The following is a 57,671-nucleotide window of genomic DNA, read 5'->3' as shown; positions in this document are numbered from 1 at the left end:
CTTAAGAATTTAGCATATCACCTTAAATCTTTCTCTCTTACTCCCGTGAAAGCGTTGTAATAAGATGAATGCGTCAGAGATTACAGGAACACAGGGAGGCTCTTGCATGAAGAGTACAAAAAAAAGGTTCGCGCTGCTGCTGTCGGCAACGCTGCTGCTGTCGCTGCTCACAGCCTGTTCACCGAACGGCAGCAACGGGGCTGCCGGCACAGCACCGCCGTCCACCGCCCAGACGTCTGCCCCTGCGGAGGCGGAGGGGGACGCTGCCCGGATTGAAGGGATCAGGGACGGGACATACCGCTTCGAAACCCCGGTCACAATCACTACCGTTACAGCCACGGATTCCAGCTTCAAGTACAAAAACGGGGAGACGCTGAGCGACAATGTGCATACCCGGTGGGCGAAGGAGCAGCTGGGTATCGATATCCAGCATCTGTGGGAGGTGCCCGGCGAGCAGTTCGCCACCAAGATGCGGCTGATGCTGACAGCCAAGCAGGAGCTGCCGGATGTCGTCACAACGATGGATATCGGACTGATGAATGAACTGATCGAATCCGGAGCCTACAAGGATATTTCAGCGGATTTCGACAAGTACGCTTCGGACCGCGTGAAGGAGATCTTCAGCTCCCACCCGCTGATCTGGAGCCAGGTTACCTTCGAGGGCAAGCATATGGGCCTGCCTTACTTCGCCAACGCCGGGAACGATAATGCTGTCATGTGGGTCCGTCAGGATTGGCTGGACGAACTGGGCATGCAGGCACCGTCAACCTTTGAGGAGCTGGAGGCCTTCATGCAGGCGCTGCTTGTTAAGAAGCCGGGCAATACGGATTCCATCATTCCGCTGGGCGTAAGTCTTGGCTCGGGCGGCGGTCATCCGAATCCGCTGGCAGGCTGGCTCGGGGAGAGCACCTGGATCTTCGGGCCGTTCGGCACTGTTCCTTACCAGTGGAATCAGGGCGCAGACGGCAAGCTGGTGCATGGTTCAACCGTGCCCGAGATGAAGAAGGGCCTTGAGGTGATGCGGGACTGGTACCAGAAGGGCTATATCTCCAAGGAGGCCGGTCTGCACGATGAGAACAAGCTCGCCGAGCTGATTGGGCAAGGGCGGATAGGGGTTGTAGTGGCTCCGTATTGGCTAGGCAGCTGGCCGGTTCCCGACCTTCAGAAGAATGTGCCGGGAGCGACGATGAAGCCCTACCCGATTCCAACCGGGAACGGCAAGGCAGGAGCGCGGGATACAACGTTTCTGAAGGGAGGGATGCTCGTAAGGGAAGGCTTTGAGCATACCGATGCTCTGTTCCTGTATCTCAACCGTCTGTTTGCCGGAGTGGACAAAGAACCGGGCAGTGAATTCGAGCACGGCTGGGCCGAAGACTATGACTATACCCTCAAGGCGGATGGAACGGTCTCCACGATCAGCGAGGATATCCCCGGAGGCTCGGTGGGGGTCTACAAATACTTCCTGTATGAGCCGAAGGACCCGTTCAGTGTGCTGCAGCAATCCGCAGACAAAGGGAAATTGCTGGAACAGGGAAACCTTACAGAGGCTGAAATCACGGCTCTTGGCAATCCCGATATCTTGAAGGCGGCACAAATCGTCGTCGAGGGATGGTCTAAGGACAGCTATTGGGCACCCAAGTTCCTTGGCGCCAGTACCCCGGCGATGCAGTCCAAGGGAGGCATCACAACGAAGCTAGAAGGAGAGGCGATCATGGCGATCATCTACGGCCGCAAGCCGCTGGAGGATTTCGATAAATTCGTCAAGGAGTGGTACAGCATTGGCGGAGAGCAGATGACGAAGGAAGCCAATGAATGGTTTGACAGCACGAAGTGACGGGGGAACCCAGTAGGAGTTATCTGGGCTAAAGCTGCCGGCTGCTGTTGCCGGGACGCCAGCGCCTAGGAGATGCCGGAGGAGGAGGAGAAACGGACGGGAAGCCGGGATCATCTCCTCCTTTTTGCTTGATTGGACAATAGGCAACTTATCTATACCTGCAAAGGAAGAAGGAAAGAGGCTATGAAGTGGACAAAAAGCAGAGCCGCCGCAGCTTCCGGTGTCCCGCTGTGTCTGGCCGCTATCCTGCTGTTAAGCGGAGGCGGAGTCCCGGAAAGGCTCGTTGGGCTTGAGGGGAAGGAGACAGCTTCCGCCAAGGCCCAAGGCATACCGAAGCGGATGGCAGCAAACGCCGAGGTGGCACGCATCAACGGGCATACGGTCACGGCGGCGGAGCTGCAGTATGCGATGGGACTCCAGCGCACGAAGGTGATTGAATACTTCCGGGGAACTTACCATCAGGCGTATGAAGAGAACTTTTGGGAGCTGGAGATTGACGGTGAGAATCCGCTGGAGCTGCTCAAGCGCGAGGCGCTTACCTCCTGGACACGAAGCCGGATTCTGCTGGAGATGGGTCATGAAAAAGGACTTGTTGACAGCACGGACTTTGGCGGGCTGCTCTCTGAGATGGAACGCGAGAACAAACGGCGGGCTCAGGCAGCCGCTTCCGGGAAAGCGGTGTTTGGTCCGGCCGGGCTGGATGAAGGCAGCTTCATTCCTTATTATCTGAGCAATCTGGAGGTTGCGCTTCGGGAGAGAACGCCAGGGGCCGGGGAGCGCGGACGTGAAGATGAACCGGCACCGGAGGATCAGATTAGCAGCATTCCTGAGGAACGGGAACTTCAGTTTACCCGCATTTCCATAGCCTACCGGAGCGAAGGGGAGGGTGCAGCAGAGAACAAGCCGGGAACTCAACAGCTTCTGTCTGAGGTGCGGCAGCTTCTTCTTGATGGCAGAAGCCCGGAAGAGGCAGTTGTGGAGCTGAGAAATGACAGCGTTTCCCTTGGTGGGTTGACCCTAAGCAGTGAAAGACTGGACAGTGCTAACGCCAGGGTGTATTTCCGTGAGCAGGGCCAGCTGTACGCCTGGCTGACCGGAGAACGGGAGTCCGGCGAGATCAGCCCGGTCATGGATGAAGGCTTCACAGGGGAATGGGTAATGGCGGTATTTGGTGATGCAGCACCACAGAAGCCCGGAACGCTGAAGCCCGGGACAGCAGCGGAGCAGCGGAAAAGGGAAGCGGCGGCGGCGACAGGCTTCGGGCGGGAACTGGAGCAGCGAATCCGTACCGCCCGGATTGAACTAACGGAGCCGGAATATTCCGGCCTGCAAATGCAGTAGCATACCAATCATAACGGGAGGTTTAAGCGAAGATGATAAGAAGACCATGGCATCAGATGAACAAGCTGATTTTGACGGCAATCCTGATTCTGGCATCTGTACTGTCCGTAATGGTTCCGTCAACGGTCCGCGCAGATGGTACGTCCTATTATGTCGATTCAGCAGAGGGCAGCGACAGCAATACGGGCGGCTCCGAAGCCCAGGCCTGGAAGACACTCGACAAAGTGAATGCCACCGTCTTTCAGCCCGGCGACCGCATTCTGTTCAAGGCGGGCGGTGTCTGGACGGGGACGCTGTCACCCCAGGGCTCGGGCAGCGAAGGCAGCCCGATTCAGATTGACCGGTACAGCGAAGGGGCCAAGCCGTTGATTGCGGGGGGAGGCGCCGCCGCTGCCGTATATTTTTACAATCAGGAGCAGTGGGAAGTCCGTAATCTCGAGATAACCAATAATGCAGCCAGTCCGGGCGAGCGCAGAGGCATCCATGTCAGTGGCAGCAGCGGAAGCTGGACCAATCCCAAGGTCTATAAGCATTTCGTATTCGAGAATCTCGATATCCATCAGGTCAAAGGGACGACGGCCACCGATTATGTGCATAATGGCGGAATCATCGTCTGGGGTCCGGACTGGGATCTGCATGTGTCGGACGTGGTCATCAAGAATAACCGCATCTATTCGCTCGACAGTGTAGGAATCTATCTGAATGGAGCACAGCGCACCTACTCCACCGGGCTTAAGGTGCAGAATAATGTAATTAACGATGTGGCTGCCGACGGTGCGGTTGTGCTCAATACAACGGGCGGGCTCATCGAGCATAATGTGGTGTACGATACCCATGTCCGCGCGTCCGGATACCATGTGCCGCTGTGGGTATGGGGCACGAAGGATGCGGTCATCCAGTACAATGAAGTATACAACACCGCCCCCGGCGGCGACGCAATGGCCTTTGATGCGGATTACAACAGTGATGGTACTATTATCCAGTACAACTACAGCCACCATAACGCAGGAGGTATGGTACTGGTCGTCAATGACGGGACAACCGCTTCCAATTACAATACCAATGCGGTCGTCCGCTATAATATCAGCGAGAATGATGGCGGGGCGGTGTTCAATCTGAACGGTCCGGCCAGCGGCGCAAAGTTCTATAACAATAGCGTCTATCTGCCGCTCACTTCAAGCACCAAAGTGGTCAATTACGGCTTTTGGGATGGCTATGCTTCAAATACGGCCTTTTACAACAACCTGATCTATAATCTGGGCACCGGGGGATATCAATTCGGCTCCAGCACCGGCAACGTTTTCGAGAATAATCTGTTCTACGGCAACCATCCGGCGAGCGAACCGGCTGACCCGCACAAAATCACCGCTGATCCGAAGCTCGCTTCGCCAGGCTCGGGCGGCATCGGCCGCGGCACGCTGGCCGGTTATCAGCTGCTGAATACCTCTCCGGCCATTGGCAGCGGCAGAATCATCAGCGGCAGCGGCGGCAGTGATTATTTCGGCAACCCTGTTCCGGCAGGCATTGCCCCCAATATTGGGGCATACCAGGGAGCCGGACTGGACCCGAACAATCTGCCTCCGCTGCCGCAGCCGCCTTCCCAGAGTAATCTGCTGCTCAATTCCGGTTTTGAGACAGGTGATTTCAGCAACTGGCCGCTTCATTACAATGGAGCTTCCATCGTGAATACCGGAGCGCACACCGGTGCCTACGCTGCGGCACTTACCGGCAACTATGCCGGAATGGAGCAGAACATTGGCGGCCTGCATCCGAACACCATGTATAAGCTTTATGCTTACGGAGCAGCCAGCGGCGGCGGCTCAGCCGTATTCGGAGTCAAGAACCACGGCAACGCCGAACAGAGTGTCTATATGACTGCAGCTGATTATACCCGCAAGGAAATTACATTTACAACAGGGGCCTCCAGCACCAGCGCTACAATTTTTCTGTACAAAGCCGGAGGGGCGGGGCAGGTGATGTTCGACGATTTGGAGCTGATTCAATTCAGCGCATCTCCTGCCGGTCCAACCGAACCGGTGTTCACCGAAGGAGGAAGTGACGAATTCAGCGGGGCGGCTCTGGGCAGCCAATGGACCTGGGTGCGGGAGAACAGTGCAGCCTGGTCGCTGACGGCCAATCCCGGCTCTATGCGGATTACTGCCGAGAACGGAGAAATCGCAGAGGGGGCTGCAACGGCCAAGAACCTTCTGCTCACCGGAGCGCCTGAAGGGGACTGGACCCTCGAGACTAAGCTGACGGGATTACCGGCGTCCCCATGGGCCCAGGGCGGACTGATTGTCTATGAGAGCGATGCAACCTTCGTCCGGATTACCCGGATGTACGGCAACGGCAACGAATTCCAATTCACTGCGCAAAAAGATGCCGTACGGCAGCATGTCGAAACCGCCGATACTTTGGGCTCTGCCGTATACCTCAGACTCGTGAAGGCAGGCAATACGTACAGCGGCTTCTATTCCGCTGATGGTGTGAGCTACCAGCAGGCCGGAGCGGATCAGACAGTGGAAATTGCAGAGCCGAAGATCGGCCTGTTCACAGGAGGTGGCACGGGATTTACGGCAGACTATGACTATTTCCGGTTCATTCCGGCGGAGCCGGAGCCGGTCAACCTGCTGCAGAATTCCGGCTTCGAGAGCGGTGATTTCACCGGCTGGTCAGTCCATTATAATGGTGCTTCGATCTCATACACTGCCCCGCATACAGGAGACTACGCCGCATTGCTAAGCGGGGCGGCTTCGGGCATAGAGCAGACGGTTGCCGGGCTGCTTCCGGACACGACCTACAGGCTGTCCGGCTTAGGACAAAGTGTAGACAGTGGTGTAGCGGTATTTGGGGTCAAGAATTACGGCGGCGCATTCACGGATGCCTGGGGCTTCGAGCAGGGCACAGGATATGTGCACAAAGAAATTGAATTCACAACAGGAAGCGCCAGCACCACCGCCACGATTTATCTGTATAAAGGCAGCGCCGGCGGAGAAGTCTATTTCGACGATCTGGTGCTGACGGCAGTGCAGTAGAGTCCAAGGTATCACAATAGATCAAGTATCGGATAGTAAACCCTGCAGTCAAAAGGAACGGTTCTTCAAGCCACTTCAGTGACTTAAAGGACCGCTCCTTTTTTAAATGGGGCTAACAAAGGCCGTTAGTTCAACAAAGGTAATTCAGCAATATTTTTTAACCCCGGCTTTCAGTTTAATACTCAGTATGGATCAACTTTATATTAGGATTAATCATTGGATTGATGGAAGCGCTGCTATATACTTTCATTGTAAAAATCAATGTCATTATAGTAAGGGGCTGCAGCAATGAGAGAACTTAAGGGCAAGCATGTCGTTCTTCATGATAATGATCTGAAACGCAGGGAAGAAGCAAACCGGCGTTATTTAATGAAACTGACGAATGATAATCTCCTGTTTAACTATAAAGTAGAAGCGGGAAGATATCATGGCAGAGATATTCCACAGGATGCACATGGGGGCTGGGAGACGCCGGTCTGTCAGATCCGGGGGCATTTCCTTGGACACTGGCTGTCTGCCGCAGCTATGCGGTTCCATGAGACCGGTGATCTGGAACTCAAGCTCAAAGCGGATCTCATCCTGGACGAGCTGGCGGAATGCCAAAAGGATAACGGCGGACAATGGGCTGCGCCTATTCCTGAGAAATACCTGCACTGGGTTGCCCAAGGCAAAGCGATATGGGCTCCGCAGTATAATATCCATAAATTATTCATGGGGCTGGTGGATATGTACCAGTTCACCGGCAGTCAGAAGGCACTAGAGATAGCCGATCGTTTCGCAGACTGGTTCGTGGAGTGGAGCAGTACCTTCACCAGAGAGAAATTCGATGATATTCTCGACATGGAGACAGGCGGGATGCTGGAAGCGTGGGCAGACCTGCTTCATATTACAGGGAATGATAAATACAAGACCTTGCTGGAGCGTTATTACCGCAGCAGACTGTTCCGCCCGTTACTGGAGAACAAGGACCCGTTGACCAACATGCATGCCAACACTACCATTCCTGAGGTACTCGGCTGTGCCAGAGCTTACGAGGTTACCGGCGAGCAGAGATGGATGGACATTGTCACGGCCTACTGGAAATGCGCGGTCACAGAGCGGGGAACGCTGGCCACTGGCGGGAATACGGCCGGTGAAGTGTGGATGCCGAAGATGAAGATCAAGGCCCGCCTCGGTGATAAGAATCAGGAGCACTGCACGGTGTATAACATGATTCGTCTGGCAGAGTTTCTGTTCCGGCATACCTCCCATCCGGCCTATGCGCAGTATATCGAATATAATTTGTACAACGGAATAATGGCTCAAGCCTACTACCAGGAGTATCATTTGACCGGCAATAAGCATAATGATCCCGCCACCGGGCTGCTCACTTACTTCCTGCCGATGAAGGCAGGGCTGCGTAAGGATTGGAGTACAGAGACCGACAGCTTCTTCTGCTGTCACGGAACGATGGTACAAGCCAATGCGGCATTGAACAGAGGCCTATATTATCAGGATCACAATGATGTCTATGTATGCCAGTATTTCCATTCTGAGCTGACCACGGAGATGGGCGGAGAGAGCGTCCGGATTCATCAATCGCAGGATCATATGAGCGGAAGCATGCTGGACTCTTCGAATACGGCAGGGCAACAGGAATTGAATGAGATTACTGCGCTTCACGAGAATCTGCCTAATTATAAAAAGTATGATTTCGTCGTCTATACTGACTCTTCTAATGAGTTTGCCATCCATTTCCGGATTCCGGACTGGATCCTGTCGGAAGCCGTCATCTATGTGAACGATCAGCTTCACGGGAAATCCGCGGATCACAATGCATTCTATACCATACTGCGGAATTGGAAGGACGGCGATCGAGTCAGTATGATTCTGCCTGTCGGGATCCGGTTCATTCCTCTGCCGGACGACGAACAGACCGGAGCCTTCCGGTTTGGTCCTGAAGTGCTGGCCGGAATCTGCGAGAACGAACGGATTCTGTTCACACCGTCAGAGGATGTGACCGCTGAGATCTTCATGGAGAATGAACGGGAGTGGGGCAGCTGGCGCTATTTCTTCAAGACGGCCAATCAGGACCCGGGAATTCAGCTGAGAAGAATTCGCGATATCGGTTATGAACCCTATCAAGTGTACTTCACGGTAAAAAAAGCTTAGTCGCTTATTGTTGGAACAACCACCTGCGTAAGTTATAGTGGCTGTCCACCATTATAGGCTGCTTGAAAGGATGCCATGATTAGTGGCATCTTTTTGCGCTACAGATTGGCCATATGAGTTAGCAGCAGCCAGTTCGTCCCGCAGAATCTTGAAGTCACCCTGCGCACAAATCATATAGAATTCTATATTTTGGAATGTTAGACTTCTTGGTAAGCACTATAGATTTAAATGTTGTACGTTTTGCAACTTTGATTGATGGATAGCCGAGTGATCGGGAGGATTGTTGTATGAAATACAAGAATAATCCGGCTGAGCTGCTTGAGAGGGGTGAAATACTGTTTTTGTACATAAAAAATATTCGTAGAATAGGAGAGAATAAAATGATTGATTTATTACAATTACAAAAAAGAGTTTATCAGAATAAAGTTGCGAAAGGATTTAATGTTACAGATATTTTTCAAGAATTTTGTTTTATATATGGCGAATTATCAGAGGCTTGCGAAGCTTATCTGAAAAAGAAAGACGATTTGGGTGAAGAATTAGCTGATGTTGCACTCTACTTAATAGGACTTTCGGAACTTCTGGGAATTAACCTGGAAGAAGAGATCATACATAAAATGGAGAAAAACGAAAAAAGAATATACGAGAATAAAGATGGTGTGCTTACAAAAGTAAGCGAATAATATATAGATTTCCTGCAATATGATTTTCAGCAGTTGATCGATCCCTTTTACACCAAACAGGCCAATGATCTTCAAGATCATTGGCCTGTTATTCTGTTCTTAGTAGACGCCTACCGCATTGTAAGCTTTGGTTACGGTAGTTACTTGAGCCGAGCCTGCTCCAAACAATTCCGTAGCCGATTGAATGATTGCTGTGCGTGCAGCAGAGAAGTTGGATGAGGTTGTAAGGTAATATACAAGTGCATTGTAATAGATTTGAACGGCATCCTCACGGCCGATACCTGTGACCGTTACACCGTTAAACGTACCGCCTTGGGCAGCCAGATAGAAAGCTTTGTTATTGATCCCGCTGTTCGTATGCACACCGCCTTCATCACTGGTACCAGTATAGCGGTCACTGTATTTGTCAGGCTGTCCGTACAATGGGGGATTAGCCAGTGAGCGGAGTGCGTCACCCGCTACACCCGGTGTATATACTTTATCGCCGATCAGCCAGTTCGCACCTTCAATTGAATTTCCGATGATGTCGGAGAAGGACTCATTCAGTGCCCCTGGTTCTCCGTAGTATTCAAGATTGGATGTTTTCTCAGTTACACCATGCGTCAGCTCGTGGCCCACAACATCCAAGTCGCCGGACAGCAGTGTAAAGGTAGATCCATCTCCATCACCAAACACAATTTGCGCACCGTTCCAAAAAGCGTTGTTATATGAAGTATAGTAATGGACGGTGGAACGGATCTGCAGTCCGTTGTTGTCCAGGCTGTTGCGGCCGAAATGCTGGAGATAATAGTCATAGGTTCTCTCAGCATACGTGTGGGCATCAACCGCGGCTTTGTCTGTCCAGACATTGTTGGTGCTGGCTAAGAGCGTCCCCGGAAGAGAGGTCTTGTTTTTGGCGGTATAAGTCACAATGCCCTTGCCGCGGGTGCTGTCATAGAGCTGATAGGTAGAACCCGAGAGGCGTGTCTCGAACGTTTTGGTATCTCCAAAAACCCCAGTACCCGTACCCGTCAGGTTCTCTAAAATATTATATTTGAACAGTACGCTGCCATTCTCCGCAGAAATGAAGTACCGTATCCGCAAAGGCTCGGGCTCCAGAACATTCACTTCCGTTTTATAGGCTAATTTAGGTTCTCCGTCAACGATGAAATAATATAAATCCGCTGTAGGAGTAACTTGCGGCTCACCAAGCGGTCCATGTTCCAGCGTGGCATCCTGCTCGGCTGCCAGGATGGCATCTGCTCCGGAGATGGTTTGGAGCTGAATCAGCGGCTGCGGAATCGTCTGGTAAACATCTTCAACTACGCTTCCCAGCAGGGAGGTAACGTTGCCGGCTTTGTCGATATGCAGAGTTTGATCGGCTCCATATACCGGTATCCCCGAGATATACTGGCTTAACCGGTAGTGCTGGCTGCCGGTCTTGCTGTTTGTATTTTGCTCTGAAATTTTGAATTTTCCCCGAATATCCTCTTTAGCCGAAAGATGCAGGTTCCCTTTAACACTTTCAAGATACCCCCATACTTTGTCCTCAGAAGCGGAGCCAGCAGGAGCTTTCCAGGATTGGTCCGTAATCGAAATAGGGGACGAGCCTGAGAAGAGCTCGACAGGATTATTGCGTTCATTGTTTTCAGCGGCAGTGCCCACCGAGGCAAAGGACCCAAGTGCTACAACACCTGCAAGAAGTGAAGCTACAGTCTTTTTCATAATTAATACTCCTCCGATCAAAATGGTTGGTTTTAAGTTATGCCGGGTTCTTGTAGACAACCTTTATCTAGCCTGTGTACTCAAGCTGCGATCTGGGGTGCAAGGACTTAGGCGGCGAACAACCTTAAATGTACGGAGGGAGAGAGTGTGGAGACGGCAAAACCCCTTTCATGAAATTTACAACTACACTCTTGTTCACAGACCTCCAAAATGGATATAAATGAAAATAATGTAATTATAGTGGTTTTATTATATTTTGGAAATTGAATATCAACTGTGATAAGAATCACAATTAATGCAATAAATTTAATAAATGATAATTATGCAACAGCGAAATTCAGTACTCATATTACTGAACTATAGCCCTTTGTTTAGAAACTGCACTTTATTGACTAGTAGGTTCACATCCTTAAGTACAAGGTTCTGAAGGATCAGGCTATCGGTCAAATTCATGGGCTTGGGTAAGGAACTGAGCCCAAGGGCTGATGTTGACGGAACGAATCAGTTAAAGAGGGCGCCCCGAAACGGGAAGCAAAGCCCGTACAAGTACGACGGCGACGGACTGATGCGAGAAAAAATAACGGACCAATCAAGAACCTTAATAGGCCAGCAGCAGAAAAGCAGTATCACAATTCACCTTACCAAGTTGTATAATATGAGAGGAAAGTACTTACTACTTTTGCTAACTGTTCATGAAATGTTCTAGCAAAATTGGTAGATGCTTTACTATTAATAATTAAGCGGGGATAAGGTTATATGAAACGAAAGAGTTTGATTTATTCGTTAATGCTAGCAATTATAGTATCGGTTGTATCCGGGAGTGGTAGTATTCATGCGGCTGCACGGAACATCACCGACATTGTCAAAGTGACCAAACCTGCTGAGATAAAAGTTGAGGAGTGGAAGTCATACGAAATAGCCATCACTGACTGGACCGATGCAGACGTTACGGAACATGACTTCACTCCAATCTCTTCAGATGAGAATGTTGTCAAGGTAGTACGGAGAACGAATTGGGTTTCTGAACTTCATGCAATAAATAAAGGGATTGCTACCTTAACTGTCAATATTGGAGATAAGTTTGAACCTTATGTATTCACTGTTCAAGTGGTGGATGAGTATACAGTCATTCCTGAACCAACTTCTGAGCCAACAAAGCCGGTAGTGATAAAGGAACCTACCCGTGAAGAAATCATGTTACAGGATATGGAAGATTTCAATGAACAGTTGCAGCCAATAGCAAGCTATGAAACGAAAGCCATAAATACGTTTAATCAAAATAGACTCCTGAACGATTCAACAAGAAAGTCACTCTTTCTTACTTTAAACAATACTGTATTGCCCAATTATACTAAGTTTGTATCCGGGTTGAAAAACCTCAAAGCCAATAATGCAGAGTTGAAAGAAATACATACCTACTATCTGGCAGGAGCAAAACTCCAGCTGGAAGGATTCACTATAAGGCGGGACAGCTTGAAGACGACCAAAATAAATTGGTCCAAATTCCATGCAGGTGAAAAGAAGGGGGCAGAAGGTATTAAGCAATTGAACAAAGCCGGGATGCTTCTTGACAAGTATAAAAGTAAATATGTCAAATAAATAATTCACTATACAGGTTGTATTTCGAATTACTGTGATATCGCGTGGACGAGACCGAGTAAACAAGGTCTCGTCTTTTTTAAAGAAAACTATATCTATTAATATCACTGCATCTTCCATCTGCCTGGCAAGAAGAGAAGGAATAGTGTAATTCACAAATATTATAGCCGGGCTTCAACAATAATGCACATCAGACCCTTACGCTCCAAGAGCGAAGCTGTTAACGTAAAGCTATCATAAAAGGAGATTAGCGATGAGGATTAAAAATCTGATTGCAGGATTATTATATGGATTCACTGCCAGCCTGGTAATTGGTTTCCTTATAGCAATTTTCGGAAACGGTGTTGCAGGAGGAGCAGGAAGTGATGGCTGGTTATGGTTTTTCTTGACTTTATGTGTTCCGTTATCCTTGTCGTTTGCTATATCCGGTTTTCAATTCCACTGTATCCAATTTAAAGGGGCCAAATTTGTGGTGTTATGTATGATCATCGCATTTATAAACGTGTTAATTATGGGGACAGCAGGTGCCATTATTGTTAGTGGTGAAACCTGGGGATATGAAACCGTTAACATTGAAGGTTATTTGCAATGGGGTCCTGTTTACGCTGTTCTTTTCCTGCCCTTATCTACACCTTTGGTAGCAGGACTTTTATTCGGATTACGAAAATCATTGAATATGATATAGGCGTGTTGATTTCCTGTGCCGACACATAACCGTTCAGGGCCTTTCGGACTTCACTGCGGATCATTGGAAACAGGTGCTCCTGGTGCATAACACCCCCGCCCAAGATAATACGCTTCGGTGACAACAGAAGAATTACGTCTGCAATGGCTTGGCCCAAATAATAGGCCTCCATTTCCCATGCGGGATGCTTGACCGGCAGCGCGGAGCCTTTCACACCCCAGCGCTTCTCAATGGCTGGTCCTGCCGCCAACCCCTCTAGACAGTCACCGTGGTATGGACACAGGCCTGCGAAATGATCCTCTGCATGCCTCCGGGTCAGCACGTGTCCGCCTTCAGGATGAACAAGCCCGTGGACCAGTTTACCCTCTGTATACACGCCCACTCCGACACCTGTTCCAATTGTATAATAGACACAGCTATCCAGTCCTTGAGCCGCGCCCCACTTTACCTCACCAAAAGCAGCAGCATTCACATCCGTATCGAATCCAATCGGCACAGGGAAGTGCCGTTTCATATAACCCACAAAATCAAAACCTGTCCAGCCCCGTTTCGGTGTAGTAGTTATATGTCCATACAAAGGGCTGGAATGCTCCATATTCAGCGGCCCAAACGAACCGATCCCGATTGCAAGAGCACCCGCATCCTTAAAATAGGCAACCGCCTGTTGTAACGTCTTCTCCGGAGTCTCCGTTGGAAAGCTAATCCGGTCCAGGATTTCACCTGCCTCATTGCCCAAACCGCAGATGAATTTTGTGCCGCCTGCTTCAATCGCCCCAATGATCATATGATGTTTTCCTCCTGTTTGGAAAGGATAGACTTTCCCGTTAAATTATTGGTAAACGTTTTACCTAATTATTATTTTCTAAATATAAATCAAATCAATAACCCCACTATACTAACAAATGAAACCGTTGACAAGAAAAAATAATATGATAATATATGTTTGTAAAACGTTTTACTAATGGAGATGATGACAATGAAAAAAGTATTCTACAGACCTGCGAATGGCTGGGTAGGAGACGTAATTCCGTTTTATGACCAAGGGGAGTACAAGCTTTATTATCTTCACGATGAGAGAGTGGGGGGGGAGTATGGCAACCATACCTCATGGAATTTGGCGGCCACTGGAAACGGGCTTGATTTTGAGGATTACGGAGAAGTATTGCCAAATGGCAATGAGACCGAGTTAGACCGGAACGCGTATACCGGATCTGTGATCCGGGACAAGGAAGGCCTGTATCATCTATTCTACACGGGACATAATCCCAACCCTGCGTTCTGCAAGGATGGTAAGCCCTTACAAGTTGTACTGCGGGCCACTGGCACCGACGGAATTCATTGGACGAAGGACAGTGAATTCAGGCTTTACGGGGATGAAGTGATCTATGAAGCGTTTGATTGGCGTGATCCCTTTGTGTTCTTCAACGAAGAGAAGCAGGAGTATTGGATGCTGGTCACTACCAGGGAAATGAACTCCTCTGAGAAAAGAGGCGGGTGCATCGCACTTCTGACATCGGATGACCTCCTGAGCTGGGAATTCCGTGAGCCCTTCTACAGCCCGGACAAATACATTACGATGGAATGTCCTGATTATTTCCAGATGGGAGAATGGCATTACCTCGTCTACTCCACCTTCAGTGAGAAGTTTGTCACCCATTATAAAAAGAGCAAAACCATCGATGGCTTATATACCTCACCGGTATTGGACACCTTCGACGGCAGAGGGTTCTACGCAGCCAAGACAGCCTCCGACGGCGAGAAGCGGTACGCCTTTGGCTGGGTGCCCTCGAAGAAGGGCAGTAATGATTATGGGGATTGGGAGTGGGCAGGGACACTGGTTGTCCATGAAGTGTACCAGAACGAACTGGGAGAGCTGCTTGTGAGAATGCCGTCTTCCATCTATGGACATTTTAATAGGAACGAACAAATTATTCTGCAAGAGGCGGACAATTGCATGAAGCAGGGGGACAGGCTGCAGCTGTCTTCACCGGATGGGCTGGCGTATAGCGTGCTTAACCCCTTGCCTTCTCAGGTCATGCTTGAGGCTTCCTTTACGGATTGGCAGCATGTCAAGGACTTTGGGATCGCGGTTCGCACGGACCAGACGCTGGACAATGGTTATTTCATCAAGTTTGATCCTTTTCACAACCGGATCACCTTTGATATGTGGCCGAGAAGGGAACCGGGATTTTTCCAATGGCAAATCGCCGGGGACAAGCCGCAGATGATTGAGCTGGAGCGTCCACTTAATTTTGCCGCTTATAGCCGGATTCGTATTAAGCTGATTCTGGAAGAAGATATCCTATGTCTGTATGTCAACGATGAAGTCGCCATGACAACACGAATTTATAATTTCAAAGACGGACATTTTGGTTTTTTTGCCAATGAGGGTGCTGTGAATGTTGAGGACATTAGCATGAAGACAGCCGCTGAGCGTTAACTGGCAAGGATGGATTCACAGAACTTATACCGATCAATCTATTGGAGGGGGTATTACAATGACAAAGAAAGCATCAAAAGTGTTCACCGGGCTTGCAGTTTTCTCCTTGGCAGCAACAGCTCTGGCGGGCTGCGGCAGTTCCGCAGGCAACACAAGCTCAGGTCAAGCCGGCGCCTCGGATGCACCTAAGGAGCAGACGGTGACATGGCTCTCTGCCAGACCGGAGAATGGAGCGATTGTCCAGACGATCCGTGAGCTTGCCGACCGGTTCGCCGCCGACCATCCGGGCTTTAAGCTGGACCTTCAGGTGACGGCGGACCGACCCTCTTATCTTACTAAGCTCAGAACGCTGGTTGCTTCAGGACAGATGCCCGATTTCATTGACAGCGATGCCGACCCTTTTGCCCAGGAGCTTGTAAATGCAGGCTTACTGGTGGACATGGAGAAATTTCTGAAGGATGAGGGGATGTACGATAAATTCTATGAGCCCGCGCTGAAATACCAGGAGCTGCCGGATGGAAGCTTGTATCTTCTGCCAATGGAATATCACATGGAAATGACCTGGTATAACAAAAAAATATTTGCAGATAACAACCTTGCTGTGCCCAAAACCCTAGACGATCTGGTTGCAGTCAGCCAAGCGCTCAAAGACAAAGGGGTTACGCCTATCGCTGTAGACGGCGTTGATGTATGGCCGGTATTGCGTTATGCAGCCATGTATCCGTTCCGGACTACAGGTAATCAGTTCATCCGTGATTTGAGCCAGGGCAAAGCCAAAATGTCCGATGAGGCAGGCATGCAGGCAGCTACCTTCGCTGCTCAAATCGGTAAATACTTTCAGGAGGGATTCGCAACCACGGATTATACTACAGCCAAAAATCTGTTCCTGAACGGAGAAGCTGCCATGTACAACATGGGCACTTGGGAAATACCATCCTTCGTGGAAGAAAGCCTGCCGGAAGGACTCAAGGGCAATGTGGATTATTTCTATCTTCCAACCACCAGCAATGCGGTTACACCGGAGAATGAATTCTTCGGCAACAGCGGCATCGGACTCGGGGCTTCTGCCAAAACGTTCGATGGGCTGCCGAAGGAATTCCTGAGCTATGTGCTGAAAAATTATAGCGATGTCTATGTGGCCAAACAACAAATGTCACCGCTGAAATTCACCATTGATGATGAATCCAAATTCTCCGAGTTGTTCCTGCGGATCAAAAAGGATATGGACAACTATGGTTCAGAGTTTGCCAAGCCTTGGGATACTCTGCTGGATCCGAACACCAACTCGGTGATGAGTGATCTGATTACCAAACTGACCATGGGCTTTATGACTCCAGATGAGTTTGCCAAACAGATTGATGATGCCATTGCCAAGAACACAGCCAGCAAATAAGTAACCTTGACATTTCTTCACCCGGGCTTGTAGGGCCGGGTGGAGCCTTTTATCAATAATAGCGTAATTACAAAAGCGGGGTGACCCTAAATGAATGTGCTTAAGGACAAAAAGGCATGGCTGGTTTTCATCTTGCCTGCTTTGATATTTTATCTGGGTACGGTTTTTGTTCCCATTATCCAGTCACTAAATTACAGCTTTCAGCAATGGAATGGCATTCAGGAGCCGCGTTACACCGGCTTTGATAATTATATTGCGATGTTTAGCGATTCCTATTTCTGGAATTCAGTGCAAAACAATCTGGTGTACGTAGTGATTGTGGTATTTATGCAGGTGTTCATCGGCTTGTTCTTTGCCCTGCTCCTATCCTATGTCACGAAAGGTGCAGGAATCTTCAGAACCCTGTACTATTTGCCGGCGGTTGTTGTAACTGTGGCTATTGCGCAGATGTTCCGTAATTTCTACTCGCTTCAACCTCTGGGTCTCATGAATATGTTCCTGGACTGGGTGGGAATGGGGCATCTGCAATCGGCCTGGCTCTCCAATCCCCATACGGCATTAATCGCTGTGTCCATTCCCGAGGGATGGCGGTTTATCGGGATGTATATGGTGATCTTTTATGCAGCTCTGATTGCGATCCCCAAAGAAATCGAAGAAGCGGCCAGAATTGACGGTGTAAACGGCTGGCAACTGATTCGTTATATTAAGCTTCCGAGCATCATGCATGTGCTGAGCCTGGCTTTGATTATGTGCACAACCGGGGCGCTGCGTGGCTTCGATATTCCTTACATTATTGGTGTTCCCGGATCTGCTACCGAGCTTGTCACCACCTATATGTACAAGCAGGCATTCTCCACCATCCAGTATGGATATGGAAGCTCAATTGCCGTGTTCATCGTTATCGAAAGTCTGCTTGCAGTATTGATCATCCGGGCTATTTTTAATTCGAAGAAAGGAGATGCCTGATATGCCTGCGAGAAAAAAGCTCTCCTCTTCACTTTTGTATCTTCTGGTGATTGTGATTCTTTTGATTCAAATCTACCCGGTAGTGTGGCTGATGCTGTCCAGTTTCAAGTCGAGCATTGAGCTGACGACACGGCCGTTTGCCATGCCTTCGTCCTGGTCGTTTGAGAACTATGCCAGTGTATTCCGGGAGAGCAGTTTGCTCCTGTATATCAAGAATACCGCCATTGTAACCTTTACCTGTCTGGCTCTAATTATTGTACTCAGCGCGACGGCAGGATTTGCCCTTGTCAAAATGATTAACCGGCTGAATTCGAAGCTGCTGCTGTTCTTTACAGTCGGCATCATGATTCCGATTCAGGTTACACTGATTCCTCTGTTTATTATGTACAAAGATTACGGGCTGTTGAATTCGTATCCGGCACTGATCCTGCCGCAGGTCGGTTTTGCTCTGCCTCTGTCAATCCTGATCTTTACCAGCTTCTACAGGTATGTTCCCAATGAGCTTATCGAGGCTGCAGTCATCGACGGCTGCAACATCTATCAGGTGTTTGTCCGGATTATTTCACCGCTTACGGTCAATACAACCATTACAGTGGCATCAATTAACTTTATTTTCATCTGGAATGATTTCGTATTCTCCAACACGTTCACGAATGACAAGGCATACAAGACGATTGCTGTCGGGCTTCAGGAATTTATCGGAGCTTTTGGGGCAACGGATTGGGGCCAGACTTTTGCGGCAATCAGCATCAGCATTATTCCCATTATTATTACGTACTTGTTCCTGAACAAATATGTAATGGCCGGGGCGTCGGACGGCGCAGTCAAAGGATAAAGGATAAGGAGACGATAAACTATGCAATCGATGGACCAGCTGTTTGGCAGAATGAAGGGCAAGAGCAGAGCGATTACGGCGGAGAATCCGCAGGGCCTCAAGGGACAAGGGGGCCAGGCGGAAGGGCCTCTGGGTGTTGCCCGCAAAGGCAAGGCGTTCATCTCACTCGCTCAGGGAGAAACCGCAACGCTTGTAGATATTGAAGGTCCCGGGATCATTCAGCATATTTGGATGACCGTAACGGATAAGACCGAATCCGGCTGGTTTGTCCTGCGCGATCTGGTACTCCGGATGTATTGGGATCATGAAGAACAACCCTCTGTTGAAGTCCCTCTCGGGGATTTCTTCTGCAACGGCTTTGGTGCACGTGCAGTTGTCAATTCACAGCCGGTAGTGGTGAATCCGGTCGGCGGCATGAACAGCTACTTTGCTATGCCGTTCCGCCAAGCTGCCAAAATAACCATTACGAATGAGCATCCGCAGGGCATTGAAGCATTCTTCTATCAATTCGACTACAGGCTGGTTGATGAGCTGGATGAGGATACCGAGTATTTTCATGCCCAGTACCGCAGAGAGAATCCCACTGTGCTGAGGCAGGATTACACTTTAATTGATGGAATTAAAGGGAGGGGCAAATTTATCGGCACATATATGTCCTGGACTTCCCTATCCCGTTATTGGTATGGTGAAGGAGAAGTGAAATTCTATATCGACGGTGACCGGGATTGGCCGACAATCTGCGGCACCGGGGCAGAGGATTATTTCGGAGGCGCCTGGGGATTTGTGAAATATGACAACGGAAACCCGGTACAGGAGCAGACCTACTCGACCCCATATATGGGTTTCCCATATTTTGCGACGAGGGATGACACCCGCTCCCATATTTATGACGGGGCGGCTTGCCCGATGCGGGGCTTCTACCGCTGGCATATCCTCGATCCGATTCTGTTCGAAGAGGATCTGAAGGTGACTGTACAGCAAATAGGGCATGACGGCCAAGCCTTATTTGAACGCAGTGACGATATCAGCTCGATCAGCTACTGGTATCAGACAGAGCCTCATCAGGCGTTCCCTGAATTTCCGGACGTAATGGAAAGACGTCCACGTTAAGCGTGGACGTAAAGTTGTGCAAGTAAATCCGCAGAGGTGCAGCAAATGGCAAAACAAAGAGTTACACTAGTACAGGTCGCCAAAGATGCAGGCGTATCGCCTGCAACCGTCTCTCATTTCATGAACGGTAACTTTCACCGGATGGGCCCGGAGACCCGGGAGAAAATAAGCGACTCGATTACCAAACTAGGGTACCAGGTGAACCCTGTTGCCAAAAGCCTGATTACCGGTAAAATGCATACCATCGGACTCGTTCTGTCGAACAGCACTTATGACGGTTATTTCGAAGATTTATATTTCCTGCACTTCGCCAAGGTGCTGAAGCAGCATCTGAAGACCATGGGATACAAGCTGATTCTCCTGGACTTTGATGAAATCTTCATGAATATCCAGATGGTGGATGGGATTATTGTAAAGGCGACCCTGGAGACAGAGAAGTTCATGCCGAGGCTTATGGATCTCAATGTTCCGGTCATCACCATTGGACGGCATAATTTATCCTATGGTGCTCATATCGTACGGGTGAACGACTATCAATGCGGCCAGACGGGTGTAGACCATTTAATGTCACGGGGGTATCAAAAAATCATTATTCTGACCTATCCGCACGGACAGGTCCCCGGATTTGACGACCGGTTGAACGGTGCCTCCCAATCTATGCAGGAGAAGGGGAATCTTACAACGGTTATTACGGGAGATATGACGGAGAGCTTCGGGTACGAGACGGTCACGCAGCTAGCCGGGAATGGACAGCTGCCGCAGGCGTTATTCTGCCTGAACGACATTTCAGCCATAGGTGTTCTGAAGGCTTGCAAGGATCTGAAATTATCCGTACCTGAGGATCTTGCGGTACTGGGTGTGGATGACATGCCGACCGTGTCGGAACTGCTTAGTCTCTCCACCATCCGGCATCCGATTAACGAGCTGGCAATGAATGCCTCAGAGCTTATGATTCAATCCATTGAATGGAAAGGGGAGCCTGCCCAGCCCGTAGACAGGATGTTCCCCATTGAATTGATGGCAAGGCATACCAGCTGAGCAGATATGGAAGAATGCGTGAAGGGTAGAGAAGGTACAGGCTGTCGAGAACTTTTCGGCAGCCTTTTTCTAAAGATAGACTGAAGATGAAGATTGACAGGTGTAACCGCCTACCTTACTATCTTATTGAAATTAGGCTATTCTGCGAGAGGAGAGAGAGCAATGTACAACGTGCTTGTCGCTGATGATGAACCTCGTCACCGCCGCGGCGTTTCCGACATGGTTAAGCAGCTCCGTCCGGAATACCGGATTTTCATGGTGAAGGATGGATTGGAGGCTCTGCGGATTATCGAGGATAACCGGATCGATATTATCCTCACAGATATCCGGATGCCCAATATGGATGGACTGACTCTGATTGAACATATGGAGAGCCGCCGAGAACGGGTCAAAATTGTAATTCTCAGCGTGTACGGAAATTTCGAGTATGCAAGACAGGCGGTGAAGCTCGGAGCCTTCGATTACCTGCTGAAGCCGCTGGCACTAAGAGAGCTCTCGGAGATCCTTGACAAGCTTGACACGGCACTGGAGAAGGAACGGCTGAGTCTTCAGAACGGGGCAGTTCTTCAGCAGAGACTCCATTCGGCAGCACCGGTCTATGAGCAGCACTTGCTCAGCCGGTGGATGCGCTCCGCTGCAAGCGAGAAGGAGCTTCAGGAAATCCGCAATTTCTTCCCCGCTTTAAACGGAGGTTTCGTGATGTTGGCAAGGTTTCAGCAGAAAGAAATTACCGGGTCCTATACGCCTGAAGATTTCGAGGAACTGAAGGCCACTGTGAAGAACTGGATGCGGGAAATCTATCAGACGGTCGGTCCTTCGCTGTCCTTCAACCTGGAAGGAGAGCACCCGATGATTGCTTCCGTTGTGACCCCGGGCCATTCCCTGGAGTGGCTGATGAAGCGGGATCTGGAGCAGTTCCGGCAATTCATCCGCCAGATCCGGGAGGAATATGGCCTGACTCTGACTTTAGGGGCCGGGAACTGGGTGGCCGATCTGTATAGCGGGGCTCCGGCATCCTTTGAGCAGGCGCGGAAAGCGCTCGAATACACATTTTATACTGGCGAAGGCAAGCTTGTCCTTTTCGATGAAATCGCTTACAATCCTGACAAGCCCAGCTTGAAGATGATTCCTGCGGATACGGGCATGACGGATGCCTTGGCGCGGATGGACAGGGCTGCGGCTGCTGAGGCCTTAAAGACGCTTATTCAGAGACTGCTTGAAGGGGATTATCCGTCCCCGGCTCATCTGAAAGACTCTGTTCTGTACGCTCTGGTTAACGAGGTTAAAGGAAACGAGGTCTTGCTGCGTCAGGATGAAGCGAGCAATTTCATTTCAGAGATGGAGTTTCAAATCCCGGCCTGTGAGAGTCTGGAAGAAGTCGAGGCACGGGCGATCTCTGTTCTAAACCGGATCATAGAGAGCATCCAGGAACGCAAAAATAACAAAAGCGGGCGGACCATCGGCCTGTGCAAGGCATTTCTTGAGGAGCATTATATGGAGGATCTGTCGCTGGAGTCTGTCGCCCGGCGTTTCTTTTTCAGCTCCGCCTATTTCAGCAGTTTTTTTAAACAGCACACCTCCATGACCTTCACCGAATATTTGCTGCGCCTGCGGCTGGACAAAGCCAAAGAGCTGCTGCAGGACGGGGACCGGAAAATCTCTACCATCGCCTTAAGCGTGGGATTTCGTGATGCGGGTTACTTTACCAGGGTATTCAAAAGGGAGACAGGACTGGCACCGGAGGAGTTCCGGAAGAAAGATGTATTGTAGGTGGACTATGAGACTGAAGAATAAGCTGGTCTTATCGTATATAGTGCTGATTACCCTGCCGCTCACGATCCTCGGCTTTGGTTACTATTATGCAAGCAAGGAGATTATGCTGAAGCTGGCCCGCGACAACGTCAGTGAGATTGTGCTTAAGAACAATCAGATCATCAACGAACGGCTGAAGATCATTCAGGAGAACAGCTTATCACTGATGGTGGAGTGTGAGCTGTACCAGATTTTTGACAGGCCAAGTCCGGCCGGGGGAGTGCAGCTGCTGGAGAACAATAAAAAGGTGACGGGGATCCTTGGCAGATACTTCTCGCAATCGGCCGATCTGTATTCCGCTGAACTGGTCACGCAAGGGTTCGTGTATGGCAGCAAGAGCAAGAATACCTATCCCCCGGATCACTTCTACACCTCCGAGCTGTACCGGCGCGCAGCTGAGGGGAAAGGGCGTATCGCCTGGGTGCCGACTTATGATTATACCCGGATGCATAATCTGCCTGAGCTCGCGGGAACGGATATTGATTACCGTTATATGTTCTCGGCGGTCCGGCAGATCAACCCCTCCTGTGTACGGAATGACATCATTGTGCGGGCTGGCGGGGCGTCCGAGAAACCGGTGCTGGTGATGAATTTCAAGGAAGATGTGTATGCAGGTATCTTTAGGGACAGTATCCCTATTAAAGGTTCCGTATTCATGGTGGCCAGTGAGGACGGTACAATAATCTCCCATCAGGACAATACGCGCCTGGGGACCGTAGAATCCGCCGCCTGGCTGAAGGAGGTTCGCCGCCAGGGCAGCGGGACGGCTTATGTGACAGCCGGCGGGCAACGGATGATCGCTTGCTTCGCTTTGTCTCCGGTAACTAACTGGCTATCGGTTGTGCTGATTCCGCCAAGCGCATTGACCCATGATATTGCGGATACCATTCTGTTCTTTATTATCGCACTGGGTACTCCGCTGCTGGCCCTTTCGCTTCTGTTCGCTTATCTCATTTCCGCGCGTATCTCTTCTCCGGTAAGCAAGCTGCTGCTGGCCATCAAGCGGGTGGGCGGAGGCGATTTCAATGCCCAGATCAAGGTGGAGGGCAGAGATGAGCTGGGCCATGTATTGATGAAATTCAACAGTATGAATGAACGGGTCAGATCACTGATCAATGAGAATTATGTGGTCAAGCTGCGGGAGCGGGAGACGGAAATCCTCGCGCTGAATATTCAGCTCAATCCCCATTTTCTGTATAACACGCTTAATATCATAAATTGGATGGCTGTACACGGAGAGAAGGAGCAGGTTAGCCATATGCTGATCAGCCTGTCCCGTATGCTGCACTATACTACGGACAACCGGAGAGACCAAATGCTGCTCAGAGAGGATATCGCCTGGCTACAGGACTATATAGTGATTATGGCTAACCGTTTCGAGCACCGGTTTCGTGTGGACTTTGATATTCAGCCTGAACTGATGGAGGTGAATGTACCGAAGCTGTTCCTTCAGCCCCTGGTCGAGAATGCCATTATTCATGGCTTCCGGAATATGGAGAGCGGCGGGCTGATCACCATTTATGGACTGCTTCAGGGTGATACTATCCGGTTCTGTGTAGAAGATAACGGCAGCGGGATTGAGCCGGAGCGTCTGGAACAGCTGCTGAAGGAGGATAATGCCAATATAGGTCTGAAAAATGTGGATAAGCGGATCAAGCTGCTGTATGGCAGTGAGTATGGCATAGAGATTGAATCGGTCCCTGAATTCGGGACCCGCGTGAAGCTGGTTGTACCGCATCCCGGCCCGCGTGAATAACGGCTGACACTCCATACTTTCCCCCCGGCCAATGGCCTGAGGGGTTGTTTTTTATCATTGACCGTAAAATCGTACAGAAAACGAAAAATCGTACAATAGGCAACGGCAACAGGTACATTTACACTGTAATCAGCGACTGCAGCGCTTACATCCGAATCAAGGGGGATAAACAAAATGAGCAGGCACACTGGCAGAACCAAGCTGATGTTACTCTTCCTAATGATTGTTGCATTAATTGTAACCGCTTGCGGTAATGGCGGGAACCAAACGGATACGGCCAATTCAGGTTCAGGCAATACTCCCGCTACCGGAGAAGCAGGCACGGCCACCGGAGATAAGGTGAAGCTGAAATTCACGTTCTGGGGCAGTCCTCAGGAGAAGAAGGCGGTGGAGGACGCCATTAAGGCTTTTGAAGCCAAGAACCCTAACGTCACCATCGATTCCATCCATATCCCGGGCACAGACTTTTTACAGAAGCTGAATGCCATGATCGCCGGGAATGAAGCACCGGATCTCAGCTACTCGGCCGCCTGGAAGCTGAAGATGGGCGAAGAAGGCCTGATCTATAATTTCTTCGATCTCATGAAGGAAGACCCCAGCATCAAGAAGGAGGATTACCTTCAGTACGCCTGGTGGAACTGGGATACCGATAAAAGTGCGGGACCTTATCAAGCTTCGGTAGTCCCATCTCTGATGTACAATGCAGATCTGTTCGAAGAGGCAGGGGTTGAACTGCCGCCAACCAAAGCGGAAGAAGCCTGGCAATGGGATGAATTCGTGGAAACAGCCAAGAAGCTCACCCTTGACCGGAACGGCAAGCATCCGGATGATCCGGGATTTGATCCCAAGAACATCAAGCAATACGGTGTGAAGTACAGCCTCAGCTGGTTATCCTACATGCCGCTGGTTCTGTCTAACGGCGGGGACTATTTGACTGAGGACGGTACGGAATTTGGGCTATCCAAGCCTGAAGCGACCGAAGCGATCCAGAAGATTGCTGACCTAATCAATGTCCATCATGTTGCTCCTTCCCCGGTACAAGCCAGCAGCATTCCGGCACCGGCAACGGCGCTCCAGTCCAGAAAGGTTGCAATGGTCATAGACGGAAGCTGGAACCATCTGGACCTGAGCAAAGCCAATATCGATTGGGGCGTAGGTGTCCTGCCGGTTCTGAAGGACTATAAGACTTTCTTCCTTGGAGGCTCCCTGATTATATTCAAGAGTTCCAAGCATCCGAAGGAAGCCTGGGAGTTCTCCAAATTCCTGACTGATCCGCAGAATGTACTGGAGCTTCATCAGGGGCTCTGGATGCCGCAGCTGAAGCAATGGTATGAAGATCCGAAGCTGGTGGACAGCTGGGCAAATGAAGAGCTTCCGGGCCGTCCGGCCGGTTTTCAGGATGCCGTTATGCGTTCCACCTACGAACATGCTGAGTCTTCGGCTGAGAATAATGTCCGAAACTTTGTAGAAATCGATGCTGCGGTAACGGCGGGGCTGGATCAGGTATGGCTCGGCACCAAAACGGCCGCAGAAGCGATGAACGAAGTGGAAGCCAAAATCAAGCCTCTTATAAAAGGAACCTATTTGAAATAACGGACCTTGCCGGAAGGCGGATCTGCCGGATTCTTGGGGCACATCCGCTGCCGGCAATACCCGAAGAGAGGAAACATGTGTATGGAGCCCGTCTCTTCCCTGAGTGTAAACCGTGCAAAGACCAAGCGCAGTTCCTTCAGGAATGAGCTGTATGGCATCTTGTTTGCCTTGCCGGCCATTCTTGGGCTGCTGATTTTTACGCTGGGTCCCATGATCTACAGCCTGTATATGAGCTTCACCGACTATTCCGGGTCCAATTCACCCTCCTTTATCGGGCTGGATAATTACACCAGAATGTTTAGCGGGGAAGACCAGTATTTCTACAAGGCGCTCGGAGTTACACTCTATTTTGTTGTACTTAGCGTGCCCACCGGTATTATTTATTCCTTTCTCCTGGCCATACTGCTGAACAGGAATATCAAAGGCAAAGCCATATTCCGGACCGTCTTCTATCTGCCGTCCATCGTGCCGATCATCGCGATTTCGTTCATTTGGCTATGGCTCCTGAATCCCGATTTGGGGCTGGCCAACGAGCTGCTCCGCGCCATCGGACTTCCCGGCAGCCAGTGGATTTTTGGAGAGAAATCTGTGGTCCCCTCGCTGGCGTTAATGAACCTGTGGACAACGGGAGGGACAATGATTATTTTCCTGGCCGGATTGCAGGATATTCCCCGCTCGCTGTATGAAGCCATTGAGATTGACGGGGGCTCCAAGCTGAATAAGCTGCGGAATATTACCATTCCCATGATGACGCCGACGATCTTTTTCAACCTGATCATGGGGATCATTAATGGATTCCAGGTGTTCTCGCAAGCCTATGTCATGACTAACGGCGGACCCAACAATGCCAGCTTGTTCTATGTCTTCTATCTGTACCGGGAAGCCTTTCAGTTCTCGCGGATGGGAAGCGCAAGCGCCATTGCCTGGGTGCTGTTCATCATCATTATGCTGTTGACCTATACGGTCTTCAAGACATCAAGAAAATGGGTGTATTACGAGGGGGATGAAGCCCGATGAGGACAAAAGCATGGATGGAGAAGGGATTCGTGTATTTGGTGCTTTCAGCCGGGGGCCTCTTCAGTCTGCTGCCGCTGATTTGGCTCATCCGCAGCTCCCTGATGGATATGGGGCAAATTTTTGAGCTGCCGCCCATATGGATACCAAGCCCCTTCCGGTTTAGCAATTTCAGTGAGGCGCTGACCATTCTGCCCTTTGGGCGTTATTTTATCAATACAACGGTTATTGTGATTTTCTCGATGCTGGGTGTCCTCGTGACATGCTCCATAAGCGCGTACAGCTTTGCCCGTATGTCCTGGAGAGGGCGAGACCTCATCTTTGGCCTGCTGTTATCCAGTATGATGCTGCCCTATGCGGTTACGCTGATTCCGACCTTTATCGGCTGGAGTAAGCTTGGATTAACCAATTCGTTCATTCCGCTGATTGCACCGGCCTGGTTCGGCGGAGGTGCGTTCAATATCTTCCTGCTGCGCCAGTTCTATCTGAGTATTCCCCGCGATCTGGACGAGGCGGCTTATGTAGACGGTGCTAGCCACGGGCGGATTTTCATCTCCATCATCATTCCTCTGACGCGGCCCGCCCTGGTCGTTGTAGGACTGTTTACCTTTCTGGCTTCCTGGAATGACTTTCTGGGACCGCTGGTCTATCTGAACAGTGAGTCCAAATATACACTGGCGCTTGGCCTGCAGCAATTCAAGGGCATGTACGCAGCGGAATGGCATCTGATGATGGCAGCAGCTACTGTGGTGCTGGCTCCGGCGATTATCGTCTTCTTTATCGGGCAGAGGTACTTTATCGAAGGTATTACACTTACAGGCATCAAAGCCTGAAACTGCAGAAGGAGTGATGACATGTGATGAATTCATTATATCAGCGTAAGGAAGGGCAGTCCCGCAGGCTATCCAGCTGGGATCAGACCGGGGGCAACCGGGATTTCATCGTGATTGGAGCCGGACAGACGGCAGCTATTGCAGAGATTGAAGGATCGGGCATCATTCAGCATATCTGGATGACAATCGCAGCCAAGAATAAATATGCATTCCGCAAAGTGCTGGTGCGGATGTTTTGGGACGGAGAGGAAGAGCCTAGTGTAGATTCGCCGGTAGGCGATTTCTTCGGCGTCGGTCATGGGGTTGCCAGCCACTATGTCTCCATGCCGCTCAATATGATTACAACACAGGATGTCATTGAGGATAAGGCAGCGATGAACTGTTTTTTTGAGATGCCGTTCCGCAGCAGCGCACGCATCGAGATTATCAATGAATGCGAGGATGAGCTGGTATTGTACTTCTATGTCGACTATGTGGAGAAGGAGATTCCGGAGGATAGCTTCTACTTCCATGCTTCCTGGCGGAGGGAGAATCCTACACGGGGGACGGTCGATCTTGCGGCGTTGAAGCTGGAGCATGACGGGCAGGACAAGCCCAATTATGCCGACCAGAAAGTATATGAGCTTAAGAATCTTACGGGTGAAGATAACTATGTGCTTATGGACGCAGTTGGAGAGGGCCATTATGTCGGCTGTAATCTCAGCATCGATCACTTGAATCCGATGCCGGGCTTCAGCTGGCCTGGAGAAGGGGATGACATGTTCTTCATCGACGGCGAGCCATGGCCGCCCCGTCTGCATGGCACCGGGACGGAGGATTATTTCTGTGCAGCCTGGGGCTACCCGTCCGGTAAATACGACAGCCCGTATCACGGGGTATCCACGTATGCGCCCATCCGCGGCAACGGGGACGCATGGAGAGAGAGCAATACTATCCTATTCAATGACTACTCCGGCAAAATTACGCAATACCGTTTCCATATTGTCGATCCGATCATCTTCCGGGAGTCCCTTCGTTTCAGTATCGAACATGGTCATGGAAACTCCCAGTCCAATGATTATTCTTCGGTGGCCTACTGGTATCAGCGTGAGCCTCACAAAGCTTATCCGGAGATGCTGCCCGTGGGCCTTCGGCTGCCGCTGCCTGAGAAGGACAGCGCGAAGCAGTTCTTCCGGACTTTCTGATCTGGGGGATTGGCGCAGGACTGATCCGTGGTTCTCATATCCATAAAACAAGAGCATGTTTCCAGATGATGGAGATGTGCTCTTGTTTTATGTGCCCGGCGTGGCCTCGTTCTATAACACAAAAAGCTCGTACAGGCAGGAGTTAAGATTCTCCTGCCTGTACGAGCATCTATATAAATCGAACTAATGCGGTTAAACCGTGTAACCGAAATCTTGCTTAGCGTAATGCGAAGGTGATCGAACAACCTGGATCAAGGATCATCTTGAAGAGACGTGAGTCCGGACGGGCCGGCAATTCTTCATGCACATTAAGCTCATCTTGTCCATTACTTGCTGAAGCCTTGAGTTTACCGGCATTGTCATGCCGAAGCTCGGTAATTACGGTAATCGTCACTGTGCAAAGATTCAGGATCTTTGCCTGCACGGAATCCTCCGTTTTCCGGTAGGCTACACTGAAATATCCGCTGCCCAGCTTGACCTTATCCCAGGTGAAAGAGCTACTTGGACTGAAGGGCCGGAAGGATAGCTGCCGGGAAGGGGCATCATAAGCGAAACCCAGAATGTCGGAGACAAAGAGCCCGGCATAAACGCCGGAGGCCCAGCCGCACTTCCCGCAGTTATTGTGACGGACTACATCCCCATAAGCGGCTCCGTTGTTGTAAGGCCACCACCAAAGCGAGCCGTCGGCGTCGGTCAATTGGCGTATCCGGGTCAAATACCCGTCTTCACCAGACAGTGAGGCGGAGTCTGTAATCATGCCCATGCCGTTCATATAGCCGGGGAAGGTACAGGCAGAATGGTCTCCCCACTGAATCCCCCTGGTTTCAGGGTTATATGTTGGATTATGCGGGCTTAATGAGAACTGCATGTAATGCTTGTAGGTCTCATTGTCATATGAAGTGTACCCGTACAGCGGCATCAGAATGGTATCTGATTCCTCGCCATCGTGATGCAGCAGGTTGACTTGCCCCTCTTCAACCAGATTCCAAATAAACTGCATACCGAAATCCTTATATTTACCGTTGTATTTCTCAATGCTGTTTTTAAGCTTATTGCCGGACCTGCTGATTCCCTCTGTGTATTGACGGCCGAAGGGGCCTTGGGCAGTAGCTAGCTGTTCCAGATCTTCCCGGATTCTTCCGGCAATGGTCCGGTAGCGTTCTGCTCTCGCCGTGTCACTGAAGACCTCCTCCACAATCCGGGCATAATGAAAAAGAGCGGTCCAGGCAATCACATTGGAGCCTGTATGATAATCTCCCAGTGAATAGGCATCGGAGAGCCACACTGAAGGGTAGAGCCAGGGTTCATCTTCCTTACGGGTCAGCAGCATCTCCTCCAGGAGATTGCAAATCGACTCGTGAATCTCGGGTTGGTCTAAAAACAGCTGTTTGTCACCTGTACTCCGGTAGTAGAGACCAGCCATGACAACGGAAGATAAGGAATTACTTAGAGAATGGGTAATTCCGCCTTCATAGCGGTTACCGGGCAGGCGAACTCCATGCTTCAGGAACCATAGCATTCCCTGCCGGAATAACTCTGGCTCTGCTGTGTGAAAGGGAAGCAGGGAGTAGTACATATCCTTGTTCCAGGTGAACTGTGTTGTGGGTGACGTGCCCCAGTTGGCACCAGCAAGAGTGTCCTGGCTGTCCATGGCAAGGGAGCCGATGCACTGGAGAAGGGCGCGTTCGTAGAACTCCGCAGCGAACAGATCCTCGTCCATTTTCAGCTGACCGGTGATGCCCCGTAAATAGGCCCAGGTTTCATTAAGCCAGTAGAGTGTGCCTTTCTCATCGACAAGCCGTGGACAGGGATCACCCGCCGGATAGATGATAGCGGGCAGCCAGCAGGTCTGACCCGGGGCCAGTACAACAGACACGATGCCATCACGGTCTGCCTGATGGCCGAGCACCTGTACACAGAAATCCGGACTGGAGAATGACTGGTCCGGCAGGGTGTCGGCGGAAGGCAGCGTAACTTCACCTGTTAGGGTCTGGCTGCATTGATTCTCCAGCAACAGCCCGTAGACCAGTCCGCGCAGCCGTTTCGAGCCGTCCGCCGACGTTGGAGCATAGACGAGAAGAGTGGCTTTGGCGGCTTCCAGCTGATATTCAGTGACCGGAAACAGATTATCGAGCAGAGAAGTGGCATAAGGCAGATCATCGCTGCCCAAATTATAGTATTTCCCGCCGAGCTCAACCTTGTAGGCGTAAGGTCCGGCTTCCCTGAAATCCTTGCACATCCAAACGCCGGGAATATTATCACTGTAATAGCTGCCGTTATACACCGTGACATTTTTTATGGAGCCGTTCATGTGAACGTTCACCAGTGTTTTATTGTTCCCGGTATCAAAAGTTAACTCTGGGTCAGGCAGCTTGCGGCCGAAGAAGCTCACCGGATCATAAGCCTTATACTTGCCGTCCTGATAGACAACGCCGAAATAGAGGCTTCTGGGCTGAGAAAGGGCCTCACTGAAAGTGGTGAAGGGATGCGGCATGGGTATTCTCCTTTGCATTAGTGAAGTAGCGGCCTGCAGTGCCTTTCTTTATTATTAAAGAAGCTTGGGGAGAAAACTATAGGAGAAGCTTTGGATTTCAGGACGATTTATAGCGCTTTCAACAGGATGAGGATTTGATAAATATGACCTCGAAATAAATACGGAAGAGATAAATCCAACAGAATGTGCCGAGTCCGACTCATTTATGTTGACGGCAACATATTTAAATGTTACTGTAGGTGTGTAGATATGTTGACGACCACATAAAAGGAGATGACTTTATTGAAGCCTAGTGACAACAGCGAAACCATTGAGGATGAAATCAGCGCAGTCACGCATTTCCCCGTGAATTTTTCGATTTTCAGTCTGGCTCGTTCCCATCACCGAATTGCGGGACAACTGCTTCGGGAAGCAGGCTTATACCCGGGCCAGGAACTGGTGCTGATGCAATTATGGCACCGGGACAGTCAATCTCAGAATGATCTCACAAAATCGTTGCGGCTTGATCACTCTACCATAGCGAAGTCCGTTCGCCGTTTGGAAGCTGCGGGTCTCGTCACCTGCAGCCGTTCCGAAGTGGATAAACGGGTAACCATAGTGTCACTCACCCAAGAAGGGCGTGATATAGAAACCAGAGTCGATCAGGCTTGGCGCAAGCTGGAGGAGATTACAACGGAACATCTTAATGCTGAAGAAAAAGTTCAGTTTGCAGCTTTGGCCAAAAAAATAGCCGCAAATCTGGAAAAATAAATGGAAGTAAACCAAACCATGAATCATATAGGAGGAGAGATAAACATGTCGAAAAAATCTATGCAAGCTGTTCAGGTCAACGAATACGGGGGTCCCAATGTTTTGAAGGCAGTCACCATTGATCGCCCTCAACCGCAAGCGGATGAAGTCCTGGTTCGCATCGTGTATGCTACGGTCATTCCGCTTGATTTTAAAATTCGTAAGGGTTGGCTTCAAAATGTATTTCCTGTAACCTTTCCCTACATCCCTGGTTTCTACGCTTCAGGAGTTGTCGAAGAGGTGGGGCATATGATAACGGAATTTAAGCCCGGTGACCGCGTTTTTGGCGGCATTAAAGGCGCTTATGCAGAATATGGAGTTGCGAAGGAACAAGAATTAATGGCGATGCCGGAAAATCTCACTTTTGAGGATGCTGCAACGATCAAAGCAGGAGCAGAAAGCGCCTGGAAAGCCTTGTTCACTGAAGGTGAGCTCCAGTCAGGGCAAACCCTTCTCCTCCATGCGGCAGCAGGGGGTGTTGGACAGTTTGCAGTTCAGTTGGCTAAATGGAAAGGGGCAACCGTGATCGCAACGGCTTCATCCTCAAACGTGGACTTCGTTAAATCGTTGGGGGCTGATCAGGTCATCGATTATACCACAACAAAATTCGAAGATATCGCAAAGGACGTAGATCTGGTGGTTGATTCCGTGGGAGGCGAGACAGAATCGAGATCCTGGCCGGTTCTAAAAAAAGACGGAATCCTGGTTTCTTTAACTCAAGATCCCTCCCAAGAAAACGCTGAAAAATATGGCGTTACAGCTAAGTTCAATACCAAATTCCCTAACCGGGAAGACTTGCAGCATCTAACGAAATTAATTGCCGAAGGTATGATTAAAGCGGAGATTGATTCCATATTCCCGTTAAGCCAAGCGGATAAAGCACTGGAGAAGAGCGAAGCCAGACATGCACGGGGAAGAATTTTGCTGAAAGTTAGCTCCATCTAACAAACCCCGGCCGGTCCTAATTATGAGCAGATCAAAACACCTTCAAGAGAATGGAACCCTGTCCAGTCGTAAGATAGGGAGATAATCTTGGAGGTGTTTGGTCCGGATTGCGCGATTTTATGTGCTGGCTGAATAGGGGGTAGCCTTTACCCTTATCCTTCATCTATTTCAGGCTTCTCCCCATATTCTTTACCGAAATCCTCCATCTTCTTTAGGACAGGCAGCAGTTTGTTTCCTTTCTCTGTCAGCGAATATTCGACCCGTGGCGGAACTTCCGGATACACATCGCGCAGAATAATTCCGTCGTCCTCCAGCTCCTTGAGTTGCTTGGTGAGTGAGCCTTGCGACAAGCCTCCCAGGAATTTTTTGATCTCGGTAAACCGGCGTCTTTCCCCTTCCAGATACCAGATAATGAAATATTTCCATCGCCCCGAAAGTACATTTTGCGTAAAGGCTATTGCGTACATATTTCTTTTTTCATCAATAAACTCTTTTTCAAATCCTTCATTACATACCCGCATGATATCGCTCCCAGTCTAAAAGTACAAAAATATGTACTACGTTCATTTAAATTGCCTTCTTTGCAGATGAAACGTATGGACGTATGATAGTGCCAAGGCTGCTAACGAATACAAATATTATTAGCAAGCTAATGATTATTGTAGCATAACCCGTAGAGGAGACCAATTAAGCTGTACAGTATTGCGACTATATGGTGCTAAAGAGAGGATAATATTAATGAAAAATCGTGTAGCAGAGATTCTTGGAATTGAAAAACCCATTTTACAAGGACCTATGAGTTGGATTACGAATGCTGAATTTGTTGCTGCCGTGAGTAATGCAGGGGGGTTAGGGATTCTTGGTCCTAATGCCGGTCAAACGACAATTACAACCTCACCGGAGGAAACCGCGGAACGTATGCGCCGTGAAATTCGGAAGACAAAGGAACTGACGGATAAACCATTTGGTACAACTTTAATTACTGATGCAGATATGAAGTTCACTTGGCCAATTTTGGAAGTTGTCATTCAAGAAGGTGTGCAAGTTATTCTTCTTAATGGTGTTGAAGGAACGCTAACTGAAAAGATCATTACCCCATTGAAGGAAGCAGGCATTAAGATTGTTTACCGTCCTTTAACTCCAACGATCGAAGATGCAAAGAATGCTCAAGCTATGGGTGTTGATGTTTATGTGGTTACCGGGTTTGATGAGGGTGGAACATTGCCGACAAGTATTATTGGCACGTTTACAATAACTCCTATAATCGTTGATGTGCTTGATATTCCAGTGATCGCTGCTGGTGGAATTGGTGATGCTCGCGGTGTTGCAAGTGCCTTTGAATTAGGGGCAGAAGGTGTCTTTTTAGGAAGCCGTTTTATTCCTACTGTTGAAAACCCCGCAGCACAATCAGTAAAGCAAAGGATAGTGGACTCATCTGCAGCAGATTTGTTGTTGTACCGTACTTTACCAGCTTACTACCGTTCGTTGCCTACCCCGTTTGCTGAAAAATTGGTGGCTATGGATAACCAGGGCGCATCTCGTGAAGAAATTGCTAAGGTAGGGGGTAGCTCTAGTGTAATCCGTATCGGTATGCTTGAAGGTATCGGCGAAGGGGGTATTATCACTGTGGGTACTGGAATTACGCCAATCACTAAGATCCAAACTGTACAAGAAGTGGTTGATGAGTTGGCAGCTGGTATTAAGTAAAATGAAGGCCGTCCTGTTCTAGCTCATCTCACCGGTGGACACCTCAATTTCACCATGTTATAGTTAGTTCGCTAAATATACTTTACAAGTTGAGGGTAAACTATGAATGATACAGTGGATTGTGATATCCGTCAGTCGTTAGACCGGATTTCTTCCCAAATGCGCCGGGATTACAGCGAATCTCTAAGAGAACTTAACCTTTATGTTGGCCAGGATAATTTGCTGTATCGCTTGTGGTTAGGCGATGGGATTACACAAATGCAAATAAGCGAACATCTGAAATGTGAGCCGCCTACGGTTACCAATATGGTTAAGTCACTGGAGCAAAACGGATTTATATACCGCAAGCGTGATGAACAAGATGCAAGGGTTATGCGCATTTTTTTAACAGATAAGGGAAAAGAGTTAGAAAAACCGATTGAAGTCAAGTGGAAGCAGCAGCAAGAGAAATTACTGATATCAATTTTACCCGAAGAGCGCTTACTATTAAGGCGGCTTTTGAAGCAAATGGAGAGTAACTTATTCTAAGTTCTCTTTTGCTCATATTTAGCATGCTAACTAATATATAGGGAGAAATGAAAATGAGATTTGGAATTATAGGTGCAGGACCCATCGCGTCGAATATCGCCAAAAAATTAATTGAGAATGGACATGATGTCAAAATTGCAGATGCTCGCGGGATAGAACGGCTAGAAGGAAAAGAACTTGCAGGTACACCAGTGAGTGTAGATGAAGTAATAACAAACATTGCTGTTCTAGTCATATCGATCCCTTTCCACGCACTGCCAAGCATTCGCAGCATTGTAGATAAAGTTGGGGAGGAAGTAGTCGTTGTTGACACTTCGAATTATTATCCGGGTAGAGACAATAAAATTGCAGAAATTGAGAATGGGTTGGTTGAAAGTGTTTGGGTATCCAATCAGTTAGGGAGACCTATCACTAAAGCTTTCAACAATTTATTAGCCTATACGTTAGAATATAAAGGAGCTCCCGAAGGTACCAGTGGACGACTTGCCATAGCGGTTGCCGGTGATAACCAGTCGCATAAACAAATAACCATGAACGTAGTCAATGAGCTCGGCTTCGACCCTGTAGATAGCGGAGCCTTAAGTGATTCGTGGCGACAACAGCCAGGAACCCCTGCGTACTGCACAGAACTTACCAAAGAAGAACTAACCAAAGCATTAAAAAAAGCTAATAAAGAAAAAGCCCCATTCCTACGCGATAAAGTGATAGAGAAGCTAACGGCAGCTACTGGAGGATATTCGCACCAGGATATTGTGAACCTGAACAGAGAGATATATAACTCCTGAGTTCCTGAGTTAAATTTCGAGTATCTAATGGATATAAAAAAACAACTCCTGGTGAGTTGTTTTTTTTATGGCAGAACAGGGGCTTTGTCGATCATTAAATTTCTTTGAACTATCTGTGGTGGTGTCGATGGACAAGAACATAATCCCATTAGAATCCGCGCCCAGCGTGGGTTTTCTCTTTTAACGGACCAAGTTCTTGTCCTTTTCTCAAGACAAGAACTTGGTCCCATTGCCGATATTGGACAAGAACATGGTACTGGAAATCGAAAAGGGGCGGTTTCTTATGAACAGAGCATTGCCGGAAGTCCAATTTTGCCGCAGTGACTGCTCTGATACTTTCAAACCCGTTAATCCGGGCAGTTATTTACAAGCATTGGGTCTATTCGGATTCAGAACGAGGAAATCACTGGGAAGCTCGGACAGCTTGGCAACCAGTTCATCCATACCTGACTCCAGTTTGAATTCCATTTCCTCCCGGTATAGCGGAACCAGGAAATAAACCTGAACCTGATTGCCATCTTTCGTATGGACTGTGCTAACCTCTTCCGGCAGAGCAAACAGGATCGCGCCGGACAGCTCAGTGTTAGGCGTATATGGCTCGTAATCCTCCGTATTGGGGATGGTATGGCCGTATCCAAGCCACGTCTGATACATATGCGGGAACCGGGCAAGCATCTTCATCAGCCGGATCGGCCAGTAGTTCTCCTCTGCTTCAAAATCCTTCTGCGTAAGCGGCCAGTCCGCCGGCAAAAACATCATCAGCTCCGCGCGTTCAAGATGCTTGTACTCTTTACGGATCTCCTGTGGGAGTGTCATCGGTAGATCGCTCATCCCATTGGTGTACAGCACTCGGTATGGCTCATCAGGTGTAGCTTCCATAATGTTCACATCAATATGTACGATGTCTGAAATCAGTTCATGGAACACGCCGGTTTCTCGGTTTGGAAAGACTTTATTAAAATGTTCGTTTAATTCTTTCATGTACAAAATTTCGGAGGGAGGCGAAACCTGCCGCTCATCCGGAGCGTCATAGCCATAAATTGTGGTACCGTCTTCTGATTTGCTCATTTCATTGCCGCCAAACCATTTTTTGAAAAAGTTCATGTCTTTGTGCTCCTCTGTGCGGGTTTTATATTAAATGCGAAATGAAGGATGCTGCGATTAAATTCCTGATTCTAGATGGTTTGAAACCTCACTTGGAAGTATAACAAAAGGATAGCCCGGGAGCGATGGGTCTATCGATTCGAATAACCAGGGATATACATGCAAAAATGGGATATTTGCACTTGAGCAGGAGGCTGTAAATCTCGATTGCGCGTGAACTGGAGGTCTTTAGGTCCACAACTGCAGGCTTATGCTGCCGATGAATCTCCTTTGCATCCAACTGCGCAGCTGTCGCAGGGGAGCCTGGCTGCGTATATAGACAAATCGAATTCTATGGGTTCTATCGCTTAGGAACTCAGCACGGCTGGACATACTCGCGAGGATACCTGTGATGCAGGCGTTCTACGGCCTGAATCCCCGTCATTTCATCGACACAAACTACATGAACCCCAAGTTGATGGAAAAGCGGTGCAGCGGCATACGTTCTACACACGTTTCGTACGGATCCGGTGCGAAGCACCTGTCTTCTGGCCGAATTGGCCCGAAGTTGCAGGGTTTGGGGAAGGCACTCCCAACAAGCAAAGAGGCAAGTGTCAATACACTTGCCCTGCTTGCCGGTTAGTGAAAATCTTTTTCTACTGCTTTTTGCAATAGCTTAAATTCGTTTCTATAAAAGTCAATCAAGCCGTCCCGCTTCATCCATGCAAGCTCTCTGGATAAAGCACTTCTATCTACATCTAAATACTCGGCCATCGCTTCTCTATCAAAAGGAATAGTAAAAGTTTCTGTTCCAGTTTCACGCATAACTCTTGTTAAATAAGTTAAGACCTTATCCCGAATAGTAGGCATAATCAGACAATCATTTCGGTCATGCAGTTCTAACGCTCGTTCTGCGATACTATCAAAAAGATTGCCAAGTAATTGTTCGTGTGCCATACACAACTTCGTACAACGGCTCAATATGCTTTTGATAGGAATAAACAGAACCTCAAGTGGTTCTATTGCCTGTACTGACATAGGGCATCTTCTTCCACGGCTAGCCGCTGTTAAAACTGCAGTATATCCACCCGGATAATGGAGGGATACTATAATTTTTTTTCCCGTGACGCTCAATTTCGTACTTTGAGCGCTACCCTGCAATATGATGCCGACATCATCCACTAAATCGCCCTCACGGACAACCATCTCATCTTTTGCATATTCTTTCCGTGTGGCTGACAGACATTTAAGCATTTGTGGAATATCATTTGGGGAAATCCCTGAAAATAAACGTGATTGACATAGGGAATCTAAGTTGTTCATGAGAGGCTCCTCGTTGCATGTGCAACATATTTTTTCTTTTTACTATACTATATTAATCATAAATACAATAGAAGTTAGTCACCTTTTCTAACGTCAGAATGGAGGAAAAACAATGCAAGAGAAAGAAAATTTAATAAAAGCGAGAAATAGACTTTTAGCCTCAAAGGTTATTAAAAATCTGCAAAGCAGAAAGTTTGAGGCTTATTACTGTGATAACGCCATAGAAGCTGTAGAAAAGGCACTATCATTTATTCCAGAACATTCTTCGGTATCATGGGGTGGGTCAGTCACGCTTGAGGAAATCGGGCTTCTTAATCGAGTACGTCAAGGCAGCTATATGATCACTGATCGTGATACAGCGCAAACAATGGAGGAACGTTATGACCTCATGCGCCAATCTCTTTTGTGCGACACCTATTTAACGAGCTTTAACGCTGTTAGCGAAGATGGCATATTGGTCAATATAGATAGTGTGGGCAATCGAACAGCGGCGATTACCTTTGGACCGAAAAGTGTTATTGCTATCGTTGGGATGAATAAGGTCTGCAAGACCGCAGAAGACGCAGTTATAAGAGCCAGAACATATGCGGCCCCCATTAATGTATACCGCTGTTCGTGTTCGTCCAGCCCATTTTTACATTCGCCGCAAAAAACGCCCTGCCTGATCAATGGTGCTTGCGGAGATTGTAAAACAGATGATTGTATCTGTTCTTACATCGTCCAAACAAGAATGTGTAAACCGGCGGGGAGAATAAAGGTTATCCTCGTTGGTGAATCTTTGGGATTTTGAATAAGGATTATAGTTTAATAGCTGCCAAACGGCATATAAAACCACTCCGCGCTTGATGGCTTCCTCCGCGATTTCGCTTGGGGTCCAGTGGGAGTAAGAATAGCTTCTTCAAGTTGATCGGAATGCCGGGATTCCACTTATGATCATTGATACCGAAGAAAATTCATGGACTTATAAGAGAGATAAATCAATTAGAAGGCCAATGGCTGAAATTATTTTGAAAACTGTTGAAGGAATACCTTATTTGAGACCCGAAATCCAACTTCTCCATAAAGCAGGCGGTTCGAAAGTACGGGAGAAGGATATTAATGATTTCCGAACAATGCTGCCGACACTTCTGCCACAAGAAAAAGCATGGCTGAAATCTTCTTTAACCCGACAATTTCCGGAGGGCCATGACTGGGACAAATTTTTGTAAATTAAAATATTAATGCTTTGTTGCTCTTACGGATCGGAGGGGTGCATTAATATTAATTTCCGTTTACATGAAGCTATTGATATTTTAGGCGAGTGGAATCCATTGTAATGCAAGGGGAACATCATCTGTTTTCTGCATTCGATCGATTCTCACACTTGAAGGAGAAATCGAAACGAACTTTGGAAGAGGCACTTCTAGAGTTCAAAATCATTCAAAATGTTCATGTTAGCATAAATCTAACAGCATGCCATCAATGAGGACGCCGGGAAGAAGCCCGGCGTCTTTATTCTGAAATCAAGAGGGCTACCGAATTCTCATTATCAGGAAACTCAGGGTTGAGTTCGAATCCGAGTCCAGAGGGAGCTAATAAGCTTTTTTAGATTCACGGGTTGAACCTACTGCTTAAGGGTTGTCAGCATACTCTGAATATGGCTTTCCATTAGCTGCCGTGCTGTTTCGCTTTGCCGTTCCTCGATGGCAATGGCGATCAGAACATGGTAATTGGAAGCCTTGGTCCGCATATTGGGCAGCGTATTGGTTTGCTTGCGTCCTTCGGCCAGCAATGGAAGAATCGAATTGAGCATTCGCGCCACCACTGGATTTGCTGCCCCTTCGGCAATTAACTGATGAAAGGCGAGGTCTGTCTCGAAGAATGAGCCACCTTCCTCCATTTGCCGCACCATTCGATCAGCCAGTACCCGTAGCCGGCGGATCTGATCCTCATCGGCCCGCTTCGCGGCTAAAGCGGCAAGTTCAGGCTCAATGAGCAGTCTGGCTTCCAACAGATCCACTATCGAAATGTTGTCTAATTCCTCTAAGGCAACCGCCGGATCATTGAGCAGTAGCGGATCGTTTCGTACATACATCCCGCGCCCGTGCTCAATGCTGACATTCCCCTGACTCTCTAATATTCGCAGCGCCTCACGTACTGTAGTGACACTAACAGAAAAATCAACGGCTAGCTGCTGCAGAGTAGGGAGCCGATCTCCTGGAGCCCATTCCCCATCGAGAATTTTCTGCTTCATAAGCTCTATTGTAGCTTGAAACGCGGTTTGTTTATTCTGTTTCATGTTTAGCCGTCCCTTTGACTTGGAATAAATTCATTTTAGCATAAGAGCTTCGTGACAATAAATAGATAAGTCTGAGTATTGATTTAGTATTGACTAGTAAAGAACAAGATAATATGATCATACCATATAGATCATATCAATATTAAAGATTTAATTACACCAAGGTTAAATCACAACTTTTTTTATGTTTTTATGGTGAAAAACAGCAATAAATCAATTGATTCTATTTCACCTAAGAATAAAGATGTGATCTTTATGAAGAGACTCTATTAGTGAAGAAGCAGAAGGAGGAGGGGCAATGGAGGTTGTAACCTTTGGGGAAACCATGGTACTTCTGGCACCGGACCGGATGGTTCCCCTGGAGTATGTGAACGGTTTTCACAAGCATGTTGCAGGAGCTGAGACCAATGTGGCAATTGGACTTGCCCGTATGGGACATACCGTAGGCTGGTTCAGCAAGCTCGGAAATGATCCATTTGGACGGTATATTAGGCAGGTCGTAAGAGGACATGGCGTTGATATTTCCGAAGTCAGGGTTACAGATGAAGCGCCCACGGGAGTGTTCTTCAAAGAACAAATATCCCCGGACAAAATACAGGTGTACTACTATCGCAAACAATCGGCGGCCAGCCTGATGCAAGAGGATGAGCTTAATGAGGAATATGTTGGAGGTGCCCGCATCCTGCATGTTACGGGAATTACTCCGGCGCTTAGCCCGGGGTGCAAGAAATTAATCTTTCGAGCCCTCGAAGCGGCAAAAAAACACGGTACGGCCATTGTGTTTGATCCCAATATCCGCTGGAAGCTTTGGAACAGAGAAGAGGCCTATCGTGTTCTTAACGAAATCGCGGCTCTTGCCGACTACGTGCTGCCCGGCATTGATGAGGGGCAGTTTCTGACAGGATGCTGTACGCCTGCAGATGTCGCAGATCAATTGCTGAAATCCGGAGCAGGTGCTGCCGTTATCAAGCTCGGCGCGGGCGGGGCTTATTACAGTAACGGACGAGTCTCTGGAAATGAGCCAGGGTTTCCCGTGAAGAGTCTCATTGATCCGATGGGTGCCGGAGACGGTTTTGCCGCAGGATTCATAAGCGGTTTGCTGCAGGGGGAGGACCTGCCTTCTGCTGTGCGGCGCGGCAACGCTGTGGGTTCCATTGTTGTCGGGGTAAGTGGCGATGTGGAAGGTCTCCCGACTCGGCAGGATGTGGATTTTCTCTTGGCAGGGGGAACCGGCATGGAGGATATTATCCGGTAAGTGAGGGGCATTCCCGAGGAGGAGGAAGGAAATGGACAAAGATATTCAGATTGAGCGGCTGATGACTTCCGGACTGGTCGCCGTTATTCGCAGACCAGCGCCTGAACGGGTGGATAAAATTGCCGCAGCACTGGCAGACGGCGGAGTCGGAGCGCTGGAGATTACAGCCGATACCCCGGAAGTGTACAGGTTGATCGCGGACATGAAGGCTAAATATGGAGATCGCCTGCTGGTTGGAGCGGGTACGGTACTGAAGCTGACGCAGGCCGAGCAGGCGATCGCGGCGGGAGCCGATTTTATTTTTTCACCAAATTTGAATGAGGCGATTGTAGGACTGACCTTAAAGCACGGGCGAATCTCCATCCCAGGTGTAATGACACCGACCGAAGCTGTCAGAGGGCATGAAGCGGGTGCAGACCTGCTTAAGGTGTTCCCGGGCGGTTCACTGGGTGCCTCCTACATAAAGGAACTGCAGGGGCCCCTTGGTCACATCCGGATGATGCCGACAGGAGGCGTGACGCTGGAGAATGTCGGAGCCTTCATTGCCGCCGGAGCCGTTGCCGTCGGTTTAGGAAGCGCTCTCGTAGATCGGGAAGCGGTGGAGCAGGGAGACTTTGGGAAGATCACAGAGACGGCCCGCCAATTTGCCAAGGAAGTCAGCAAGGCCAGAATGAACAATACAAAGGAGCAAAATAGATGAAAATAACCGGATTTGAGACCTTTATCGTTCCTCCCCGCTGGCTGTTTCTGAAGATTGAAACCGATGAAGGCATATCCGGCTGGGGGGAGCCGGTGGTCGAGGGCAAGGCGCATACGGTGCAGACCGCAGTGGAAGAGATGATGGATTTTTTGATTGGACAGGATCCCCAGCGGATTGAAGACCTATGGCAGTTGATGTACCGGGGAGGATTTTATCGTGGCGGGGCTATTCTAATGAGCGCGATAGCCGGGATCGATCAGGCGTTATGGGATATAAAAGGGAAAATCTACAATGCACCGGTGTACCAGCTACTGGGCGGCGCTTGCCGCAATACCATGCGGGTGTACTCCTGGGTAGGCGGAGACCGCCCAATTGATGTTGTCCAGGCGGCTCTGGAGAAGAAGGCCGCCGGTTTCACGGCGATTAAGATGAATGCCTCCGAAGAGATGCAGTTCATTGATACACATGACAAGATTTATGCTATCGTTGAGCGGGTCGCTGCCATTAGGGAGGCCTGCGGACCGGAATTCGGGATTGCTGTTGATTTTCACGGACGGCTTCACAAACCGATGGCACGGGGACTGGCCAGAGAGCTGGACCCCTACCGTCTGATGTTCATAGAAGAGCCGGTGCTGCCGGAGAACAACGAAGTACTGCGGGAGATCGCACATCACACCAGCACTCCAATCGCCACGGGTGAGCGTATGTACTCGCGCTGGGAATTTAAAAATCTGCTGAAGGATGGGGTGGTCGACATTATTCAGCCCGACCTGTCCCATGCAGGAGGGATCACGGAATGCAAGAAAATATTTGCCATGGCCGAGGCATTCGACGTCGCGGTCGCTCCGCACTGCCCGCTTGGACCGATCGCTCTAGCCGCCTGTCTTCAGGTGGATGCAACGTCTTATAATGCGGTCATTCAGGAACAAAGCCTAGGCATCCATTATAATCAAGGAAATGACCTGCTGGATTATATCACCGATCCGACCGTCTTTGCCTACAGTGACGGTCATGTCAATATTCCTTCCGGACCGGGTCTTGGCATTACAGTGAACGAGGAGTATGTGCGGAAGATGGCGAAGTCGGGCCACCGTTGGAGAAATCCGGTATGGCGGCATCGCGATGGCAGCATTGCTGAGTGGTAAGCCTATGCAATTCAAGCAGCCCGAGCTTACTCGAATTAAATCCGTTGCTTTTTTGCTGCAAGAAAAGTCGAGGGACAAAAACATATTCCCATTGAAGTCGCTTTTTTAGCGGCTTTTTTATTTTATTATTTTATTGAGACATGTTCTTGTCCGGATTGCCGGAATGAACAAGAAGTTGCTTCCAGTTGAAATGACTTCTTCGTCTGAAGAAGCTACCTCTTGGGCGGCTATGACACATTGCATAGGTTTTCTAATTGGAACGTCAGGTCCATTGTTAACGGGCTATCTGCATGATCGCATGGGTCATTTTAATGAAGGAATATTGGCAATGGTATTCATCTCTATAGCAATGGGAATTCTATCCCTAACAAAAAAAGAATACAAAAATGAACCTGGAGGTCTACATTTATGAGAATTTTCGTTGCCGGTGCAAGTAGTGTTATTGGGAGATTGTTGCTTCCGCAACTCGTACAGGCTGGACACGAAGTCATTGGCATGACGCGGAAAGAAGAGCAGAGACAGGTATAAACTTCAAGATGTACTATGAGAAAACAATCAACACAAAAATACCTGAACTTCAATGCCCAAATCATAGCTTAAGAAAAAAGAGAGCTATTTCAAAAATGAAATCATATGTACCGGCACGGATATCCATTGATTATCAAAAAAATTATGAACTGATTAATTACGTGAGTTCGTATATAAAGAAGCATGATTATTGAAAACAACTCCAATTGAGTTGTTTTATTATGGCCAGAATAGGGGCTTTGTCGGCAATGGGACCAAGTTCTTGTCCACCGACATATATAAACGACCAAAGGCTGCAAGGGATTAAGCTATTTTTTTAGACATATGTACAAAATACGGGTTTTGTGAAGAAGTACTAAGTAAATAAATAAGACCAGCCTAATTCAAGCTGTTTCGATCCGTTTTGGCATCTGATTTGGCTTATTGTACTTGTGTACTTTTATTGCTGATTTAATCCTCTTATCTTTTGATAGATCGTTTTCTAAATTGTTTTTGTTTTTTCTTTTATCGGCACAACACTTTTCATTTAGTTAGTACCGTCATTCAAATATTGTTAATGTTTATGACGCTCTTAATTAAGCTGTGCTTGATGATTATGTAACTCGACCGCCTGAATCATCCCGTGAAGCTTAGGTTATTCCTAATTCAGTCTTAATTATAATTCTGAATCTCAGTATCATAATTCGACCTGATTTATTTGACTCTTGTCAGACTCTTGTCATATAGTTCTAAGTTAGTCCGCTTAAATGATTAGATATTATTTTCAATTAGACCATTGCTAACCATTAGCCGTTATGAGTTTTATCCTTAGATTTATTAACTGCTTACGAACAAGTTACATCTTCAATAAAATTCCCACCCCCTCTTTCATACTAATTTATTTACACATATTGTAATTTATATATCAATGCTATTTCAAAATTATTTATGGAATTCATAAGTCCACCCACAAATACAAGATCCCTAACCCATTGGAGATGGTGTTGCCGTCTGATTATCCAGAAAAATATTGTCAAATCCTTAATAATCATGTCATTATAAGTAGGTTCGTATTATAAATAACATTAAAGGGAGTGTGTATTTGAGTCGGTTTAATCTAGTTCTCATCTTTGTTTTATCCATCATGATAGCTTTTCTCCTGGGGATCTATGTGGCCCCCAGCATTGACCCGCGTCTGAGCGGGCAGACTGTGGCAAGTAGTCCCATTGCGGCAGAAATCCCGCCGAGCCCTACTGAGATCCCCTCTGCTGCTGCAGTAGACGTCGCACCTGCACCTTCTCCTTCCCTGGAACCCGTTGTCTTGGAAGATATGCCATCGGACAATGATACGGGTACCATCGATGATGACTCTGCCGGCTATGACGCTGAAGATCTGACGGCAGACGTCCCATCCGGACAAGGCATTGGAGAGCCCATTGATTTCAAGTACAGCATGAACTCAGCCGACGCTGTTAAGCTTACCTGGGAAGCCTACAACCTAACCGGAAAGACAATCAATTATTATACAGCTCATATCAGCACGTATAATCCGGTGGGCGATCCTTCTTATGATCAGCTAAGTGGCGAAAGCAACTTTCTCGTTAAATACGTGGGGCCGGTTGAGCCTGATGAGACTTTATTTATAGTGACTTTACATACCAGAATACCCTGGACCGGATTATCATTGACCAGCTTACTCTTCAATATGATGACGGTACTATAGAAACCTTCGACTATGGTTACGAAACCACCGAAGAACGCGGCTTTTAATCGGAAGATTCAATTGGCGCGCAACGTCAATTGAATCTTCCGATTTCTCTCAGGCTCGTCCAGAAGCCTGGAGCGATTTTGATTCGATCTGTAAGACGAGCGTTCATGGCTGCCGACCTTCTGAGACAATATCCAATTGCAAAAGGTCCACGGAGCCCGTGGACCTTTGCTTCTTCTGATTATCGTCTAGCCGTCGAGCAGCGTCATCTGTTCTTTCATATAACGCGTGCCGTGAACGACATTCTTGGGGCTGACCTGATCGATTCGTTCGAGGTCCTCCTTCATGAGAAGGATATCAGCTGCGGCCGCATTTTCCTCCAGGTACTTGATACGCTTCGTACCCGGGATAGGCAGCGCCCCGTTGGCAATCGTCCAGGCAATGGCCAATTGGGATGGTGTACAGTTCTTCTCCATAGCGATCTCCTTAATCTTGTCGACAACCTCAATGTTCTTCCGGAAGTTGTCTCCTTGGAACCGCGGCATCCATCTGCGAAGATCGCCTGCGGCAAGATCCTCGAAAGTGCGAAGCTCGCCGGAGATAAAGCCCCTGCTCAGTGGACTGTAGGCCACATGGGTAATCCCCAGCTCTCTTACGGTAGGGAATATCTCCTCTTCGATGTCACGGCTCCAGAGCGAATACTCACTCTCTAGCACAGAGATCGGATACACGGCATGAGCGCGGCGAATGGTGGAAGCGGAAGCCTCGGACAGGCCGAGCGCCCGAACTTTGCCTGCCTTGACCAAGTCTGCCATCGCTCCGACCGTCTCCTCTATCGGGATTTGCGGATCGACGCGGTGTTGGTAGTATAGATCGATGTAATCCGTATTCAAACGGCGAAGACTATCCTCCACTACCTTCTTAACGTAATGAGGATGTCCACTGATGCTCTCGTAATTTGGGGTGTACGAGAACTTGGTGGCGATAATGGCTTGCTCGCGGCGCCCTTGAAGAGCACGGCCGAGCAGCATTTCGTTATGCCCGTTCCCGTACACGTCCGCGGTATCGAACATCGTGACGCCTATGTCCAAAGCGCGATGGATCGTTTGGATCGACTGTTCGTCGTTAGTCTCCCCGTAAATGCCTGGAGACATTCCCATAATTCCCAGTCCGATCGAAGAGACGAGGATATTGCTATTGCCCAAAATTCTTTGCTGCATTTGTTGATCCCTCATTCTATGTTTGTTGTCGCTCTGACTCCTCCATCTTGATTAACAACTGGCTCTCGTAAGGGATTCTCCCTTTCTCGATATCTTCGTATATCGACAGTTTGTTATTGACGGCGTCGAGCGCTTCGGCTAATTCGTTCTGGCGGCGAAATAAATCTTCCTTGTAATGGTTCAAGATCGCTTTGCGCTGTGGAATCGTGGAATCACCACCCAGCGCAAGATCCACCATCTCCTTCAGCAACGACAGCTTCATCCCCGTTGCCCGGAAACATGTCATCAGCCGGATCCAATCTAGGTGATCTTGTTCGAACAGTCGATTCCCGTTCTTATCTCTCTTAATGTAAGGGAGCAATCCCTCCTTCTCGTAAAAACGAATCGTATGAGCCGGGCAACCAAGCCGCTCTGAAGCTTCTTTGATCGTAAATGCCATTGGCCGGATCGCTCCTTATCGGTTATTTTCAGACGGAATCGGCTGGTTCTTCCTCATCCTAAACCTTAAAGTACACTTTAAGGCAAGCGTTATTTTGGGAGAATAAACTGCCGATTGGTTGTTATATTCTTATGTTTCCGGATTTTCCTTCACAGGATTAAGTATCCCGTAATAAACAAGATCCTCATATGAATCGTTCTTGTAAATATGATCTTTCAATGTGCCTTCATAGCTCATTCCGCACTTTTGCATGATTTTACCAGATGCCGGATTAGATGCGAAATGACGTGCGTATACCCGGTGGTAATTCTTTTCGGTGAAAACAAATTCAATAACTGCCCGGGCTGCTTCGGTTCCATAACCTTGACCCCAATGGGCTTCCCCGATCCAATAAGCGATCTCACCGTTATGATATGGCTGATGGTTGGAAATGCCGACTGCTCCATACAATTTGCCTGTGTTCCTATCTGTGATTGCGAATTCATACATCCGGTCCAGGTCAAAATTCTGCTCATGATTGGCCATCCAGGACACAGCGCATTCTAGTGGATACGGATACGGCAAGGTAAATGTACTCCGGTAGATATTGTAATTGTTACAATAGTCTCTAACTTCCTCCGCATCCGCTGGCTTAAATAGGCGCAGAAGTAATCTGTCCGTTTCAAGGGTCCGGTCTGTCCGGTTATAGTTCATCTGATTTCTCCTTCTCTCTATGTCATATAATGAACAACTATGAAATTCTTGTATATTGAAACCCCTCAATCAACATAACTATTCTCAAAAATATCCATAAAAGCGGTCACCAGTTGCGATTGCGTTACTGTATCCGCATCTTCCGTCTCCGTCAGTTGCCATCCGTATGTACCATACTGCTGATAGTTCTCCATAGACAAAGGACGCAGCTCAAACTCTTTGCGGATAGCTTCAATACCTGCAGCATAATCAATCTTCATCCGGGCGAACGCCTGTTCCGGGTCCTTGAAAACTGCATAACCTTTGCGGTCTGCCCCAATGTGATATGCCGGATCATCTCCCCACTGCGTAATGTCTACAGAACCTTTGATTCCCTGAGCACCAATCACATACTCTCTAACATACTTATTCTTGTTACCGGACGGAGAATGGTTCGAATACACCCACAGTGCGGCCAATATCACGAATGACAGCAACGCCAAACAACCAATAACCTTAGATTTATTCATAGATTTCATTAGGCTTATCCTTTCCTTAGATGGATGCAACAAAAAAGCGGATGCACCAGGACCGGGAAACCAGCCATTGACTGCCGCTTTTGGGAGGAATAAATCAAAAGATCCACATCATTTAAACAGGCCAAGAATCAGAGACGATTCCCAGCCTGCCTTGTTGCCAGCTATACTAAACCTTATGCCGCACGGGTCAGCTTACGGACAACCTCCTGGCTGTACTTGCGCTTGGTGATGAAGTAAAAGCTGAGCTGGAATACGAAATAGATCGCGACCACAATCGTTGTGTTCTTCATGAATTCGCCAATGATGTCGGACCCGCTCATGACGTGGGTGATCAGATAGATGAAGCAGTAGCCGAAGATGCTGCCCAGCAAGAGCGGAACAAAGAAGGTGATGAGCAGCTCTGCCGATACTACCGACCTTATCTCCTTATCACTGATGCCAATCTTATACAGCTTGCGGAAAAAGACGGTGGCGTTCCCGATTTCGGTATATTGCTTGAAATACAGCACCATTCCGCCTGCTACAAAGAACAGTACGCCGATCAGCGAGGTGACGAACACGAAGAGTGAATAGTTCTTCTTCAGCTCCTTGTAGGCATCCACTTTGGAGGCTACCGCAAACATTTGCCCGCTTCCATCCTTATCCGTAGCATTCAGCGTATCCTTGAGCTTCTGGACAACCCCTTCTGTCCCTTTCCAGGCTGTAAAATCAATTCCGTAGTGGGTACCCATTGCATTCGGGCTTACCTTGGACTCCATATTCTTGTAATCCTCATTGCTTACTACAATCCCTGAGCTAGTTGGATAAGAGCTCGCTGTGGCAAACCAATCCCCGTGATAGGATGATTTCACCTTGTAATTGAAGGTTTGCGTGCCATCCGTGAATTGAATCGCCTCCCCTTCGCCAATGCCATGGGTGCCCGGCTCCCAGGCCGTAACAATATTAAGAACTTCCCCGGCACCGACCGTTACCTTCTCCCCGGTCAGAGAGTTGTACATATCCTGCGACACAATCGGCTTCGTCTTCAGGACATCGTATTTATCTCCTTCCAGATTCATTTTGAGGTTCAGGAAGCTGGTTTCCTGGATCGACTTCAGCGGCTCGGAGGACTGCTTCAGCACCTGCTCCAATTGTCCGCTCTCCAGCACATGCACGCCGGCTACCGAGATATACTCGATATCATACTTATTTCGTTCCGCGATGCTCTCCGACAGCTGCAGCAGCGAGAATGGCGAAGCAACGAGAAAGATAGTCATCCCGCTGAGAATGCTCAGAATGAACATAATCCGCTTGTTCTGATTGAATTTGTGATTGATTTCGGTGATGGACAGGATATGCCGGTAATAGAATTTCTTATTCTTCAGGAAGCTGATCAATGTGTTCCCAAGATGGGAGATGACCATGTAGATCCCGATGAAGCTAAGCAGGATATAAGTAATAATCATAAAAGGATTCGTATTCAGACTTTCGTGATTGGAGATTACCACCAGGAAGATGATCGAGGCCACAACCAGCCCCACTCCCACCAGCCCAAGCCGGGTGTCACTTGTCTTCGCCTGGTTATCCTGCTTGCGGGAATCCTTCATCAGGTCTGCGATGTCCAGCTTACCGACCTTAACACTTGAAATCATCTGTGAGGCAGCGAAAATCACGGTAAATACAACCGCAGTGACGATGAAGCTTGCCGCGCTGAGTGAGTAGGACACCCCTTGCAGATCCAGCAGATCAATCGCCACATTCTGGAACAGCCGTGAAAAGATCGCGCCCGTGATAATCCCGGCAATGAGCGAGGAGACACTGATAATCAGATTCTCCAGCAGGATAATCTTTTGCAGATCGTTCTTGTGCATCCCAAGCGACATAAAGATGGCAAATTCCTTGCTTCTCGACTTGATGAACGAGGAATGCGCATAGTTGATGAAGAACACCGAGAACAGGGTCAGTGCAGCCAGACTCAGCATTAGCACAATCTGGATCACATCCTCTGTCGCCCCTTCCCGGATGCTGTTATTGAACAGCAAGGCGGCATAGAGGAAAAAGATCGTAATCGCAAAGGCGCTGCAAATAAAATAGGAGAAGAAATTCCGCACATTGCGTTTGAAGTTTTTAATCGTGACATCTCTAAAGGTCATTTCGTTCCCCTCCGATGATCGCCAGGCAGTCGAGGATTTGATCAAAAAACTCCTTGCGGACCCCGCTGCTGACAATCTCCATGCTGATTGCACCGTCCTTGATGAAGATGATCTTTTTGCAGAAGCTCGCGGCGAAGGCGTCATGTGTCACCATCAGGATGGTGCTCTCCCGTTCCTGGTTCATCTTCTCGATACATTTCATCACTGCATTGGAGGACTTGGAATCCAGGTTGCCTGTAGGTTCATCGGCGAAAATAATATCCGGATCATTCACAAGCGCCCGGCTGACCGCAACCCGCTGCTGCTGGCCGCCCGATATGTTGTAGGGATATTTGCCGGCAATTTCTTCAATGCCCAGCAGCTTCATAATCTCTTCACTTTTGGCTTCCATTTGCGCTTTGTCCCGCTTGTCAAGGATCATGGGCAGCATGACGTTCTCCTTCAGTGTCAGACTGTCCATCAGATTGAATTCCTGGAAGACAAAGCCGAGATGCTGTCTGCGGAAGAGCGCCATTTCATTCTTATCCAGGGAGGTGATATTCTTGCCCCCGATAAAAACCTCGCCGTAGCTCGGCTTACCGATGCCGCTAAGGATATTCAGCAATGTGGTTTTGCCGCTGCCCGAGGGGCCCATGATGCCGATAAACTCCCCCTTCTCTACGTTAAAGCTGACGGAATCCAGTGCCACTGTGGAATTCTCACCGTTCTGCACACCATAAACCTTCTTAACCTCTTTGACTTCCAGTACTACGCTCACAGTTTCATCTCCCGTTTGTCATATATTTATCCTCAATTACAGCTTATAGCTTCATTGTAGTAGACACTGGATTCCATATCCATCCATTTACATTACGTTATCTTTCATTTTTGAAAGGTAAGAAATCTGCACCTCTGTGCCTTGATTGACTTCCGAGGTAATCGTGAGGCGGTGGCCCAGCTTTCGGGCTATTTCTGAGCAGACATAGAGGCCGATGCCTGTCGCCTGGTGATGGGTACGTCCGTTTTTTCCGGTGAAAAAGGGCTGGAAGACCCGCTGCAAATCGACGGGCTCAATGCCAATCCCCTCATCCCGGATGGACAACACCACCTTGTCGCCACGCTGCTCAATGCGGAAGTGGATGGATTTCGCCGCTTCGCCCGAGTCAGAGTATTTAATTGCATTGGAGATAATCTGATCCAGCATCGCGGTATTCCATTTGCTGTCCGTCATGACCATGATGCGTTCGTTCTCACATTCGATCACCGGGTAGACATTATTATAGATATATTGGTTCCGCTTGCTGTTAATCAGGCTTCTGAGTGATTCCAGCAGGTTGATAGGCTCCGGATTATAGTCCCGGGTGAAATGCTCCAGGCGGAAGAACTTCAGCATCTGGTTCAGCATGCTAAGGATTTTATCCTTCTCTTCCTCAATATGCTGCAGGGCCAGGGCATGGCCGGTGGGGTTCATTTTGTAGTTCTGCAGAATGAGGTCGATGACTGACAAGGGCGTTTTGAGATTATGTATCCACTGCGATATGAACTTATGGGTGTTGTCGGCCTGGGCTTTGACCTCATAGATCTGGTCCTGATAGCTATGGTGTATCCGGTGAATGAGCTGAATGACGGCTTGCTGCTCGTACGAATAGCCCTTCTCCTCAATCTCGATATTCTCGGATAACCGCTGTATTTCCCGGTGGGTAGAGACGTATTTGATCAAGCGGAAGCACATAAATATAATAAATACGTAAAAATAGATGCTAAGCAGGTACATGAGCTGGATGTTGCTGCTGATAAAGAAATTGCAGTATACGCTCACCAGGATATGACTTATAAAATAGACAAGGGTAAACGCCAGATGATCACGCATGAAACCCCGAAACAGCTTAATGCTCACTGGCGGGTCCCTCCGATCATAGCCGAATCAAAAATATAACCCACGCCTCTTTTGACTTTGATCACATCCTGAAAGCCGAGACTGGCCAGCTTGCTTTTGACCCGGGTGACATTGACCGTCAGCGTATTATCCACGACGAAATGCACATCATCCCACAGTTCTCCCAGCAGTTCTTCCCTGGTGACAATGGTATCCTTATTCTCCATCAGCTTCTTCAGCAGCTTGTATTCATTCTTGCTGAGCTCTTCAACGGCTCCCTTGCAGGAAATGCTGAAATTACGGTCATCCAGATGAATCGGCAACGGCTCCTTCTCCGGCTCCGGCTTGCCCGCATACTCCCCGTAATTCCGGCGCATGATCGCCATAATCTTCGCCAGCAGCACTTGAATATTCAGCGGCTTCACGATATAATCATCCGCTCCCAGCTCCATGCTGAGCACCTGGCTGGATTCCTCATCCCTTGCAGAGATCACAATAATCGGCACCGTTGTTTTCCTTCTGAATACCCGGCAATAATAGAACCCGTCATAATAAGGCAAATTCAGGTCAAGCAGCACAAGCTGCGGCGCTTCCTGCTCGAAGATCTTCTCCACCTGCAAAAAATCCGCAACCTCCACCACTTCATAGCTGTATTTGCGCAGGATATCGGTCATCAGGGTTCTGATTTTGATATCATCCTCGACGATCATGATCTTGAACAATTGGCTCACCTCTTAGCAGCCCTGGCAGTCCTGAGACACTCGCTGTTATGAAGCCTCCGCCAGCTTGTTATCGATAAACCCGATAATTGTGGCAATGCTCGCGAAGTGTTCATGAATCAGTTCCTCGGGCAGAATAATAATCTTGAATTCCTGCTCCAATCTGGCAACCAGATCCAGGAGACCCAGGGAGGTCAGCAATCTGGACTCGAAAATATCGGTGTCCAGGTGCAGCTCCCCTGCCGGAATACGGGTCAAACCCGCTACGATCATTGTAACTTGTTCTGTGATTTTCATATACTATTTTCTCCATTCCTGGTGGATTTGTAGTAGGGATCAAAAACATGGGCAATGGCCCGGATAAAGTACGTACCGGTAGGGGTTACTGTAATTCGCGGAGAGTCCACACCCAGCAGCAGGCCATCCTTCTCCATGCCCCTAAGCACGCTAAGCTCCTCCTGAAAATAAGAGTCGAAATCGATACCAAAGCACTCCTGGAGCATTAGCTTGTCAATAGGGTTACCGCCCAGCAGCTGCTTCAGAATAATATCCTCACGTATGGCATCCTCCCCGGACAAAAGATGGGTCTTGCCGGTCTCAATAGGAAATCTGCCCAGATCAAGCGCGGCGCAGTAACGATCCATTGCCGGGACATTCTTATAATAGAGCCTGCCAATCTTACTGACCGCCGACTTGCCCAGACCCAGCAGATGCTGGCTGCTTCTTTCGGAGGAGCCCATGAAATCACGAACCACATGCGTTCCGGGATGCTTCTCCCGCCCGTTGTTGCGGATAAAGGTATCACTGCCCATCTCGGTGTAGTCCCGGGATAAATACTGGCGGGCCAGCTCGAACAGGCGGGACACCATATAATTGTTGGGCAGGCTGAGATGCGGGATTTTGCGCTGCAGCGGATAAATGGCCGGGTAATGGGCATAGGGAAAAGCCACGATTTTATCGGGGGCAATCCGCACGATCTCCTGCAAGGTACGCTCGAATTCTCCGAGTCCCTGAAAGGGCAGGCCATAGCATAAATCCACATTGACGGTGAAGCCCATGCTCTGGGCAAGGCCGATAATCTCCCGCGTATCCTCAAGATCGCATTCCCGGTGAATCGCATTCAGTACCCGGGCATCAAAGTCCTGAATGCCAAAGCTGATATAGTTAAACCCCAGTGTCTTCAGCAGCCGCAGCTTGCCTTCGGTAACAATCTGCTTGTCCGGGTAAGCCTCCAGCTTTATTCTGGCGTTGTCTTCAAAATCCACGTACCGGGCAATAATTCCGTACAGCCGCCCGATCTGCCGTTCATTTAAATAAGCGGGAGTCCCGCCGCCCCAGTGCAGATTACCGGATTTCAGCTTCCGGGTACGGCCGGAGAGCTTGAGTGCCAGCTCCTGCTCCAGCGCATCGATATAATGATCCTTGTCTTCATCCTTGCCGCTCAGCACCCGGTCACAGCAGCAGTAATAGCAGATCGACTTGCAGAACGGAACATGCACGTAAACCTGTGCTTCTTCGATTTCCTTAAGCTCCTGAGCTATAGCAGATTCATCCGCAGGCTGGCGCCAGTGGCTGTCCACCGGATAGCTTAAATACATGGGAAGGTTATATTCGTTGTACTTTTGCGATAAATAATGCAGCTGATTCTGAATGGTCTGATTCATTGCCAAGCTCCCTCCTTGCCCCGGCTTGCCGGGCGGCACATCATCTCCATGACTTCCTGCTCCTTGTGTACAATGTCTTCCAGTAAGCGGCCATGAACCGTTCTCCATGTGTCCGGCAGCGCAATGCCTTTGCTGTACCTGATCAGGTCACTGCGGATGTCCATCCATGCACCGGTAATTTCTCCGAGCCTCGCTGCAGCCGCTTGCCGTTCGGTAAGAAGACGCTCCAGCCGGTACTTTTCGGCCCGCTTGAAATCAATGATGGCGTTCAGGCCAGCGATCTGGTGGTTGACGTGCTGCTCTGTATAACTCCAGTGCTGTGAAGTATAGTGATCTTTGAAGGCGGATAACGTCAGCAGGCTCTGCGTAAAGGCGTCCCGCTGTGTGCGGTACAGGCAATTAAGTCTATTAACATCTGGCAGCAGTTCATAGGTGTACGGCTGCTGGGCACGCGGGAATTCCATCAAGGTGTACGTCTGCGCAGATGACAATAGATGCTGGCGGTACCCCTGATAACTGTTCAGCAGATCCTCTGCTGCCAGGGTACGTTCCCTGTAGTTCAGCGCATCCTTATGGCTGTGCTCCAGCACAATAAACTGATCCTGCGCCTCACTATAACCGTAGACCAGCAGCGTATGGGCAAGATGTTTCTTCATATAAGCGTCTCTACGGGCCGGCTCATAGAAGCTGTCCACCCAGAGAATGAACAGGCTTTGCCGGGCCAGTCCAGTGATAAGCCTCTCCTTCAGCCCGTTCCCGCCCTGCGGGGACTCATACCGGGCCGTAAGGTGCAGCTGCTCCAGAATAGCTTCCGGGGGCGCGGATTCCATGCAGGTAGCAGAGAGGTACGGCTCTGCCTGTGCAGATTCCAGAGTATATACAAACATATCGCTGCTCAGAAACGTGTTGATATTCCGGCCAAAGACATTCACTACAGGAAATAGTGAGTTATATAAGCAGCTTTTGTAATAGAGATCGTTAAACGGCTGTGGCTGTGTGAACGGGCGGGGCAAGCTCGGCTCCGTTATGATCCTTACTGGGAGGCTGGAGGCAGCTGCGACTTCCCCGCAGTGAACCTGAACCGGCGGGATACAGGCTGCACTTACCCGCGGAGTAACTCCCGCTTCCACAAGCCCGGCCTGTGCCCTAATGGTAGAGGCGCTCAGCAGCTCTTCGTAAGAAAGGGGAATGCCCCTGCGGGCAAGCTCACTCTGCAGCGTAACCGCCTCAATCGAGCTTCCGCCAATTTCGAAGAAGTCATGATCCAGTCCGATGGGTTCAAGCTCCAGGACAGCCCCCCATGCCTGGCAAATGGACTGCTGCAACGGAGTAGTGCAGGGTGTGAATTCACTATCCGTAAGCATGTTGTGCAGAGAAACCTCAGGCAGCTGCTTTTTGTCCACCTTGCCGTTGGCATTCAGCGGGAAGTGCTCCAGCCGGATGAAGACGGACGGGAGCATATAAGCAGGCAGGCGCGCAGCCAGGTACTGCTTAAGTCCAGCGCCGGAGACGGCTTGCGCGGCAGTCAGATAGGCACAGAGGAATTTATCCCCTGAACTGTGGCTCCTGGCCATAACGGCAACATCCCGGATGCCCGGATATTCCAGCAGCAGCTTCTCCACTTCCTTCGTCTCGATGCGGAAGCCGCGGATCTTGACCTGATCATCGCGTCGACCGAGGAATTCGATAGTTCCGTCCTCCTGCATCCGGCCCAGGTCACCTGTCTTGTACATCCGGTCTGCCTCAGATTCGCGGAAGGGGTCCGGCATGAAGGCTTGCGCCGTCTTCACCGGGTCCTTGATGTAGCCGCGCGCTACCCCGATACCGCCGATATACAGCTCACCTGTCTCTCCCGCCGCAACCGGCTGCAGGTCATCGTCAAGAATGTACCAATAATTCTGTTCAACCGGTATCCCGTAGGGAATGCTTGTCCAGTCCTCCCGGACCTCCGTAACCGGATAATAGATGGACCAGACCGCAGCCTCTGTAGCACCGCCGAGAGCGGTTAGCTTCGCCCGGGGGAAGTAACGCGAGTAGTTCCGCGCCAGCTCCAGGGGAACCCAGTCTCCGCTCAGGAAGATGTGCCTCAACTCCAATTGGGCGAAATCAGGGATATACTCCGCCAAGTGCCGGACCAGATAATGCAGTGTGGTAGGAACGGAATTCCAGAAGGTGATC

General features: G+C 49.0%; 50 protein-coding genes (1 of these 50 only partly in view). 32 read left to right on the top strand and 18 right to left on the bottom strand.

Annotated elements, in window-relative coordinates; translation table 11 throughout:
- Positions 1-106: 106 nt before the first annotated feature.
- From QW71_RS01265 to QW71_RS01245, 5 genes are all read left to right on the top strand, one after another.
- A complete protein-coding gene (locus QW71_RS01265; RefSeq protein ID WP_039292067.1) occupies positions 107-1,834 on the top strand; it encodes an extracellular solute-binding protein in 1,728 nt (575 codons plus the stop codon).
- A gap of 183 nt (positions 1,835-2,017) precedes the next feature.
- Positions 2,018-3,175: a hypothetical protein gene (locus QW71_RS01260; protein WP_039292064.1), complete on the top strand. Its 1,158-nt coding sequence runs from the start codon at positions 2,018-2,020 to the stop codon at positions 3,173-3,175.
- Positions 3,176-3,207: 32 nt separating this feature from the next.
- The gene (locus tag QW71_RS01255; protein ID WP_039292062.1) at positions 3,208-6,210 is read left to right on the top strand and encodes a right-handed parallel beta-helix repeat-containing protein; all 3,003 of its coding nucleotides are present in this window, start codon (positions 3,208-3,210) and stop codon (positions 6,208-6,210) included.
- A 288-nt stretch (positions 6,211-6,498) separates the two neighbouring features.
- Positions 6,499-8,361 carry a beta-L-arabinofuranosidase domain-containing protein gene (locus QW71_RS01250; RefSeq protein ID WP_039292059.1) on the top strand — a complete coding sequence of 621 codons (1,863 nt, stop codon included), beginning with the start codon at positions 6,499-6,501 and terminating at the stop codon, positions 8,359-8,361.
- A gap of 287 nt (positions 8,362-8,648) precedes the next feature.
- The gene (locus tag QW71_RS01245) at positions 8,649-9,044 is read left to right on the top strand and encodes a MazG-like family protein (RefSeq protein ID WP_200905864.1); all 396 of its coding nucleotides are present in this window, start codon (positions 8,649-8,651) and stop codon (positions 9,042-9,044) included.
- 99 nt (positions 9,045-9,143) lie between these two features.
- On the opposite strand, the gene QW71_RS01240 is transcribed toward QW71_RS01245, so the two are convergent.
- Entirely contained in the window at positions 9,144-10,748 is a 1,605-nt protein-coding gene (locus QW71_RS01240; RefSeq protein ID WP_039292056.1) for a M4 family metallopeptidase, read from the bottom strand.
- Positions 10,749-11,504: 756 nt separating this feature from the next.
- Here QW71_RS01240 and QW71_RS01230 point away from each other — a divergent pair.
- Positions 11,505-12,347 carry a hypothetical protein gene (locus QW71_RS01230; RefSeq protein ID WP_039292051.1) on the top strand — a complete coding sequence of 281 codons (843 nt, stop codon included), beginning with the start codon at positions 11,505-11,507 and terminating at the stop codon, positions 12,345-12,347.
- A gap of 253 nt (positions 12,348-12,600) precedes the next feature.
- Positions 12,601-13,032: a hypothetical protein gene (locus tag QW71_RS39645; RefSeq protein WP_152679663.1), complete on the top strand. Its 432-nt coding sequence runs from the start codon at positions 12,601-12,603 to the stop codon at positions 13,030-13,032.
- On the opposite strand, the gene QW71_RS01225 is transcribed toward QW71_RS39645, so the two are convergent.
- A complete protein-coding gene (locus QW71_RS01225; protein WP_047013544.1) occupies positions 12,974-13,816 on the bottom strand; it encodes an ROK family protein in 843 nt (280 codons plus the stop codon). The genes QW71_RS39645 and QW71_RS01225 overlap by 59 nt on opposite strands.
- 192 nt (positions 13,817-14,008) lie before the next feature.
- Between QW71_RS01225 and QW71_RS01220 the strand changes: the two genes are divergently transcribed.
- The 12 genes from QW71_RS01220 (at position 14,009) to QW71_RS01165 (ending at position 29,006) form a co-directional block, all read left to right on the top strand.
- A complete protein-coding gene (locus QW71_RS01220) occupies positions 14,009-15,472 on the top strand; it encodes a glycoside hydrolase family 32 protein (RefSeq protein ID WP_039292048.1) in 1,464 nt (487 codons plus the stop codon).
- 58 nt (positions 15,473-15,530) lie between these two features.
- Positions 15,531-16,865: an ABC transporter substrate-binding protein gene (locus tag QW71_RS01215; RefSeq protein WP_039292045.1), complete on the top strand. Its 1,335-nt coding sequence runs from the start codon at positions 15,531-15,533 to the stop codon at positions 16,863-16,865.
- A 90-nt stretch (positions 16,866-16,955) separates the two neighbouring features.
- Positions 16,956-17,831 carry a carbohydrate ABC transporter permease gene (locus tag QW71_RS01210; RefSeq protein ID WP_039292042.1) on the top strand — a complete coding sequence of 292 codons (876 nt, stop codon included), beginning with the start codon at positions 16,956-16,958 and terminating at the stop codon, positions 17,829-17,831.
- Between the two features lies 1 nt (position 17,832).
- A complete protein-coding gene (locus tag QW71_RS01205; protein WP_039292039.1) occupies positions 17,833-18,666 on the top strand; it encodes a carbohydrate ABC transporter permease in 834 nt (277 codons plus the stop codon).
- A 21-nt stretch (positions 18,667-18,687) separates the two neighbouring features.
- Positions 18,688-19,776 carry a glycoside hydrolase family 172 protein gene (locus QW71_RS01200; RefSeq protein WP_047013543.1) on the top strand — a complete coding sequence of 363 codons (1,089 nt, stop codon included), beginning with the start codon at positions 18,688-18,690 and terminating at the stop codon, positions 19,774-19,776.
- Positions 19,777-19,821: 45 nt separating this feature from the next.
- Complete coding sequence (locus tag QW71_RS01195) at positions 19,822-20,814, top strand: LacI family DNA-binding transcriptional regulator (RefSeq protein WP_039292036.1); 993 nt, start codon at positions 19,822-19,824, stop codon at positions 20,812-20,814.
- A gap of 162 nt (positions 20,815-20,976) precedes the next feature.
- Positions 20,977-22,584 carry a response regulator gene (locus QW71_RS01190; protein WP_039292033.1) on the top strand — a complete coding sequence of 536 codons (1,608 nt, stop codon included), beginning with the start codon at positions 20,977-20,979 and terminating at the stop codon, positions 22,582-22,584.
- Between the two features lie 7 nt (positions 22,585-22,591).
- Complete coding sequence (locus QW71_RS01185; RefSeq protein WP_039292030.1) at positions 22,592-24,382, top strand: sensor histidine kinase; 1,791 nt, start codon at positions 22,592-22,594, stop codon at positions 24,380-24,382.
- A gap of 174 nt (positions 24,383-24,556) precedes the next feature.
- Positions 24,557-25,975 carry a sugar ABC transporter substrate-binding protein gene (locus QW71_RS01180; protein WP_039292028.1) on the top strand — a complete coding sequence of 473 codons (1,419 nt, stop codon included), beginning with the start codon at positions 24,557-24,559 and terminating at the stop codon, positions 25,973-25,975.
- 81 nt (positions 25,976-26,056) lie between these two features.
- A complete protein-coding gene (locus tag QW71_RS01175; protein ID WP_039292025.1) occupies positions 26,057-26,992 on the top strand; it encodes a carbohydrate ABC transporter permease in 936 nt (311 codons plus the stop codon).
- Positions 26,989-27,822, top strand: a complete 834-nt coding sequence (locus tag QW71_RS01170) for a carbohydrate ABC transporter permease (RefSeq protein WP_039292023.1) — start codon at positions 26,989-26,991, stop codon at positions 27,820-27,822. Before QW71_RS01175 ends, QW71_RS01170 begins: the two co-directional genes overlap by 4 nt.
- Before the next feature lie 26 nt (positions 27,823-27,848).
- Entirely contained in the window at positions 27,849-29,006 is a 1,158-nt protein-coding gene (locus QW71_RS01165; RefSeq protein ID WP_039292021.1) for a glycoside hydrolase family 172 protein, read from the top strand.
- Positions 29,007-29,223: 217 nt separating this feature from the next.
- On the opposite strand, the gene QW71_RS01160 is transcribed toward QW71_RS01165, so the two are convergent.
- On the bottom strand, positions 29,224-31,500 hold the full coding sequence (locus QW71_RS01160) for a hypothetical protein (RefSeq protein ID WP_052769826.1): 2,277 nt from the start codon (positions 31,498-31,500) through the stop codon (positions 29,224-29,226).
- A gap of 273 nt (positions 31,501-31,773) precedes the next feature.
- On the opposite strand from QW71_RS01160, the gene QW71_RS01155 reads away from it, so the two are divergent.
- Entirely contained in the window at positions 31,774-32,250 is a 477-nt protein-coding gene (locus tag QW71_RS01155; protein WP_373604751.1) for a MarR family winged helix-turn-helix transcriptional regulator, read from the top strand.
- A 45-nt stretch (positions 32,251-32,295) separates the two neighbouring features.
- Positions 32,296-33,234 (top strand): NADP-dependent oxidoreductase, encoded by a 939-nt coding sequence (locus QW71_RS01150; RefSeq protein WP_052769825.1) that lies wholly within the window; start codon positions 32,296-32,298, stop codon positions 33,232-33,234.
- A gap of 152 nt (positions 33,235-33,386) precedes the next feature.
- Here the strand turns inward: QW71_RS01150 and QW71_RS01145 are convergent, their stop codons facing one another.
- A complete protein-coding gene (locus tag QW71_RS01145; protein WP_083442355.1) occupies positions 33,387-33,755 on the bottom strand; it encodes a helix-turn-helix domain-containing protein in 369 nt (122 codons plus the stop codon).
- Between the two features lie 217 nt (positions 33,756-33,972).
- On the opposite strand from QW71_RS01145, the gene QW71_RS01140 reads away from it, so the two are divergent.
- The 3 genes from QW71_RS01140 to QW71_RS01130 all read left to right on the top strand — a co-directional run bounded on the left by QW71_RS01140 (position 33,973) and on the right by QW71_RS01130 (position 36,254).
- Positions 33,973-34,941, top strand: coding sequence for a nitronate monooxygenase family protein (locus tag QW71_RS01140; RefSeq protein ID WP_039292016.1), 969 nt, complete (start codon positions 33,973-33,975; stop codon positions 34,939-34,941).
- A 102-nt stretch (positions 34,942-35,043) separates the two neighbouring features.
- The gene (locus tag QW71_RS01135; RefSeq protein WP_039292013.1) at positions 35,044-35,469 is read left to right on the top strand and encodes a MarR family winged helix-turn-helix transcriptional regulator; all 426 of its coding nucleotides are present in this window, start codon (positions 35,044-35,046) and stop codon (positions 35,467-35,469) included.
- A 53-nt stretch (positions 35,470-35,522) separates the two neighbouring features.
- Complete coding sequence (locus QW71_RS01130) at positions 35,523-36,254, top strand: NADPH-dependent F420 reductase (RefSeq protein WP_039292010.1); 732 nt, start codon at positions 35,523-35,525, stop codon at positions 36,252-36,254.
- 360 nt (positions 36,255-36,614) lie between these two features.
- Here the strand turns inward: QW71_RS01130 and QW71_RS01125 are convergent, their stop codons facing one another.
- Together QW71_RS01125 and QW71_RS01115 are read right to left on the bottom strand one after the other, a co-directional pair.
- A complete protein-coding gene (locus QW71_RS01125; protein ID WP_039292007.1) occupies positions 36,615-37,358 on the bottom strand; it encodes a suppressor of fused domain protein in 744 nt (247 codons plus the stop codon).
- A 618-nt stretch (positions 37,359-37,976) separates the two neighbouring features.
- Positions 37,977-38,660 carry a Crp/Fnr family transcriptional regulator gene (locus QW71_RS01115; protein ID WP_039292000.1) on the bottom strand — a complete coding sequence of 228 codons (684 nt, stop codon included), beginning with the start codon at positions 38,658-38,660 and terminating at the stop codon, positions 37,977-37,979.
- Positions 38,661-38,772: 112 nt separating this feature from the next.
- Between QW71_RS01115 and QW71_RS01110 the strand changes: the two genes are divergently transcribed.
- Together QW71_RS01110 and QW71_RS01105 are read left to right on the top strand one after the other, a co-directional pair.
- Complete coding sequence (locus tag QW71_RS01110) at positions 38,773-39,450, top strand: lactate utilization protein (RefSeq protein WP_039291997.1); 678 nt, start codon at positions 38,773-38,775, stop codon at positions 39,448-39,450.
- Between the two features lie 139 nt (positions 39,451-39,589).
- Positions 39,590-39,868, top strand: a complete 279-nt coding sequence (locus QW71_RS01105; RefSeq protein ID WP_152679662.1) for a hypothetical protein — start codon at positions 39,590-39,592, stop codon at positions 39,866-39,868.
- Between the two features lie 395 nt (positions 39,869-40,263).
- Here QW71_RS01105 and QW71_RS01100 read toward each other — a convergent pair whose 3' ends face one another.
- Positions 40,264-40,938: a FadR/GntR family transcriptional regulator gene (locus QW71_RS01100; protein ID WP_047013541.1), complete on the bottom strand. Its 675-nt coding sequence runs from the start codon at positions 40,936-40,938 to the stop codon at positions 40,264-40,266.
- A gap of 298 nt (positions 40,939-41,236) precedes the next feature.
- Here QW71_RS01100 and QW71_RS01095 point away from each other — a divergent pair, with 298 nt between their 5' ends.
- From QW71_RS01095 to QW71_RS01080, 6 genes are all read left to right on the top strand, one after another.
- Entirely contained in the window at positions 41,237-42,193 is a 957-nt protein-coding gene (locus QW71_RS01095) for a sugar kinase (RefSeq protein WP_039291994.1), read from the top strand.
- A 31-nt stretch (positions 42,194-42,224) separates the two neighbouring features.
- On the top strand, positions 42,225-42,893 hold the full coding sequence (locus QW71_RS01090; protein WP_039291991.1) for a bifunctional 4-hydroxy-2-oxoglutarate aldolase/2-dehydro-3-deoxy-phosphogluconate aldolase: 669 nt from the start codon (positions 42,225-42,227) through the stop codon (positions 42,891-42,893).
- Entirely contained in the window at positions 42,890-44,038 is a 1,149-nt protein-coding gene (dgoD, locus tag QW71_RS01085) for a galactonate dehydratase (RefSeq protein WP_039291987.1), read from the top strand. Before QW71_RS01090 ends, dgoD begins: the two co-directional genes overlap by 4 nt.
- A 163-nt stretch (positions 44,039-44,201) precedes the next feature.
- On the top strand, positions 44,202-44,450 hold the full coding sequence (locus QW71_RS39640; protein WP_152679661.1) for a hypothetical protein: 249 nt from the start codon (positions 44,202-44,204) through the stop codon (positions 44,448-44,450).
- Positions 44,447-44,566, top strand: coding sequence for an NAD-dependent epimerase/dehydratase family protein (locus tag QW71_RS39635; protein WP_152679660.1), 120 nt, complete (start codon positions 44,447-44,449; stop codon positions 44,564-44,566). The genes QW71_RS39640 and QW71_RS39635 overlap by 4 nt, the downstream gene beginning before the upstream one ends.
- Before the next feature lie 1,081 nt (positions 44,567-45,647).
- On the top strand, positions 45,648-46,268 hold the full coding sequence (locus tag QW71_RS01080; RefSeq protein WP_039291985.1) for a hypothetical protein: 621 nt from the start codon (positions 45,648-45,650) through the stop codon (positions 46,266-46,268).
- A gap of 233 nt (positions 46,269-46,501) precedes the next feature.
- On the opposite strand, the gene QW71_RS01075 is transcribed toward QW71_RS01080, so the two are convergent.
- From QW71_RS01075 to QW71_RS37645, 11 genes are all read right to left on the bottom strand, one after another.
- Complete coding sequence (locus QW71_RS01075; protein ID WP_039292336.1) at positions 46,502-47,473, bottom strand: aldo/keto reductase; 972 nt, start codon at positions 47,471-47,473, stop codon at positions 46,502-46,504.
- Positions 47,474-47,489: 16 nt separating this feature from the next.
- Positions 47,490-47,912 (bottom strand): MerR family transcriptional regulator, encoded by a 423-nt coding sequence (locus QW71_RS01070; RefSeq protein ID WP_039291984.1) that lies wholly within the window; start codon positions 47,910-47,912, stop codon positions 47,490-47,492.
- Between the two features lie 129 nt (positions 47,913-48,041).
- On the bottom strand, positions 48,042-48,605 hold the full coding sequence (locus tag QW71_RS01065; RefSeq protein WP_039291982.1) for a GNAT family N-acetyltransferase: 564 nt from the start codon (positions 48,603-48,605) through the stop codon (positions 48,042-48,044).
- Between the two features lie 65 nt (positions 48,606-48,670).
- Positions 48,671-49,123: a hypothetical protein gene (locus QW71_RS36770; protein ID WP_052769823.1), complete on the bottom strand. Its 453-nt coding sequence runs from the start codon at positions 49,121-49,123 to the stop codon at positions 48,671-48,673.
- A gap of 173 nt (positions 49,124-49,296) precedes the next feature.
- A complete protein-coding gene (locus tag QW71_RS01055) occupies positions 49,297-51,255 on the bottom strand; it encodes an ABC transporter permease (RefSeq protein ID WP_039291979.1) in 1,959 nt (652 codons plus the stop codon).
- Entirely contained in the window at positions 51,245-52,012 is a 768-nt protein-coding gene (locus tag QW71_RS01050; protein ID WP_039291976.1) for an ABC transporter ATP-binding protein, read from the bottom strand. The genes QW71_RS01055 and QW71_RS01050 overlap by 11 nt, the downstream gene beginning before the upstream one ends.
- 87 nt (positions 52,013-52,099) lie before the next feature.
- Complete coding sequence (locus QW71_RS01045; protein ID WP_052769822.1) at positions 52,100-53,131, bottom strand: HAMP domain-containing sensor histidine kinase; 1,032 nt, start codon at positions 53,129-53,131, stop codon at positions 52,100-52,102.
- Positions 53,128-53,832: a response regulator transcription factor gene (locus QW71_RS01040; protein WP_039291973.1), complete on the bottom strand. Its 705-nt coding sequence runs from the start codon at positions 53,830-53,832 to the stop codon at positions 53,128-53,130. Before QW71_RS01040 ends, QW71_RS01045 begins: the two co-directional genes overlap by 4 nt.
- Before the next feature lie 45 nt (positions 53,833-53,877).
- On the bottom strand, positions 53,878-54,126 hold the full coding sequence (locus tag QW71_RS01035) for a phosphopantetheine-binding protein (RefSeq protein ID WP_039291970.1): 249 nt from the start codon (positions 54,124-54,126) through the stop codon (positions 53,878-53,880).
- Entirely contained in the window at positions 54,123-55,493 is a 1,371-nt protein-coding gene (locus QW71_RS01030) for a radical SAM protein (protein WP_039291967.1), read from the bottom strand. The genes QW71_RS01035 and QW71_RS01030 overlap by 4 nt, the downstream gene beginning before the upstream one ends.
- Positions 55,490-57,671 carry the 3' portion of an amino acid adenylation domain-containing protein gene (locus QW71_RS37645; protein ID WP_052769821.1) on the bottom strand. It continues 749 nt past the right edge of the window, so only the last 2,182 of its 2,931 coding nucleotides appear in the window; its start codon lies off the right edge, out of view; it ends in the stop codon at positions 55,490-55,492. Before QW71_RS37645 ends, QW71_RS01030 begins: the two co-directional genes overlap by 4 nt.

The organism is Paenibacillus sp. IHB B 3415, from assembly GCF_000802655.2.
In the GTDB taxonomy this organism is placed as follows: Bacteria; Bacillota; Bacilli; order Paenibacillales; family Paenibacillaceae; genus Paenibacillus_AQ; species Paenibacillus_AQ phytohabitans.
This window is presented reverse-complemented; position numbering and strand designations above follow the sequence as displayed.

Coding starts and splice junctions, on each gene's coding strand:
- QW71_RS01265 (WP_039292067.1), top strand. CDS start 107: ATGAAGAGTACAAAAAAAAGGTTCGCGCTGCTGCTGTCGGCAACGCTG.
- QW71_RS01260 (WP_039292064.1), top strand. CDS start 2,018: ATGAAGTGGACAAAAAGCAGAGCCGCCGCAGCTTCCGGTGTCCCGCTG.
- QW71_RS01255 (WP_039292062.1), top strand. CDS start 3,208: ATGATAAGAAGACCATGGCATCAGATGAACAAGCTGATTTTGACGGCA.
- QW71_RS01250 (WP_039292059.1), top strand. CDS start 6,499: ATGAGAGAACTTAAGGGCAAGCATGTCGTTCTTCATGATAATGATCTG.
- QW71_RS01245 (WP_200905864.1), top strand. CDS start 8,649: ATGAAATACAAGAATAATCCGGCTGAGCTGCTTGAGAGGGGTGAAATA.
- QW71_RS01240 (WP_039292056.1), bottom strand. CDS start 10,748: ATGAAAAAGACTGTAGCTTCACTTCTTGCAGGTGTTGTAGCACTTGGG.
- QW71_RS01230 (WP_039292051.1), top strand. CDS start 11,505: ATGAAACGAAAGAGTTTGATTTATTCGTTAATGCTAGCAATTATAGTA.
- QW71_RS39645 (WP_152679663.1), top strand. CDS start 12,601: ATGAGGATTAAAAATCTGATTGCAGGATTATTATATGGATTCACTGCC.
- QW71_RS01225 (WP_047013544.1), bottom strand. CDS start 13,816: ATGATCATTGGGGCGATTGAAGCAGGCGGCACAAAATTCATCTGCGGT.
- QW71_RS01220 (WP_039292048.1), top strand. CDS start 14,009: ATGAAAAAAGTATTCTACAGACCTGCGAATGGCTGGGTAGGAGACGTA.
- QW71_RS01215 (WP_039292045.1), top strand. CDS start 15,531: ATGACAAAGAAAGCATCAAAAGTGTTCACCGGGCTTGCAGTTTTCTCC.
- QW71_RS01210 (WP_039292042.1), top strand. CDS start 16,956: ATGAATGTGCTTAAGGACAAAAAGGCATGGCTGGTTTTCATCTTGCCT.
- QW71_RS01205 (WP_039292039.1), top strand. CDS start 17,833: ATGCCTGCGAGAAAAAAGCTCTCCTCTTCACTTTTGTATCTTCTGGTG.
- QW71_RS01200 (WP_047013543.1), top strand. CDS start 18,688: ATGCAATCGATGGACCAGCTGTTTGGCAGAATGAAGGGCAAGAGCAGA.
- QW71_RS01195 (WP_039292036.1), top strand. CDS start 19,822: ATGGCAAAACAAAGAGTTACACTAGTACAGGTCGCCAAAGATGCAGGC.
- QW71_RS01190 (WP_039292033.1), top strand. CDS start 20,977: ATGTACAACGTGCTTGTCGCTGATGATGAACCTCGTCACCGCCGCGGC.
- QW71_RS01185 (WP_039292030.1), top strand. CDS start 22,592: ATGAGACTGAAGAATAAGCTGGTCTTATCGTATATAGTGCTGATTACC.
- QW71_RS01180 (WP_039292028.1), top strand. CDS start 24,557: ATGAGCAGGCACACTGGCAGAACCAAGCTGATGTTACTCTTCCTAATG.
- QW71_RS01175 (WP_039292025.1), top strand. CDS start 26,057: ATGGAGCCCGTCTCTTCCCTGAGTGTAAACCGTGCAAAGACCAAGCGC.
- QW71_RS01170 (WP_039292023.1), top strand. CDS start 26,989: ATGAGGACAAAAGCATGGATGGAGAAGGGATTCGTGTATTTGGTGCTT.
- QW71_RS01165 (WP_039292021.1), top strand. CDS start 27,849: ATGAATTCATTATATCAGCGTAAGGAAGGGCAGTCCCGCAGGCTATCC.
- QW71_RS01160 (WP_052769826.1), bottom strand. CDS start 31,500: ATGCCGCATCCCTTCACCACTTTCAGTGAGGCCCTTTCTCAGCCCAGA.
- QW71_RS01155 (WP_373604751.1), top strand. CDS start 31,774: ATGACTTTATTGAAGCCTAGTGACAACAGCGAAACCATTGAGGATGAA.
- QW71_RS01150 (WP_052769825.1), top strand. CDS start 32,296: ATGTCGAAAAAATCTATGCAAGCTGTTCAGGTCAACGAATACGGGGGT.
- QW71_RS01145 (WP_083442355.1), bottom strand. CDS start 33,755: ATGCGGGTATGTAATGAAGGATTTGAAAAAGAGTTTATTGATGAAAAA.
- QW71_RS01140 (WP_039292016.1), top strand. CDS start 33,973: ATGAAAAATCGTGTAGCAGAGATTCTTGGAATTGAAAAACCCATTTTA.
- QW71_RS01135 (WP_039292013.1), top strand. CDS start 35,044: ATGAATGATACAGTGGATTGTGATATCCGTCAGTCGTTAGACCGGATT.
- QW71_RS01130 (WP_039292010.1), top strand. CDS start 35,523: ATGAGATTTGGAATTATAGGTGCAGGACCCATCGCGTCGAATATCGCC.
- QW71_RS01125 (WP_039292007.1), bottom strand. CDS start 37,358: ATGAACTTTTTCAAAAAATGGTTTGGCGGCAATGAAATGAGCAAATCA.
- QW71_RS01115 (WP_039292000.1), bottom strand. CDS start 38,660: ATGAACAACTTAGATTCCCTATGTCAATCACGTTTATTTTCAGGGATT.
- QW71_RS01110 (WP_039291997.1), top strand. CDS start 38,773: ATGCAAGAGAAAGAAAATTTAATAAAAGCGAGAAATAGACTTTTAGCC.
- QW71_RS01105 (WP_152679662.1), top strand. CDS start 39,590: ATGATCATTGATACCGAAGAAAATTCATGGACTTATAAGAGAGATAAA.
- QW71_RS01100 (WP_047013541.1), bottom strand. CDS start 40,938: ATGAAACAGAATAAACAAACCGCGTTTCAAGCTACAATAGAGCTTATG.
- QW71_RS01095 (WP_039291994.1), top strand. CDS start 41,237: ATGGAGGTTGTAACCTTTGGGGAAACCATGGTACTTCTGGCACCGGAC.
- QW71_RS01090 (WP_039291991.1), top strand. CDS start 42,225: ATGGACAAAGATATTCAGATTGAGCGGCTGATGACTTCCGGACTGGTC.
- dgoD (WP_039291987.1), top strand. CDS start 42,890: ATGAAAATAACCGGATTTGAGACCTTTATCGTTCCTCCCCGCTGGCTG.
- QW71_RS39640 (WP_152679661.1), top strand. CDS start 44,202: ATGAACAAGAAGTTGCTTCCAGTTGAAATGACTTCTTCGTCTGAAGAA.
- QW71_RS39635 (WP_152679660.1), top strand. CDS start 44,447: ATGAGAATTTTCGTTGCCGGTGCAAGTAGTGTTATTGGGAGATTGTTG.
- QW71_RS01075 (WP_039292336.1), bottom strand. CDS start 47,473: ATGCAGCAAAGAATTTTGGGCAATAGCAATATCCTCGTCTCTTCGATC.
- QW71_RS01070 (WP_039291984.1), bottom strand. CDS start 47,912: ATGGCATTTACGATCAAAGAAGCTTCAGAGCGGCTTGGTTGCCCGGCT.
- QW71_RS01065 (WP_039291982.1), bottom strand. CDS start 48,605: ATGAACTATAACCGGACAGACCGGACCCTTGAAACGGACAGATTACTT.
- QW71_RS36770 (WP_052769823.1), bottom strand. CDS start 49,123: ATGAAATCTATGAATAAATCTAAGGTTATTGGTTGTTTGGCGTTGCTG.
- QW71_RS01055 (WP_039291979.1), bottom strand. CDS start 51,255: ATGACCTTTAGAGATGTCACGATTAAAAACTTCAAACGCAATGTGCGG.
- QW71_RS01035 (WP_039291970.1), bottom strand. CDS start 54,126: ATGAAAATCACAGAACAAGTTACAATGATCGTAGCGGGTTTGACCCGT.
- QW71_RS01030 (WP_039291967.1), bottom strand. CDS start 55,493: ATGAATCAGACCATTCAGAATCAGCTGCATTATTTATCGCAAAAGTAC.